The organism is Corynebacterium sp. HMSC29G08, assembly GCF_001806875.1.
Lineage (GTDB): Bacteria > Actinomycetota > Actinomycetes > Mycobacteriales > Mycobacteriaceae > Corynebacterium.
The window spans coordinates 1-52,484 of sequence record NZ_KV786248.1 but is presented as its reverse complement, the minus strand read 5'-3'; the positions used below and the strand labels follow the sequence as shown (position 1 = coordinate 52,484).

The following is a 52,484-nucleotide window of genomic DNA, read 5'->3' as shown; positions in this document are numbered from 1 at the left end:
CGCTGATGGTTTGAAGTTTGACCAAGGCTACGGTAGTTGCGGCCGATAAGACCCCAAACCCACAGGCCACAACCCCACAGGCCACAATGTCAAGGATGATCTTCATCACCTACCCGTGAACCAAGTCAGGTAACAAGCCCACGTCTGGTCATGGCTTACAAGCCTACTTCAGATCCTTCAGCACCTTTACCGCGGGAAATTTAGGACGGGAAACGCCCCGCGCGCGAGGAGCGCTGCCCGATGATCAAAGAGCTACCAAGCATGACCAGGGTGGCGCCCATCGGCGGCAGCACACCGGTCATGGCCAGCCCCACAGCTAACGCGTTATAGATCAGGGCGAACGCCATGTTGGAGTCAATGATGCGAGAGACGCGTCGGCCGTGCTCAAGCAGTTGTGGCACTGCCATCACGTCATCACGCATTACCAGCGCGTCAACCTCAAGCTCGGTGTTTTTCTTCATGTTGCTTTCGAAGAAATCCTCCTCGGCATACAAAACGCCAAGGTCTCCGACCTCAATAACGTCCAGCACTGACAGGCCACCCACCATGGCCACGTTTGCCCCACGGCTGTGCAGTTGGCGAACGGCACCCGCCTTGTCATGCGCGGTAACTCCTGCCAGCACCGAGGATATGCCCAGCATGTTGGCAAACCGGCGCCCCACCGCATACGTGTCACGCGTCAGCATCACAGTGGTGGTGCCCATTGCTTCTAGACGATCAACCGCATCCGCCGCATCCTGCTTCTCCGGGTCATGCAGCGTGATCACACCTCGGTCGCGGTTCTTCCAACGCACCACAATCGGCGCACCGCCGCTAACCGCCGCCAGCGCCAAGCGCCCCTTCAGGCGCGACAGGTTGGTGGGGCGCCACAGCTCAGCGTCGAGGTGGGTGGCCTCATCATCATCCGCCGCACGCCCATCAACCACGGGACGCAGGGTCACGCGCCCAGTGGTGGTGCCGTCCTGGTGAAGGGTGGACTCTTCCAGATCCACACGCCACGGTGCACCGTGGCCCTTCGCCTCACGTGCAGCGGCAACAATCGCACGTGAAGAGGGGTGGTTGGACTCCACCAAGAGCGCCGCCGCAACGAGGAGTACCACCTCGGTGTCCTCGCCTTCCGCGGCAGTGACCGTCTCTACGGTCATCTCCGGTTCCACCAGAGTGCCCACGCGGTTAAACACCACCGTGTCCACTTCTTCACACTTGCGCAGCGTTGCACCATCGCGCACCAAAATCGCGTGGCGCGCCGCCGCTTCAATGCCGTGGCGGATCGCCAGTGCGGGTGAAATAGCCAGCGCCACCGGTGCAACTACGGCCAGGATGGCAAGGGCGGTGGAGAAGGCGGCGTTGATGTTGCCGTCGATAAGCCACCAAAGCCCAAAATCAATCACTGCCAGCGCATACGCGGCCGGGATCATCATGCCGGCCGAACGCGTGGACATCATCGTCGCAGCGTTTTCTCGACGCGACGCCTCCTCCACCCAACGGCTCACCCACGCCCACTTGGTCGCATGGCCGGTGCGGCGTGCGCGGACTTTGATCTTGCCGCGGTCAACCAACGCCCCGGCGGCGACCTCATCGCCCACCTTCACGTTCGGTTCCGCATCCACGCCAACCAGCACGTGATCCAGATGGGCCGAGCCGCCAACCACCTCGCCGTCTACGGGGATGCTCTGGCCGGGGCCTACCTCCACGTCATCGCCGCGGTTGATCTCAGACAGCGGCAGGATTTCCTCATCACCGTGCCCACGGCGAATCACGTTGTATTCCGTATCTGAGGGCGGAGTAAACAACGCCATCTGATCCACCAACGACGCACCAGCACGCTTCGCGTAAAAACGTCCCACCAACAGCAGCGCTGTGACACCGCAGGCGACGTCTAAGAAGAGATCCATCTCATCCCCACGCCGTGTGGGCGTCCACCCCGTGGCAGAGACCCAACCGAGCTCACCTGCAGGGGTAAACAACAGTGCTACAACGGACCAGACATACGCCGCAAGCACAGCAACCGAGCTCGCGCCATCCAATGCCGAAAGGCCACGGCGAACGCCACCAGCCATCGCGCGGTGGAACGGGAAAGCGCACCACAACGCCACCGGCGTAGTCAGCGCCAAACACAGCCACTGCCAGCCCGGGAACTGCACCGCAGGCGAGTAACTGAGCACAATCACCGGCAGCGACAACACCACTGCCGTGATCAACCTCGCCGGCGTAACCAAGTCGCGGGCGGTAAACAGCACGTCATTTGAACTAGACGGCGTGCGCGAACGGCGCACAAAACCAGCATCACGAGCGGCACTTAAACTCGCCTGCGCATCCCTGCGCCGGCGGCGGATACGCACCGACATCCCACGCGTACTCTTGCGCGGCGAGCGCGGCTCCACCGCATCCTGCAGCAACGCCTGGCGCTGCAGGGTGGTATCCGTCATCACCGGATCCACACCAAACGCCCGGATGATGTTCTCCAACTGCTCCGGATGCACATCAGACGGCGCGGTAATCCACGCCATTGACGTCGGATACACCATGCGCGCGATCACGCCTGGGATCTCCTCCAACGCCTCCTCAATGTCCGCCAGCTGTGGAGCATCCTCCACACCTACGAGTTCAAAGGCATAGGAGATGTTGCGATGTTGGTGGTCATCATCGCCATCCCTATTACGCAAGCTCTGCCCGCCGGTCTCAACTCCGGCAAGCCGCGCGGCATCGCGGGCGAGCTCAATCGAACGGGAAAGATCTTCAGAAACTGACATGATTCACCTTGCGCGCTTTAACGCAACCCTTCCCACAGATCCCCGCTGCGGTGATCAACAAAAGCATTCGCCGCCGGCCGGAACATAAAGAAACCAGCAAACGCCAGCAGGATCACAATGACAAATGCCGCAAAACCAACTGCGTGCACGAAAAAACCGGCCAAGTTTATAAACACGGCGAGCATGACCAGCACAGAAGCGAAGCGGCGCGCACGCTTTGAACCGCGCTCAAAAAACGCCGCACACGCCGCCAACCCCAAGGCCAACACAATGTTGCCCACCGCAACAATGCGCGTGTTCAACAGCAGGGATTTGGTCACGTCAGTGTCAAGGTCCGGCGGCAGGTAGGTGCCTAGGAACCCTAGGAACACAGTGGCAAACAGGTCAACGGCCGTGACCAACATCAGCACTGCGGCAGCAACAACCAGCCAATACGCCACCTTCAGCGGCGTTGGCCAGGTCTCACCCGCCGCATCTGTATGCCTGCGGTTGCGGTCATTCGGGTCCGCAACCATCGTTGGAAACATGCCCGCCACGTTTTAGGCTCCTTTAGCTCCGTTTTTGCCGGTGCCGGCGTCTACCCAAACAACCGATTCCTTCTGAGAAGCGTAGAACAGGCCGAGTGCGCCCGCCACGCCAAGCATGATCTGGATAACCCCATCGAAAGCGTAGAACGCAAGCGGCACCGTCGTGCTGGCTGGGCGCATGGCAAACACCATCAACGCGCGAAGTGCAAAGAACACAGAAAACACCATCAGCAGCCTGCGTGCGGTTCCTGCCATTTTGCGCTGCCTGCTTATAGACGCCAACGCAAACGCAAACAACGCCAAAACACTCAGCTGAATCAACGCCATCAGTGCAACAGATCCCCACACCGCAACGTTCATCAACCCCTCGGACATGGCTCCGGACATGGCCCCGGTCTGCTTCGAGGCTTCCTTAGCTGACGCAATCAATTCGGCGGGGTCCATCAGCAGCGAAACCACGGCCAAAGCCTGGTGCAGCAACTCACCACCAATCATGAACGCCCAGCACGCCAGCATGTAGCGCACCGTTTCCGGCTTCCCGCCACGGGCTGCCTCCGGGGCAACGTGCGAGGCGGAGTTGGGGTTGTTTGTGGGACCTTTCGGCCCTGGGGGGCCTGGCGGCAGACTAACCACGCACGCCCCCTGCTTGGTTGAGGCGCTTGGCAGCCTCAATGGCGTAGTACGTCAGAATCTGGTTAGCGCCAGCACGCTTGATGCCAATGAGAGATTCCATCATGGTTTCTTCAAAGTCGATCCAGCCGTTCTGGCCTGCGGCAACCAACATCGCGTACTCACCAGAGACCTGGTAGGCAGCAACCGGCACTGGCGACATCTCCGCCACCTTGGCCAACACGTCCAAGTACGGCATGGCGGGCTTCACCATGACAAAGTCCGCACCCTCATCAATATCCAGCTGCGTTTCCAGGATGGACTCCCGAATGTTTGCCGGGTCCTGTTGGTACGTGCGGCGATCGCCCTTCAGCGAGGAGCCGACCGCGTCGCGGAACGGGCCGAAGAACTTGGAGGCGTACTTCGCGGAGTACGCCATAATCGCCACATCCTGGTAGCCAGCGCTATCCAGCGCCTCTCGGATGACAGCGACCTGGCCGTCCATCATTCCGGATGGGCTCACAATGTGGGCACCTGCGGCGGCTTGGGCCAGCGACATCTTCACGTAGAGCTCAAGCGTTGCGTCATTAGCCACGATCTCCTGGCCAAAACGGTCTTTCTCTAACACGCCGCAGTGTCCGTGATCCGTGAACTCATCTAAGCAGGTGTCTGCCATGATCAGTAGGTCGTCGCCGAACTCCTCGCGCAGCGCAGTCAGGTTCCGGTTCAGAATGCCGTTTTCATCCCAGGACACCGAACCCGTGGCGTCCTTATCCTCATCGCGCGGAACGCCAAAGAGGTCCACGCACGTCACGCCGGCTTCCAACGCCTCGTGGCAGATGGCCTTCAGGCTGTCTGTGGTGTGCTGGTACACACCCGGCATGGAGGAAATCTCGCGTTTCGCATCAATGCCGTCTGCAACAAACAGCGGCAGGATGAAATCCGCCGGGTGGAGGCGGGTTTCAGCCGTCAGCTCACGGATCTTCGGGTTTTGGCGCAGGCGCCGCGGGCGGCGCAGCATGTTCAGGTCAATAGCGGAGTCAACAGACATGCGCCCCATCCTATTCCCCGCTCGCAACTCCGTCCGCACCTGCTGCAGCAGCCTTCTCTACTTCGGCTGGTTTCCGCCGCGCACGACGCTTCTTCCGAGGCGGCGGCAACTGACCAGCAGCGCGTAGTTCGGCAACGTGCTCCGCCAAGGCGTCTACAAGCGAGGGCACATCTGCAACCTCCGGCACCACGTCCACACGCAGGCCTTGCTCCTTCGCCTCAGCCGCCGTCATGGGGCCAATGCAGGCGATGATGGTGCGCTGGTGCGGCTTGCCAGCAATGCCCACCAGGTTCTTCACGGTGGATGCAGAGGTGAAGCACACAGCGTCAAAACCGCCGGTCTTGATCATGTCGCGTACCTCAGGCGCAGGCGGGGCGGCACGTACGGTGCGGTACGCCACCACGTCATCTACCTCCCAGCCCTTCTCCACAAGGCCGTCCACCAACACGTCCGTGCCCAGGTCAGCGCGCGGCAGCAGCACACGCGAAACCGGGTCAATGTCCTCGACGTACTCCGGGAAGACCTCAACCAGGCCAGCCGCGTTCTGCTTCGTGCGGTGCGGCAACAGCTCCGGCATCATGCCGCGGGCACGCACAGCATCCGCAGTCTTCTGCCCCACTGCAGCCAAGTGGACGCCGGCAAAGGAACGCGCATCCAAGCCCAGCTCAGCAAACTTGTCCCACACCGCATCAACCGCGTTGACAGAGGTAAACACCACCCACTGGTAGCGGCCCTCAACAATGCCCTTGATCGCCCGATCCATCTGCGCAGGGTTGCGCGGCGGCTCCATGGAGATAGTTGGTACCGACTGCGGGATTGCACCATAGGAGCTCAACCGCGCGCTCATCGGCCCAGCCTGCTCCTTGGCGCGCGGCACAAGCACACGCCAGCCGTACAGCGGGCGGTTTTCCCACCAGGAGTACTTCGCACGCTCATCCGGCACCGTGCCCAACGTCACCACCAGCGAGCCGGTCAGCTCCGCGTCAAGCTTGGCTACGGTCTGCAGCGTCGCGTCAAACGTGCGCTGCAGGCGGGTCGTCCCGTGCGTAGTCACCGCCACTGGAGTGCTAGCCGCAAAACCGCGATCCATCAGCTCCTTAGCCATCTGTGGCAGGTGCTCCTGCGTTGCCTGGAGCACCAGCGGCTGCGGCGCGGTGGCCAGCTGATCCCAGTCCACGGTCTCATTAGCCAGGTCCGCCTCGGTGTAGGTTGAGCCCAGCGCAATGCCGGCGAAGGAAGGCACGGTGGACGGCAGGCTCATGCCCGGCACCACCTGGAACTCTAGGCCGGCGGCAGCAACAGCGGATACTTCCGCCATGACTGAATCACGCGTCAGCGGGTTGCCGCTGACTAGGCGCACCACATCACCGTCGCCCCCGTCGCCCTGCTCATACAGTGCTTTCGCCTGCTCAAGGGCTGCTTTTAGCTTATCTACGACCCCGTCAACCCCCGCAGCCAACTCCTCAAGCTCAGCCGCCGTTGGCAACTCTGGACGCGCAGGTTTACGGCGCGCACCAGCCTGTTTTGCCTCAAGCACCATTTGCTCATACTCCGCGTTTGCCGCGTCGAGCTTGGACTGGGGGACGGGAAGACCTGCCGCAACGACGTTACGGACCCCCTGAGAGACCTCCGGTTCAACCAACGCGATAGCATTGGATTCCAGCACCTCGCGTGCACGGATGGTCAGCAGATCAGGGTTTCCCGGGCCTGCCCCGACGAAGATGATCTTTGTCATACAGTGAACTTTTCTAGGCACAAATAGTTGTCTCGGCGCGGACGAGGGTGCCGTTATGCCACCCCGCTGTGCCGAGACGTGAAAGCGTTTGGTATCTCCACCTTAAAGTGGAGTGCCCAGGATTCAAAAACGCCTGTGTTTTTTATATACGTTTTACATCAACGGCATTGCGCCGCGTGCCACCAACGCTTCCGCAACAGATTGGCCAAGCGCTACCGGATTCGAGCGCTGCCCAGTCTGGGTTTCCACAATCTGCTTCGAGCCGTCGAGGGCGAATACGCCCGCGGTCAGCGTCAGCGCGTCACCATCCAGCGCTGCGTGAGCCGCAACCGGCGCGGTGCACCCCGCCTGCAGTGTGGCCAGCACCTGACGCTCCGCCGTGGCCTGGACGGTGGCGTCCGGGCAAGCCAGCGCATCAATGCGTGCGGCGTTTTCCGCATCGCCCGCGCGGCACTCTACAGCCAGCGCGCCCTGCGCCGGGGCCGGCACCAGCACCTCCGGCGAAAACACCTCGGTTGCGCGGTCCGCGTAGCCGCCGCGGCTCAGCCCCGCATATGCCAACATGATCGCGTCCAACTCACCCGAGGTAACAAAGCTCATGCGTCGCTCAATGTTGCCACGCAGCGGACGAATATCCAGGTCAGGGCGCATAGCGCGCAGCTGCGAGATGCGGCGCGGCGCCGAGGTGCCAACCTTCGCACCCTCAGGCAGCTCGGCCAACGTCAAACCGTCACGGGCAATCAGTGCCTCACGGTTGTCCTCACGCTTCGGCACAATCAGGTGCGCGCGCGGCTCCGGCGCGGTCGGCAAATCCTTAAACGAGTGCACGGCAACATCCACCTCACCCGCAAACAACGCATCACGCAGCGCGGACGTAAACACGCCCACGCCAATGCGCTCAACCGGCGCCTGCGACAAATCACCAGGGGTGGTCACAATGTGCAGCTCCGCCGAGGCACCACCTGCAATCAGCCAGTCCCTGACGTGTCCTGCCTGGGTAGTAGCAAGGTGAGATCCACGAGTACCAATGCGCAACATTTACAGCTCCTTGACCTGCTTTTTTGCCTGCATTTCTTCCGGGCGCGGCAGGCTCCCCGCATCAACGGCAACCGGTGGACGGCCCAAGCCGAACAACTCCTCAAACACCGTATCCACGCTAACAGTGTCCGTTGTAGCCACCAGCTCCTTAATCTTCACCGTCGGCGTGTGCAGCAACTTGTCCACTACCCGGCGCACGGTGCGTTGGATTTGGGCAAAGTCGTCCTCGCTAACGTTGACAAGCCTGGCCCTGAGTTTCTCCAACTCGAATTCCTGGACCTCGGTGGCGCTACTGCGAAGCCGAGCCACCGCCGGCGCCACCTCGCGCACGCGCTGCTGGGAGGAAAACTCCCGAACCTGCTCAGACACAATCTCCTTGGCGTTTTGCACCGCCACAACATCCGCCGAATCCCCCTCAGCAGTGCGCTTCTTGTGCAAAAACTCAATGTTGATCAGGCGCACGCCCTCGCGTGTTGCCACATCATCTGCAATGTCGCGCGGCAGCGACAAATCAACCAACATCGTCGGCCCCGAAAGGTCCTCCGCAGTGATGGTGAAGCCGTCAGACGCCGTGGCAGAAACCGTGATGTCAGCACGCGAAATCGCACCTGCGCGGGCGTTGAAATCCACCACTTCCGCAGGCACGCCAGCTTCCCGCGCGTGCTCCGCGAGCCGCTCAGCATTGGAACGCGTGCGGTTGGCAATGATCAGCTTGTCCACACCGCGCCTCCCCAGCTGCGTTGCGGCCAAAGAACTCATCGCGCCAGCACCCAATACCAGGGCCGTGTGCCCCTCAAGCGAATCTACGCCCATCTCCGCCATCGCCTCATCCAAGGCGAAGGTGACCATGGACCCACCGGCCTCATCGATCGCGGTTTCCGTGTGCACGCGCTTGCCCGTATGCAACGCGCTCTGCGCGAGCGAATGCAGCGTCGGTCCAACCGTGCCGCGCTCTGCCGCATCCAGATACGCCGCACGTACCTGGCCAATAATCTGCTGCTCACCCACCACCATGGAGTCCAGCCCAGAGGCCACTGAGAACACGTGCTCTGCAGCCGCGTCCGCGTAGCGCACGTACAGATAGCCGCGCAGCTCTGCCTCACTGACGCCAGAGACGTCAGCCAGCACCTGCAACACATCTTCCACACCAACGTGGAATGCATTCGCAACAGCGTAAATCTCCAGCCTGTTACAGGTGGAAATGATCATTGCTTCACTGAGAGAGGGCTGCGCCACCAACGCTGTTGCAGTCGTGTCCTGCACCGCCTCATCCATACTCAGCCGTTCAAGCAACGCGACAGGAGCCGAGCGATGGGACATCCCCACAACGAGTACGCTCACCCAATCTCCTCCAACTCACCAAAAAATCAAACTAAAGTATAGCCCTCTAACGGCGAAGCTCTGCGTCCAACTCGTTCGCATCCACTTCCCAGCACGCGAACTCATCACCGTCAATCACCACAACGGGCACCCGGTCCCCGTATTCCATTGCCAGCTCAGGGTCCGTATCCACATCCACAACTCGCATGAGGGCTTCATGCTTATCGACGACCCGCCGAACCTCCCCCTCGACCCTCACACACGAACCGCAACCCTGCCTGACCATGAGTTCTACAGTCCTCATCCCTTAGAGTCCTCCAGTTCTTGCTTTGTTAGGTACGATGTGCGAGTTAACTCGTTAACGCTAACAGACAGCTGCTAACAGACAGCTAGAGCACCAACCTCAACCGCAACCGAGGAACCCCATGGCCGAGCCCAGTGAACTCCTTGCCCAGTGGTCCGTCTCCCACGGCAACCTGCGCCGCTTCTTTGAGGACCTGGCACTGCCGCCACTCGACGCCGAAGCGCAGCGCGCCGCCGGCGAAGCCGCCGCAGCAGCCGCCATCGAAGAAACCTTTGGCATTGGCATTGAAGAATTCACCCTTGGTGTTGATTCCGTCGGTGGCGCCTTTGCCACCGCCGGGCGCCCAAAGCTCAACCAGCCAGACCCGGACATCCCTCAAGACCCCGGCGCGGCAGCGTTCTTTGACATCGACAACACCCTGATCCAGGGCTCCTCCCTCATCCTGCTCGGCCAGCAGCTGGCTAAGCGCCGCTACATCACGCTGCGTGAGATTTTCCCAGCCTTGGTCAAGCAAGTGAAATACCGCGTGTCCGGATCCGAAAACGCTGACGACATCGCCTCCGGCCGCGAGCAAGCCTTAGGCCTGGTCAAGGGCAAGTCCGTCGCTGAGCTCAAGGAGCTCTGCGCAGAGATTGTGGATCACCACATGCTAACCAAGGCGTACCAAAGCACCGTAGAACTCGGCGCTATGCACCTCGCCGCAGGCCAACAGGTGTGGTTGGTTTCCGCAACACCTGTCCAGATTGGCCAGGCACTGGCAGAGCGCCTCGGCTTCACCGGCGCACTTGGCACGGTTGCTGAGGAGGAAGACGGCGTTTTCACCGGCCGCCTAGTCGGCGACATCCTCCACGGACCGGGTAAGCAACACGCCGTTGCGGCACTTGCTGCCCTCCAACAGTTGGATCTGGAGCGTTGCACCGCCTACTCCGATTCCATCAATGATCTACCGATGCTAGAGATGGTTGGCTCCGCCGTGGCCATCAACCCGGACCGTCAGTTGCGGCAGCACGCTAAGCAGCGCGGCTGGGAGATTCGGGACTACCGGTCCATGCGCCGCCTCATCCGCTCCTACGCCATCCCGGCCATCGCTGCCGCTGGCGTTATTGGTGCAGCGCTAAGGATTGCCCGGCGCCGCAGCTAGGGCCCCTGACAAATGTGACAACGCCATTTGCGTTTCCCCAGGTCGCGTCTAAAACCGGTCGCCTGTTTTGTCAGATTTGTCAGGGTTTTCTTTAGGCCAGCAAAAAGGCCCGCTCCAACCAGAGCGGGCCCAATGTAAAGACTTACTTGCCAAGTTTACGACGCTGCACACGAGTACGGCGGAGCATCTTGCGGTGCTTCTTCTTGGACATACGCTTGCGGCGCTTCTTAATTACTGAACCCACTGGGTTTCCTCGTTTCTATATCGGTACATGTACTCGTTCTCCGGCAGGCCAGGCCGGTGAGAATGCTAAATAGCATACAGGGGTGGCTGTTCAGGACAAAAAGTCCGGCACCTCCGCTGACTAAGGGGAGGTGCCGGACTTGGGGTGTAGATAGGCAGGAGGCCTTATCCGACGTCGTACACCGAGGACTCGAGGTACTCATTAACCGCGGTCTCGTTCACACGGAACGAGCGGCCCACGCGCACGGCCGGAAGTTCACCGGAGTGCACGAGGCGGTAGACGGTCATCTTGGAAACGCGCATGATCTCCGCGACTTCCGCGACGGTAAGGAACTTGCCCTTCTCTTCACTTGCCATAATTTTTTTAACCTTCCGCACGGTAGGCGCGCTGTAGGCTTCCCCTCCCACAGGACGGACACGCACGTGCTTGAACGAGCTTACCGTGAACGGTGTGCCGCGCGCGACTTATGGGGTAAGAAATTTCAGAAGTGAATCGAAGTGAACGTGTGTGACTAGTGGTTCCCAAGTTCCGCGGAACGCTCCGCGCATGCCTCAGTGGCCCGGTACAAGGCGCCACGCAGTCCGGACTCTTCCAGCTCACGGATAGCGGCAACCGTTGTTCCCGCAGGTGAGGAGACTGCCGCACGCAGCTCCGCTGGCGTATATTCGCCTTCCAGCATCGCGCCAGCGCCCGCCGCAGTGGATACCGCCAGCTCGGTTGCCAGCTCACGGTTGAGGCCAAGCGCTACCCCTGCATCCACGAGTGCCTCGGTCATCAAAAAGTAGTAGGCGGGCCCGGATCCGGAGATCGCCGTGACGGCATCCAATTGCGATTCGTGGACTTCGACGACTTTCCCGGCCGCCTGGAGCAGGTCATGGATGAGGGTGCGTTGTTCGTCGTCAACGTAGCGTCCATAAGCAACTGCAAGCACGCCCTTGCCTACCAGCATGGGGGTGTTTGGCATGACGCGCGCGATGGGAGCGCCGGCGGTAGAAATGGCATCCTGCATCGCGGCAAGCGACACCCCAGCAGCCATGGATACCAGCACTGTGGGCGCGTCATTGCGGTCTACCTGCTCCCCGATCTCCTGGAGCAGCTGCGAAAGCTGCGCCGGCTTGACGCACAGCACCGCCACATCGGCCTCATCCACGGCGGCACGGTTGTCAGTCTCAGTAAGCACCCCGTATCTCTGGGCGATGCTTGCCGACGCCTCCTCCGACCTATTCGTCGCCACAATATGGTTCGGGTCAATGCCGGAGTTCAATAGGCCTGCGATCAACGCCTCGCCGATATTGCCCGCGCCCAAAACGGCGATTTTTTGCACGTCGGCATTCTGCACTAGGTACCCCTTTTTGTGGTGAGTGTGTTGGAAGAGCGGCTAGAGCAGCGCCGGACCAAACGCGATCACGACGGCCGCTACGCCTGCGAGACCAACCGACAGCCAGTCACGGCCAGTGCCAATTGCACGCGCCGCATACATGGAACCGGCCACCGTAATCGCGCCAAGGGTGGCCGCCACGGCTGTAGAAGTGCTAGTCCACAGCCATTTAAACAGCATGAAGCCGAGGATGCCCAGGACAACGCCGAGGAACACCATCAGCACTAGGGTGATCGGGTTGATTCCGGCCTCTTCGGTGTTTTCGGTGTTTTCGGTGTTTTCGGTGTCTTCGGTCGCGTCGAGCTCTTCGAGTTCTTCGACCTTGCTCGGTGCGGCGTCCAAATCAACGATCGGCGCAGGTTTCGGTGCTGCTGGCGCATCGGAGACCTTCTTGATTACCGCGGTCTCGTATTCCGAAGCGCGCTCAACCCTCTTCGGCTCAGGCTTCTCCACCTCAGGCTGCTCAGCCTGCTCCACCTCAGGCTGCTCAGCTTTCGGTTCACCCTGCGGTGCGGCAGCGGGTGCCGCAGGCTCGGCAGGCTTGGCCGGTGTCGCCGGCTCGGCAGGCTCGGCAGGTTTGACCGGTGCCGCAGGCTCGGCAGGCTCGGCAGGTTTGGCCGGTGCCGCGGGCTTGGCCGGTGCGTCGATAGGAACGCTGGAGTGCCGCGACTCCGCTGGCTTAGCCTCGACTTTCTTTATGGAGCCGGTCAGTTCGGCGACGGACACACCACCGTCTTCAAGACTTCGGCGACGGCGACGGCGGGTACCAAGCTCGGGATTCTCCTTCTGTGCGCGGGCGAGGATCTCCGCAACGGTGAGCTTTTTTGGCTCAGACATCTTTAGCTAAACTCCTTCATCCATCGCCGCGGCGGTGCCTGCGGTGTCAATATCGATGCGTTTCAAGATCACGCCTTCGCGCAGAGCCCACGGACAGATCTCCAACTTATCAATGTTTAGGGCGCGCATAGCAGCTTCCGCAACAAGCGCGCCCGCCACGATCTGGTGGGAGCGGTCCGTGCTGATGCCTTCCAACTCGGCACGGTCAGCCGCGGTCATGCGGGAAATGAACGCGATGAGCTGGCGCAGGCCCGGCGCGGTCAAGGTTCGTTTGACGTAGGGGCCAGCGGAGGATGGTGCGGCACCGGTCAGGCGTGCCAGTGAGCGGAACGTTTTCGACGTGCCCACGGCCAGGCCGGTTTCGCCCATCGCGCGGAACTTCTCTGCGGGGCCAGCAAGTTCGGCATCAATGTAGTCGCGCAGCAGGTTGATCTTTTTGCGCTCCGGCGGATCGGTGTCGAACCACTCGTGGGTCAACCTGCCCGCACCCAGATCCAGCGACACTGCCAGATCCGGTACTTCCTCGGTGCCGGTGGCCAGCTCCAAAGAGCCGCCGCCGATGTCTAAGTTGGTGATGCGGCCGGCAGACCAGCCGTACCAGCGGCGGGTGGCCAGAAACGTCAGGCGCGCCTCTTCTTCACCACTCAGGACACGCAGTTTGACGCCGGTTTTCTTCTCCACGGCCTTGAGCACTTCCGCCGAGTTGGTGGCGGAGCGCACCGCGGAGGTGGCAAACCCGTGGAACTCGTCGCACTTCAGGTTGCCCGCAAGGTCTGCGGCCTCTTGTACAACGCTGATGAGCTTTTCCACCCCTTTGTCCTCAATGTTTCCCTTTTTGTCCAGAAGCTCAACCAGCCGCAGCGGCTGCTTCCAGTCAGACATTGGGGTGGGGCGCGCCCCTGAGTGAGCGTCCACCGCCACCAAGTGGACGGTGTTGCTGCCTACATCCAATACACCTAAACGCACACATCAAGCGTAACGGTTATAAGGTGCTTCGGTGTGAATCAACCAGCCCCGAATGAAGTTTTCTTAGGTTTTCCTGCAAGCTCGCCCGCGGGTAAATCCATCGCGGCGGGGCGTGAAGTACCGCCTGATTTCCCCCGCGAGTGGTTCGAGTTCGTGCACCCGGAAGACCCACTGCACTCTTTTAGCATTGACTTGACCTGGGTGGAGTCCACCTGGTCGTGCCGTTTCGGCACGTCGGAGTGCCTGGGCATGCATGAGGAGATCCGTGAGGTTGGCTGCTGCAACCACGGCGCCTATATGGCGGATGAGCAGGATCGCGATGACCTCTATAACGCGGTGGCGGAGTTGCCAGCGAAGTATTGGCAGCTGCGCCCGAAAGACACGGACTCGTTTCTAGCCAACGGGGACATCACTGAGCTCGAGCCGTGGCTTGAGTGGGATGAAGAAGACAACATAAAAACCAAGGTGGTTGACGGCGGCTGTATCTTTGCCAACCGTAACGGCCACCCCACCGGCCCGGGCTGTGCCCTGCACCAGTACGCCATGGCGGCGGGTAAAAATATTGTCGGCTCCAAACCTGAGGTGTGCTGGCAGGTGCCTTTCTCGCGTGAAGACGCCTACGAGGAGCGCCCCGACGGCCAAGAAATCCTTCGCACCACCATCGGTGAGTACGACCGCCGCCAGTGGGGCTCAGGTGGCGAGGACTTCGACTGGTGGTGCAGTGGCGCACCCTCCTGTCACGCCCCGCGTGGCGACGCTGACGCTATCCCCGTCTGGCGTTCCATGAAAGAGGAGCTCATCGCACTTATCGGCGAGGCACCCTATGCGGTACTAGCCGCGCATTGTGAGGCGAGGGGGTTGGCGCCGGACGTCGCTAAGCAAAGGCACCCTGCGGCAACTCAAGCCTCAAACTTGTAGCCCAAACCGCGGACCGTAACCAGCTGAGTCGGGCGCGACGGCTCCCGCTCAATCTTGGTGCGCAAGCGTTTGACGTGCACATCCAACGTCTTGGTATCGCCCACATAATCCGCACCCCAGATGCGCTCAATCAGCTGGCCGCGAGTAAGCACGCGGCCGGAATTGCGCATCAGATACTCCAAAAGATCGAACTCTTTCAGCGGCATCGCCACGGGCTGACCATCCACCGTTACCGTGTGGCGCTCCACATCCATGCGCACACGGCCGCCCTCAACAATGCGGTCATCAAACTCATCCGCACCCTCCACCTCCGGGCCGCGGCGCAACACCGCACGAATGCGGGCGACCAGCTCGCGGGTGGAATAGGGCTTAGTCACGTAATCATCCGCACCCAGCTCAAGGCCAACAACCTTGTCAATCTCAGAGTCGCGTGCCGTGACCATGATGATGGGCACATCCGACTCAGCGCGCAGCTTGCGGCACACATCCGTGCCGCTCATGCCCGGCAGCATCAAGTCCAGCAGCACTAAGTCAATGCTGTCCTCGTCGAACTGCGCAAGCGCAGCCGTACCATCGGCCGCCCAGACTGTGTCAAACCCTTCCTTTTTCAGCAGGTACGCCAGCGGCTCCGCCAAAGATTCTTCGTCTTCAACGATCAGGATTGTTGTCACTTTAACTGTCAGTCCTTCCCGGTGACCTGCCGCTGTTCCGGCTGGTAAATAGGCAACTCAATAGTAAACGTGGACCCTGTGCCGGGTCGCGACCACAACTTGATGTTACCGCCATGGTTTGCCACCGCATGCTTCACAATGGCTAGCCCTAAGCCAGTACCACCCGTTGAGCGTGAACGCGCCTTGTCCACACGGTAGAAACGCTCAAACACGCGCTTCTGATCCTCCGGTGCAATGCCAATGCCACGGTCAGTTACCCGCACCAGTACCACGTTTTCACGCACCACCTTCTGCGAAACACTCACCTGCTTGCCGTGTGGCGAATAGTTAATGGCGTTGGCTACCAAGTTGGACACCGCAGCAACCAACAGCGTGCGGTCCCCCATCACCTCAACACCCGTGGTGGCGCCGCGAGTCAGCACAATGTCACGATTTTCGGCGCTGACGTGGTTGCGCTCAATCGCCTCATCAATCACCGCGTCAATGCTCACGGGCACCATCTCCGGCAGCGCCTCCGCACCTTGGAGCTTGGACAGGTTGATCAAGTCTGTGATCATCTCGCCCATGCGGTGGGACTCTTTGAGCAACTTCTCACCGAAGTGCTCCACCATGTCCGCATCCTCCGGGTCTTGGAGGAGTGCTTCCGCAAGCAGCGACATGCCGCCAACCGGCGTTTTCAGCTCATGGGAAACGTTGGCAACAAAATCACGCCGTGCCGCCTCCATGCGCACGTTCTCAGACTCATCCGTGCAATACGCGATGACGTACGAATTGTGCGTGAGCGTCAGCGGTTTGACCACCACCGACACGTTGCGGATACGGCTGCCGGTGGCTCGGCGCGGCAGGTCCAGATCAAGCGTGTGGGTTTCTAAATCTTCAAACGCCAGTTGCGCTGCGTCCAAAACCTCGGGGTTGATGGTGCGGTCATGCACGATGGACATGTCGTGGGCGCGGGCATTCGACATGATCACCCGCGCACCACGGTTGAAAATGGCAATGCCTGTGGGCGAGCCCTGCACCGCTAGGTTCAGCAGCTGGCTGACCGTGGAGATCTGGCTTGGTGCAGCATCATCGTCATCCGACATACGCTCGCGCCAGCTGCGGTACGTGCGCAGCGCCCATACGGCGGCCGCGGTGAACGCGACGCCGATCAGGAACGCGAAAATCGGCGTTACTTCATCCAAACCGAGTCAAACTCCAGTGAGCTACTTCTTGCCCTGGTTTGCCACAGCGGCGGCACCGGCAGCTGCTGCCTCCGGGTCGAGGTAGGTGCCGCCCGGGTTGGCCAAACGGCCGTCCTCATCAAACTCGTAGACCAACGGCATGCCAGTCGGGATGTTCAGGCCAGCGATGTCCTCATCAGAGATGCCGTCCAGGTACTTCACCAGCGCGCGCAGGGAGTTGCCATGTGCGGCAACCATCACCGTCTTGCCGGCAAGGATCTCCGGGCGGATAACGTCCACGTAGTACGGGGTGAAGCGCTCCACCACGTCCTTGAGGCACTCGGTGCGCGGCACTTCCTCCAGGAACGCGTAGCGTGGGTCATTGGTCTGCGCGTACTCGTTGTCCGTGTCAATAGCTGGTGGCGGGGTGTCGTAGGAGCGGCGCCAAGACATGAACTGCTCTTCGCCGAACTGGTCGCGGATCTCTGCCTTGTTCAGCCCCTGTAGCTTGCCGTAGTGACGCTCATTAAGACGCCAGTTGCGAACCACCGGAATCCAGTGGCGATCTGCTGCGTTCAGCGCAATGTTTGCGGTGCGGATTGCGCGGCGCAGCAGGGAGGTGAACACGATGTCCGGCAGGACATTTTTTTCCACCATGAGCTTGCCGGCGTTGACTGCCTCGCTCTCACCCTGCTCGGTCAGGTCAACGTCTACCCAACCGGTGAATTGATTCGACTTGTTCCATTCGCTCTGGCCGTGACGGACCAGGATCAGCTTTCCGTTACCCATGCATTCAAGCATGCCACGCTTTAGGCTGTGAGGTATGCGATTTTCAACCTCTCGGGCCGCAGCTTGCCTCGCGGCGGCCACTGTTTTTGTCTCCACCTTTGCTTCCACCTTTGCTTCCCCGGCCGTTGCGGCTGAGCCTGCGCTGGCTGCGCCGGGTGCGCCGATGCGCATCATGCCGAAGAATCCGCCGGCCACGGTGAAGAATGGGTATGGCGATGACGTGAAAGTTCCATCGTCATTTTTCACCTACGTGTGCTCCCAGGGCCCGTCCGGCACGATCCGGCATTTGGATGGTTCGGAGCAGAAGGTGATGTTGACTGCGTCGCACTGCATTACCCCGTTGCCAAACCTGCCGGATATGACTGACCAGGTGCAGGTCAACGTGGGTGGCAGCTACCAGCCGATCGGTGTGCGCGGCCGCGCGAATTACGTCCCGCCGGCAGCGATGAACCTGGCCGATCCGGTTGCCACGTACACCACGGCTGATTGGGGCTTCGTGCTTATCGACGCTAACGTCAACCCCACCCACGTCTCCCAATCCAAAACCTCCACAGGTGAGGGCCCGAGCGCTCCCGTGGAGCTGACCACACTGAAGGACTACCGCACCCTGCGCCCAGGCGAGGTCTCCTTCGACGTTGCTGGCCAGCCGATCTGCAAAGACGGCTCTACCACGGGCCGCACCTGCGGCACGCAGCTCTTCCGCAACCGTGACGGTGTGTTCTCGTGGAACTTGAACTACGTCCAGGGCGACTCGGGCGGCGTGAACTATGACCCGCGCGACGGCTCCGTCATCGGCGTGACCTCCATGGTGCTGGGTCCTTTAGGCAAAGCGCAGGCCGCCGACCGTATTGTGGAGGAAGCATTTGGGATCCCGGACGGCCAGGTCAACGAGCACTTCACCCTCGCCCCGTCTGACGCTCCCCACGCCGACTTCCTGCCCGCCACCCAGGAGTTCGGCGGCTTGGAAGACCAGATCAACGAGCTGAACCGCGGCTACGTCCCGCCAAACCCGAACGAGAAGCTCAACCAGGCCATTGCCAACGCCCAGGCAGAGGCAAACCGCGTGGCCCAGGACGCAGCGCGCGGCCAGTTCAACCCGGCTGAGGTGGGCAACCTCGCTGGCCAGCACGTCGACGAAATCACCCGCTGGGCGGGGCTTTCCATTGCCCACAACTTCGGCGTCCTCTAGCAACACCGCTGCTACATTCCCGCAGGTTGGCGGGTTGTTTGGCCGGGTTCGAAGCCAGACAGCGTCTCTTCGTATACCTCGATGAGACGCTCCGCGGAGGCAGCCCAACTGAATCTCGCGGCGTGCCCGGTGGCGGCGCGGCCCATGGTGGTGCGTAAAGAGTCGTCTGTAAGCAAAAGCTCCAACGCATCCGCCCAGCCGGCCGAACAGTGGCCGTCTACCAAAAGACCGGTCTCATGATCCGCCACCGCAAGTGGCAGGCCACCCACGCGCGCGGCAACCACCGGGGTGCCCGTGGACTGCGCCTCAACCGCGACCAGGCCAAAGCTCTCGTTGTAGCTGGGCACCGCAATAACATCGGCAGCCTGATACACACTCACCAGCTCCTGCGGCGGGCGCGGGCCCAAAAACCTGGTGATGCACGCAATGCCCTCCTCCTGCGCAATGTCGCGGTAGCGCTCCACACTCGCGCCAGACCCCGACGCACCACCACAAATAATCACGCACAGCGGCGTATCCACCTTCCCACGCCGCGCTACCTCACCCATCGCGCGAAGCAGCACCTGCGGACCCTTGAAGTCCTGCAAACGGCCAACAAACGCCACCACCTTCGCGTGCAGGGGAATGCCCAGCTGGCGGCGCGCCATCTCCGTGTTGCGATTCGTGCCCGGGGTGAACAACTGCGTGTCAGCGCCGGGGCTGACCACGTCGATCTTTTCCGGGTCCACGTCATAGAACCGCGCGAGCTGCGTCGTCTCATCTTCGGTGTTGACCACTAACGCCTCGGCATTGTCCACAAGTTGCTGCTCACAGATGCGGCGTGCCTCAGACTCGCCGGCATCAGCACCCGCGGCGTTCTTCACCGCCGCCCACGTATGCCCCGTATGCACCAACGGCACGCCCGCCAGATCTGACAGCAACCAACCCACCTGGCCAGAGAGCCAGTAGTGCGAATGGATCAGGTCATAGTCCAGACTGTTGGCACGTGCGAACTGCACCACGCCACCCGAAAACGCCGCAAGCTGCGTCGGCAGGTCCTCTTTCTCCAGGCCCTCGTACGGTCCGGCAACGATGTTAACTACCCGATAGCCGTCCTCCACCTGCACAATTTCGCCCTGGCTGGGGCGCGTAGCGCGCGTAAACACGTCCACTTCCACTCCGCGCCGCGCAAGTTGGATGGCGGTGTTGTGGACGTAAACGTTGAGCCCACCCGCATCGCCCATCCCGGGCTGCTCAAGCGGCGAAGTGTGCATGGAAATCATGGCAACGCGCATGCGGGCCAGACTAGCGCGGCGCAGCGACGCAAGGATGAGAAGCGTCTGGCCCAGAACCTCGAAGATTAATATCTACGGTTAAAATCGTCATTATTCTTTTCACGACGAGAAAGGCTACCGATGTACCTCGCAGAAAAGCCCAACCCGAAACTCAACTACTTAAGCGATGAGCACGCCGAAATCATCAAGGCAACGCTTCCGCCGGTGGGCGAGAACATCGAGACGATCACCAAGACATTCTACTCCAAGATGTTCGCCGCCCACCCGGAACTCATCGCCGACACGTTCAACCGCGGCAACCAGAAGCAGGGCGCGCAGCAAAAGGCCCTGGCCGCCTCCGTCGCGACCTTCGCCACCCAGCTGGTCGACCCGTCGGCGCCGGACCCAGTCATGATGCTGGATCGCATCGCACACAAGCACGTCTCGCTGGGCATCCGCAAGGACCAGTACCAGATCGTGCACGACAACCTCATGGCCGCGATCGCCGAAGTCCTCGGCGACGCGGTCACCCCTGAGGTCGCGGAAGCCTGGGACGCCGTCTACTGGCTCATGGCCGACGTGCTCATCACGCACGAGGCCAAGCTCTACGCCTCCGACGGCGTCACCGACGGCGACGTCTTCCGCCACGCGACCGTCACCGCCAAGGAGCAGCTCACCGACACGGTGTTCACCTACACCCTTTCCGGCGATTTCACCGCCCCACGGCCCGGCCAGTACACCTCCGTGGGCGTCAAGCTTGACGACGACGCACGCCAACTCCGCCAATACTCCATCATCGAAGGCGACGCGCACTCCTACCGCATCGCCGTAGAAAACGACGGCGAGGTCTCCACCTTCCTGCGCGAACACGTCGAAGTCGGCGACACCGTCGACGCCACCCTCGCCGCCGGCGACCTCGTCCTCCAGGATGGCGAGAACCCGGTCGTTCTGATCTCCAGCGGCATCGGCTCCACCCCGATGGTGGGCATCTTGGGCCACCTGGCCCGCACCAACTCGGGCCGCAAGGTGCTCTACCTGCACGCCGACGATTCCGAGGACTCCTGGGCGCAGCGTGCAGAGACCCGTGCGCTGGCGGACAAGCTCCCCAACGCCGAGGTGCGCGCGAGCTTCCGCAGCGAAGGCGAGCGCGTCACCATCGCCGAAGCAGATGTCGCCGGTGCCGACGTCTACCTCTGCGGCGGCGCAAACTTCCTGCAGGCCATCCGCGAGGACCTCGCCGACAAGGCGCCTGCCAACGTCTACTTCGAGCTGTTTAGCCCGAACGACTGGCTCATCAACTAGCGCGGGTCGGTGATGCGCGCCCCGCACTCGTTGAGCCGGTCAAAGGGCTTGAGCTCGACCTTGAGCTCGCCCGCCCGCCCGTCGACGTAGCCCGCGTGCAGCGCGCACACCGTCCGGTCCGGCAGTTCGCCGTCCGGACCGATGAACGGGCAGGCGCGCAGGCTCACTTCGCGGGCCCCCTCGGCTGCGGCGTCCTCGCGCGGGAGCGGGTCGAAGCCCATCGCCCGCAGTAGGCGCACGAGCTCCTCGGCTGCCTCGTCCAGATCCGCCGGCGCGTTGCCGCGGTGCCCGGATTTCGCCGCCCACTGCTGTCCTATCTCGCGGGCTTCCTCCAGGTCCCCGTCGGCAAGCATCCCGGTGAGCATGTCGACGAGTTCGGTATACTCGCTCGCCACCTCGCTGCCGCGCGGCACCCGCGCGGTGAAGATGTGCGAGGGACGCCCCCGGCCGACCGTGTGCGCCTGCCTGCGCGAGACCAGCTCCTGCGCGATCAACTCATCCAGGTGGCCGCGCACGGTGTTGATGTGCATGCCGAGCTTTTTGGAGAGCTCGGTGACTTGCGCCCCGTCGGGAAACGCCTGCAGGGCGTGAAAGACTTCCCGCTGCTTCGCGCTCAATTCGGCAGCGGCAGCGGTGAGTTGAAACGCGGGGCGTGGCGCTCGTCGGCGGACCATGTTGCACACCCTCCTTCTTGGGCAACTGCTTTTCCCAGTATAGAAAGGCAATTCACGAAACTCCTAGTTCAGCTGCCGCCTTGTCCACCCAACGCACAGTTAGTACGATTATTTTCGTGGAAATAATGAGTCGGGTGACGGGCGGGCTCATCGTGTTCTGGGCCAGCGTCTCGCTCGCCTGCATACTTTTCGACGCCCCACGCTGGGTCATCATCCACCCACTCACACTCGGCGTCGTCACCACCGCCATCCTCACCTACTCCACCCACTTCACCGACGCGCTGACGCGCACCGCCTCCCGCCCCGCCGCCCTCTACGTGCGCCTCGCCGTGGTCAATCTCGCGCTCGTCGCGCTGCTTTTCGACGCCTTCCCCAACCTCGCCGCCACCACCGCCGCCTCCGCACTGCTGTGGCACGGCGCCTCCATCGCCCGCAAACTTCGCCGCGGCCTGCCCGGCCCCTTCGCTGTCACCGCGTACTGCTACGTCGCCGCCGCTGCGTTCTTCGCCCTCGCCGTGGCCGCCGCCGTCGTGATGCAAGACATCGCCGCACACTCCCGTCTCGCCGTCTGGGGCTTCGCGTGGACGACCATCGCCGGCACCGTCCTCACTCTGCTCCCCACCCTGACTGGAAAGCGCGCCTCCACCACCGCCCGCAACCGCCTTCCGCGCGCGCTGGTCGCACACTGCCTCGCCCTCCCGACCGCAGCAGTGCTGCTCGGCACGCCGTTTGCTGCGGGGGGCACTGCTGGTGTGTGCGCTCGCCTGGACGTACGCACTGCAGCCCGTCCTCGCCGACACGCTGTTTGACGGGGCGCTCTCAGCACCCGCACTCAGCGTCGCCGCCGGCGCGCTCTGGCTGCTCGGCGCCATGTTCGCCGACGCCGCAGCGCTTGCCCTCGGCGCGGTGCACCTGCCGCCACACCTCCTCGTTGTCACCCTCACCGCCGGGCTCGCGCAAATCGTCGCGGGCGCGCTTGGTCACCTCCTGCCCGTCCTCACTCGCCGCGCTACCGCACCCGATCGCGGGCTTGCCAAGGTCGGCGTGGTCAACGGCGGTGCCGTCGTCGCGCTGGTCAACCCGCCCATCGGCCTTGCCATACTGGTTGCAGGGCTCGTGCTGCACGCAAGAAAGGTCGCTTTCCCATGAACCGAACCGAATCTCTCGCCTGGGGGCTCATCGCCCTTGTCGTCACCCTCGTCGTGGGGCTCACGCTTGCGTTTATCCCCAACAACACCGTGCAGGCCCCGATCAGTGAGGACGCCACCACCTTCGACATCGATATCCAAGGCATGTCGTTCGTCCCCGACACCATCAACGTCGCGCCCGGCACCCACGTCGTGCTCACCATCACCAACTCCGATACCCAGCAGCACGACCTCAAACTTGGCGACGGCCACACCGGTCGCATCGACCCCGGCGAGACCGTCACCCACGACTTCGGCGTCTTCGACGAGGACACGCAGGGCTGGTGCACGATCGCCGGACATAAGGCGATGGGAATGACTTTTGATGTGGTCACGAGTGGGGTCACGGGGGTGTCGGCAAGCGGCGAGGGGCGCGACGCGGCGCTTGCACCCGCCAGCGGCGAGCTTCACGAGCACACCTGGGCCATCGAAGACGACGGCGAGACCTGGACCTTCGACGGCCAAGCGCCCGGGCCGACGCTACGCGGGCGGGTCGGCGACCGCTTCCGCATCACCATCGAAAACCGCGGCCACATGACCCACTCCATCGACTTCCACGCCGGCGAAATCAGCCCCGACGAACCCATGCGCGACATTCAGCCGGGCGAGCACCTCACCTACGAATTCACCGCGCGGCGCTCCGGCATCTGGATGTACCACTGCGGCACGATGCCGATGAGCCAGCACATTGGCATGGGCATGGTCGGCGCCGTCGTCATCGACCCGCCCGAACTTTCGCCCGTCGACGGCGAATACCTCCTCGTCGCGCGCGAAATCTATGGCGACGAGCCCGCGACCGCCTTCAACGACCACCCCGCGCAATACGTTGAGCGGCCCATCGAGGCGCGCGTCGGCGACACTGTCCGCGTGTGGCTGCTCAACGCAGGCCCCGACACCGCGTTGAGCTTCCACGTCGTCGGCGAAATCTTCGACACCGTCTACAAAGAGGGCACCTATTCGCTTCGCGACGCCCACGACACCGGCTCCCAAGCCCTCGACCTCCTTGCCGCACAGGGCGGGTTTGTCGAGCTCACCTTCGACGAGCCGGGCACCTACACCTTTGTCAACCACCAGATGACGGCGGCGGAGCAGGGCCAGCGCGGCCAGTTCCTGGTTCGCGCGAACTAGCCCGGGCCACGTGGTCGGCGCCGGTAGGCGTGACCTGGCCCGTGGGTGAGACGTAGACGATCTGCCCGTCGCGGCGCTCGGTGTGCCCGCGGGTAGCACGCCCCGCCTGGTAGTTGTGGTATCGGCACAGCCAGCCGAGGTTGCTCACCACCGTTTCGCCGCCGTGACGGTGCTCAGTCATATGGTGGGCGTCGCAGCGCGAAGCCGGCACGTCGCAATCCTTCCACGTGCAGGTGGCGGAATCCGTGAGCATCATCATGCGGTGCTTCTCCGTGGCCAGGCGCATGTCGTAGGCATTGACGGGGCCGTCCATCGCGCCGATGAGGATGATGTGGCCGAACTGTGAGAACTTCATGCGCACGAACTCCTCGCCCAGCAAGACGACCCCGTTGGCGAAGCGGACCGTCACGTCCTTGCCCTCGCCGGAGAGGATCTTCTCGTAGTCGCCCAAATCCAGGTTCACGCTGAGCTTGACTAGGTAGTCGGCTCGCGGGCATTCCTGGTCGAGCCAGGTGATGACGTCGTTTTTCGCCGCGTCGTAGGCGGCTTGGATGTCGAGTGCGGGGCCGGTGACGCGTAGCGTCGCTAAGCCATCGCCGTGGTGCTTGACGCGAGCGCACGCGCTGCGCGGCGCGGGCGGCTGCAGCTCCTCCTTCAGCACCGCCGCCCGCTTGCGGATCAGCGGTAAGTCCCCGGCCGTGTTGCACAGCGTGTCGATGTAGTGCCAGCGCTTCGTCGCGTCTTTGATCGCATTCGCCGTGCGCGCAATGTAGGCAAGCGTCTCGATTCGGTGACCGTTTTCGCGCGCCCCTTGGTGCGCGCGCTGCTGGTAGCGCGAGTGCGAGGTAGTGACACACAGCGTCCGCGCCGCCGCGACCAACTGCTTCGCGCGGTCGTACTGGACGCCCTCGGCCTGCACCTCGCGGGCAGACTTGCCCGCCGCAGCGGCGACAAAGTCGAAGCCGCTCCGGTCGAACTGGGCAAGTGAGGCGAGTGTGTTCATGCCCGCCACATTAGCCGATTGACCAGCACAAATGGAGGTTTGTGAGAATTCTCCCACTTTGCCCGGATCATGGAACCGGCGGGTGAGTTTTTGCGTCTAATAGTGTTTAGGCTTTTGCGGCGAGCAGTACGGTTTTCTGCGCGCGCACCGCCCGCACCATCAGCGGCAAAAACGCGACGAGGACGCCGAAGCAGCACGCGCTCATCGCCACGCGCAGCCACGAGTTCTCGGTGGCAATCCAGACCACGAGCGCGGCGTTGAAAAGCACCACGCGAAACAGCGAGGCGCGGGCGAGCTCGGCCAGCCCGGCGCGCACGGCGCGGGGGCCGCCGCCCATCGTCGTCGGCAACAGGTAGCTCATGGTGCCGATCAGCAGCTGGGCGGCGAACCCGAGCAGAAGCGCGAGCGTCGGGATGTCCGGCAGGTCGATCGGCATGGCCAGGCGCACGGCAAACCAGAGCATCGCGACAATCAGCCAGGTCAGCGACGCAAAAGCACTGAGGCCTGGGTAGGTGACGCGGTCACGCGGATCGCGAAGCACGTCGAGGACGTTGACCAGAAAGCCGTGGAAGGTCCACAGCCACGCGGCGACGTACACCAGCACGCCGACGCTGGTGAGCAGCTCCACGCTGAAAAGCGCGCCGCAGCTCGCCACGATCACGCCGGCGACCGCAAGCGGGATCGACGTGCCCGCGCGGTCGTGCATCCCGTTGATGCGCCACATCGCCGGGAACAGCACGGTCAGTGACGCGAGTGCGGCGAAGCCGACGAAGCCGCCGACGTTGACAAACAGGTGCGCCATCCGCACGCGCTCCTGCCAGTCGCCGGGCAGCCCGTAGGACAGGGCTGCGCCGAACACGACGCCGACGGGCAGGCAGGCCGCGCTGGCGACGTAGCCAAGCGCGACGGCCCGGTGCCGCTTGTCTTCCCCGGCGCGCCGCACCTGCGCATACAAAAGCCACGCGTGCCAGCCGAGCACGCCCGCGACGAGTGCCGCACCGATCCAGGTCAGCCAGTAGGTCACGAGCACCTGGCCGACAAGCACGAGCACCACGCCCACGTTGAGCGCCCAGGTGCGGCGCAGCTGCGCGGGCCGGGCGCCGTCGGGAAGCCGCTGCTGAAGGAAGCGCTCGGTGAGGTTTTGCGACCAGACCACGATTGAGTTGGTCAGAATCCCGAGTGTGAAGATGTGGATGAGCAGCCATCCGGGCTCGGTGAACAGGACGTGTGTCAGCCCGATCACAATGAACACGAGCATCCAGACGGTCACCGGCCGCGAGATGCGCCTGTGCCAGCTATGTGGGCTCCAATCCTTCGCCATACTCCCAATCTAGCCCGTGTTTATTAAAGAAGCTCAAGCAGCTTCTCGACGACCACCGCCCTGTTCCCCTCCGCCAACGCCCGCGCATAAATGTGGTCGTGCACCCACAGCCCCGAGGCCAACACCGACGCCGCGAGCAGGTCCGGGTCGGTTGCCGTGTCGTCGGCACGCGGCAGCCACCGGTCATCCATCTCGAACCAAGGGCGCATGTAGTCGAGGTGCGTGCGAGAGTGCGCGCACCTTGTTCTCCCACAGGGCCGCCGTGTACTCGTGCAGCCCGACGATCAGCAGCGCAGTGCCGACAGTTGCACCGAGGAAGCCGCCGGCGATGAGCGGGAGGAAGCCGATGCGGTGCAGGTTCGCGTTGCAGAGGACGGAGGCCGGGATTGCAGCGACGACTACCTCATTGAACGAGTGCTGAAGATCCGCGGACTACTCGATACCGGGATCCCGCTGCGGATCATCAGCGGGATGCTCCCATGCCTCAACGACACCACAAGCCCTGTAATCCCCGATGCCGATCCCGAACTGTGAACATTGCTGGTAGAGCAGCGCAACAGAATGACAGAGCGCATCTCAATCCTTGAACAGAACCGAGATGCCTTGATCCGCCACCTCGACGCTATGGACCACGCCTCCTCGAACGCCGTCTCAGCCTGAGGGCCTTCACCCCTCATAGATGCTCCACAAGAGGTAGACCGAGACAACCTTCAGTGCAGTGCATACCGGTGCCAGGCACCAAAGTCCGCCGCCACCGTTGCCGCAAGGTGTTGGTAGGCTTTGAGCGTCGCCGGTGCCATGCGCTCCAAGTCGACGACCGCCCCCTCCGCCAGGTGCCTGTCGTACGGAATCGTGTGGACCGCCCGCGTGCGCGAGGCGAAGTGCTCGGTGACCTTGGTCATGTCGATCGTCGGTTTGCCCGGCGCCGCATGAGACACCACAACCACAGCATTGGCCGCGAGCTGGTCATACCCGTGCATGGTCAACCAATCCAACGTGGCCGCCGCCGACTGCGCGCCATCCAACGCCGGCGAGGTAACCAGCACCAACGTGTTTGCTAGATCCAGCACACCCGCCATAGCGGAATGCATCAACCCCGTGCCGCAGTCCGTGAGGATCACGTTGTAGTGATGCTGCAAAATATCAATCGCGTTGCGATAATCGCTCTCCGAAAACGCCTCACTGACCGCCGGGTCACGCTCCGAGCCGATCACCTCAAGCCGCGAATTCGCCTGCGCCGTAAACGCCTTGACTTGCGGATACCTTGCCGTGTCCTCAGCGTTGAGCAGATCACGGATCGTTGCCGGGGAAGGTGCTGCCGCCCGCTGCGCCAGCGTGCCCAGGTCCGGGTTAGCGTCAATGGCGATCACTCTGTCTCCGCGTTCCCTGGCAAACACCCCGCCCAGCGCCACCGTGGTCGTGGTTTTGCCCACGCCACCTTTCAGACTCATCACCGCAATCCGGTAATCGTCCCGAAGCGGCGCGCGCACCGCCGCCAACAGACGATCCTCATCCATCTGCTGTTTCGAATTCCCCGGATTCACCTTGCCTCCAGTTGCCGAATACACCAGCTTGCGCCACCCCTTCTTCGGCGGCAGCTTCACCGGGTTGAGCAGGTTGCGGGTGTCCAGCGCGCCTGGTTTGCTGTGGCGGCTCGGTTGGGGTTGGGCTGATTGGTGTTGGCTTTGGGCTGGTTGGGCTGGTTCGGCGTAGTAGGCGGGTTCTGGCTGGTAGCTGGTTGACTGGGTGTTGGTTGGTGGGGTGCTGGCTTGTGGGGTGCTGGCTTGTGAGGTGTTGTCCCAGGGCTCGTCATCGCCTGGGTACGGTGTCGGGTCTGCCAGCCGGGCGAAAAATTCCTCCAGCTCCGGCTGCGTCACTGTGCGGTCAACGGTGTGGTCAACTGTGCGTTCGTCCATGGTCGCCTCCTGCGGTTATGCCCATGAGTGTTGGGCCGTTTAGTTCGGTGGGAGGCCGCTACCGGAGAACAACACCGCTGGCAGCAGAGACTGTATTCCCCCGGATAGCACCGCGATCCCCGTCGCGATCCCCCCTTCGCCTGAAGTCTAGCTAAGTTTTCCAGCAGCGCAGCCTGATTGAGCAGAATAATTCAGAGGGCTACTCATTCTCCAGATGACGTTCGTGCTCCTGACAAATGTGCCAAGGCTGTTTGCATTGTCGCAGGTAGCAGCCTGGCACTAAGGGCTTCATGTCACATTTGTCAGACACTTCCACTACACCGCACCAAAACCACCTCAAAACCACCTCAAAACCACCCCAAAACCCCAAAACCTACGGCATCGTAAGTTATACTCCGCTACATTATTTTGCCAAGGAAACCATCGACGAGAACCAATACCCAAAGGAGCCCACGTGGGAGCAAGCGAAGAGAAGGCCTGGATCAAGCAATACGCCAGCTGGACCAACCCAAATCCGCCGATTGGCAATGACACGCTGGTCAGCTGGTTCAACCAGGTCGTAGCAACTCAGCCGAAGGCCGCCGCAACGTGGTTCATGGGCAAGGAGTTGACCTACGCGCAGCTCAATGAGCAGGTTGGCAAAGCTGCCGCGGCATTGACAACGTTGGGGGTGGGCCCTGGGGACCGCGTCGCTGTGGCGCTGCCGAACTGCCCGCAGCACATTGTGGTGATCACGGCGATCCTGCGTCTTGGCGCTGTGGTTGTGGAGCACAACCCGTTGTATACCGCCTACGAGCTGGAGCATCAGTTCAATGACCACGGCGCGAAGCTTGCTGTGGTGTTTGACGTGCGTGCAGGCGTGTTCACGGAGCTGATTGGGAAGACCCCGCTGGAGCAGGTCATTTCGGTGAACATGACCGAGGAGATGCCGCTGCATCTACGCGCGGCACTGCGGTTGCCGCTGCCATCGGTGTCAAAGAAGCGCGCACAGCTAACCAAGGCCGCACCGGGCACGATGCCGTGGCGTGAGTTCATGCACCTGGGTTCCCACAAGGTGCACTTCCCGCAGATCAGCCCGGAAGATACGGCGGTAATCCTCTACACCTCTGGCACATCGGGCAAGCCGAAAGGTGCGCCGCTGACGCACCGCAACATTGTGTCGGTTCTGCGAGCCGGCATAGAGTGGCTGGAGGACTGGGGCGCGGTCAAGGAGAAGGTCCTGGGCGTGTTGCCACTGTTCCACATCTACGGATTGGCACTGAATTATGGCCTTCCGCTGACCATTGGTGCGCAGATGATACTGGTGCCAGCGCCGCAGCCGCAGCTCTACCAGCCTGCGATTACAAAGACGAAGCCGACGGTACTGCCTGGCGTGCCCACGTTGTACGAGAAGATCATTGATTGGGCGGTGGAAAGCAAGGTTGACCTTTCTTCGGTCCACACCTCTATCTCTGGCGCGTCAACGCTGCCAGCACCCACGATTGAGCGTTGGGAAAACGCCACCGGCGGCCGCCTCATTGAGGGCTACGGTCTGACGGAGACGTCACCGATTTTGGTGGGCAATCCGCTGGATGGCACGCGTCGTCCGGGATATATTGGCCTGCCCTTCCCCAACACGGAGATCCGTATCGCGGATCCGGATGATCCCAGCCGCACGGTGCCGGACGGTGAGCCGGGTGAGCTTCTGGCTCGCGGACCGCAGGTGTTCGGCGGCTACCTGAACAATCCGGAGGCGAATGAGCGCGCGTTTCATGACGGCTGGTTCCGCACTGGCGACATGGCGATTATGGAGCCGGATGGCTGGATCAGGCTGGTTGCGCGCATCAAGGAAATGGTTATCACCGGCGGTTTTAACGTGTACCCGGATGAGGTTGAGGGGGTCATGCGCGAGCACCCGGACATCGAGGACATTGCGGTTGTGGGTCGTCCGCGGCACGACGGTTCGGAGGATGTCGTTGCGTGCATCACGCTTGTCGACGGCGCCGCCCTCGACCCCGACGGCCTCCAGAAGTATGCCCGCGAACGCCTCACCCGCTACAAGGTACCGAAGACGTTTTACCACTTTGAAGAGCTAAAACGCGATCAGACAGGCAAGATTCGGAGGCGTGAGGTGAGGGATATGCTCGTCGACACGCTAGAGGCAGGGCACGAAGTTACGGGGGCGTAGGTTGTCTCGGGGTACGCTAGTGCACATGGAAAAGCCGTGGCTGCAGTATTACCCCGAGTGGACCGATCACACCCTTGAATACAGCGACATCACGCTGGCTCGTCTGTATGACGAGAACCTGGAAAAGAACGCGGAGAAACCCGCAACCCGGTTCTTCGGCCGCGGTCAAACCTACGCTGAGCTTGACCGTGAGGTGCGCCGCGCCGCAGCCGGCCTGAAGGCCTTTGGCGTACGTCCAGGCGACCGCGTGGCCATCATGCTGCCGAACTGCCCGCAGCACGTCGCCGCCTTCTACGCGGTGCAGAAGCTAGGCGGCGTGGTTGTGGAGCACAACCCGCTGTATACCGCCAATGAGCTGCGCCCGCAGTTTAGGGACCACGGCGCCCGCATTGCGATTGTGTGGGATAAAGCCGCAGACACGCTGGAGAAACTGCGCGCAGACACCCCGTTGGAGACGGTCATTTCGGTGGACATGACCAAGGCGATGCCGCACCTGCAGCAGCTGATTTTGAAGATCCCGTTTGGCAAGATCCGTGAAGCACGCGAGGCACTCACCGGACCGTGCTCAAACACCGTGCCTTGGGAGGTTTTGACCAGCTCTGCGATTGGTGGGGACGGCGAGGGCATTGTCACCCCCGACGAGGTAACCCCGGATTCCCCAGCACTGATCCTGTACACCTCGGGCACCACTGGCGCGCCGAAGGGCGCAATGCTCACGCACCGCAACCTGATGGCCAACCCGATCCAGGGCCGCGCATGGGTCAAGGAACTGCAGGAACCTGGGCAGCGCATGCTAGCCACCCTGCCGTTTTTCCACGCCTACGGCCTGACGTTCTCTCTGACGCTGATGATGCTGATCGGCTCTGAGCTTGTGCTGTTGCCGGCTCCGAAGATGAACCTGATCATGGACACGCTGAAGAAGACCCCGCCTACGTTCGTGCCGGGCGTGCCCACTGTGTTTGAGCGCATTGTGGACACCGCCAAGGAACAGGACGTGGACCTGTCTGAGGTGCAGGTGGGCTTCTCGGGGGCGTCGTCACTGCCGGCAGATGTGATTGAAGACTGGGAAGCACTCACCGGCGGCCACCTGGTGGAAGGCTACGGCCTGACCGAAACCGGCCCGATCCTGATTGGTAACCCGCGCTCCGCCGACAGGCGGGCGGGATATATCGGTATCCCCTTCCCCGATACGGAAATCCGTATTGCCAACCCGAAGAACCTGGACGAGGACATGCCAACCGGCGAAGCCGGCGAGATCCTGGCCAAAGGCCCGCAGGTCTTCACCGGCTACTTAAACAACCCACAGGACACGGACGACGCGTTCCACAACGGCTGGTTCCGCACCGGCGACATGGGCGTGATGGAGGAAGACGGCTTCGTGCGCCTGGTCTCGCGCATCAAGGAGCTGATTATCACCGGCGGCTTCAACGTGTACCCGGCTGAGGTGGAGGAAGTCATGCTTCGCCACCCGGACATCAAGGATGTTGCCGTAGTTGGCCGCCCGCGCACCGATGGCTCCGAAGATGTTGTTGCGTGCATCGTGCTTGAAGACGGCGCCGCCCTCGACCCCGACGGGCTGAAAGACTTCGCCCGCGAAAACCTCACCCGCTACAAGGTGCCGCGCACCTTCTACCACTTCGAAGATCTCAACCGGGACCAGATGGGTAAGGTGCGCCGCCGCGAAGTTCGCACCGCGCTGCTAGAGCGCCTGGCTGGCGCGTAGCGCACCAGCCAGAACTTAAAGGCCAACCCACACCGGCTCGGGGTGCAGCTCCACACCGAAGCGCTCGCGCACCCCAGCCTGGACATCTTGCGCCAGCGCCACAATGTCCACGGCACGCGCGCCACCACGGTTGGTCAGCGCCAGCGTGTGCTTGGTGGACAAGCGCGCAGGCGCATCCTCACTCGGGTAGCCGCGGGGGAACCCGGCGCGCTCAATCAGCCACGCCGCGGACAGCTTCACCTGGCCCTCGCCAGCGGCGTAGCGCGGCATCGTATCCTCCCCAACCTGGGCAAACACCGCATCCGCAACCTCTACGGGCACAACTGGGTTGGTGAAGAAGGACCCAGCGGACCACGTGTCGTGGTCTTCGGCGTCGAGCACCATGCCCTTCGCCCGGCGCGTCTGCAGTACAGACTCACGAGCCTGCGCCAGCGGCACACGCTGCCCACCCAGATGACGCAGCGGCGCTGACAGCTCCGCGTGCTCAAGCTGGAGTTCAATTTCCAACACCACGGCGCGCGAGGTGAACTTCAGGTTGGAGTAGCGGTACGCCAGATCCAGGGCTGAGGCAGGCACCCACTCGTCTCGCCCCGACTCCCTGTCGTACAAGCGCACGCGCGTGAGCACGTCCGCAATCTCAGCGCCGTAAGCGCCAACATTTTGTACTGGCGTAGCACCTGCAGAACCCGGGATGCCAGACAAGGCCTCAATGCCGCCAAGGCCGTTATTCACGGCAAACTCCACGACGCGGTCCCAGGGGGTGCCGGCTTGGATGGTCAACGTGGCGTCGTCAAGCAAAATGCCCTCATTGCGCACCAGCACAGCGGTGAGATCCAACGGTCCGTCCGCAACCAGCAAGTTGGAGCCGCCGCCAACAACCAACAGGGGGCTACCTTCAGCATCAAGCTGGGACACTGCCTCGATGATCTCACAGGCGGTGCCACATTCACGGACCGCCGCGGGCACACCGCCAACACGCAGGGTGGTCAAATCGGCGAAAGATACGTCTTGCACGTAAGCCACGGTAGTCTGTTGGGCATGACTGTACGTAGCGAAACCTCCGTTACCATCAACCACCCTGTGCAAAAAGTAGCTCAGGCCTACGCGTCCAAGGAGTACTGGGAGTACATTGCTGCAAAGCTCTCCCCGGAACCGGGCTCCGTCAACGAGTTCACCGGTGACTCCGTCGTCCTGTTTGAGGTGCTGCCGAAATCCATCATGCCGGCCGCAGCGCAGGCGATGATCTCGCAGGACCTGAAGCTCAAGCGCGTAGTAAACATCGGCGCGCTCGACGGCGAGACCGCAACCCACACCTTTACTGGGGATGTCAAGGGCACCCCCGTTGACTTCTCTGGCGAAATCGCTGTCTCCGGCGCAGGCGAAACCACCACCCTGGCCTACGACAATGAGGTTAAGGTAGACATCCCGTTCATGGGTGCCGCACTGGAGCCGAAGGTGGCGGAAGCGCTCGAGGAGATCGTGGCCAATGAGGCCAAGCTCACCGAGGCGTGGATCACCGAAAACCTCTAATACCTCGGGGTTATCCCTGTGCCCCACTATCACAACCTGCGCTCCACCTCGGCCGCAGGAAAACCATATGGCGTGATCACGCGCGGAACTACCGGCGTGAATCGTCTTCGACGCTCCGACCGCTGGACCAGATATAACCCGCGCGTCGGGGCGTTGTTGCGTTCTGTGGCCACTCCACTTGCGCTAGACGTTGGCTACGGCGCCTCCCACACCACCACCGTGGAGTGGGCTGGTTGGCTGCGCTAGCTCAACCCGCGGGTGGAGGTTGTCGGCTTGGAGATCGACCCGGAGCGGGTGCTTCCGCCCCGTAACGGCGTGCGCTTCGAGCTCGGCGGCTTCGAACTCGCCGGCTACCAACCCCACCTGGTGCGGGCGTTTAACGTGCTGCGCCAGTACGACGTAGCCGAAGTGGCCTCGGTCTGGTCGGCCGTGTGCTCGCGTTTGGCGCCCGGCGGCCTGTTCATTGAGGGCACGTGCGACGAGCTGGGGCGCCGCGCCGCCTGGGTGCTTCTTGAGGCTGATGGCCCCGTCAGTCTCACCCTTGCCTGGGACCCCTTCGACGTTGAAGTGCCGAGCGACATCGCCGAGCGCCTCCCCAAAGCGCTAATCCACCGCAACGTTGAGGGCGAAAAGATCTGGCAGCTGCTGCAAGACGCCGACGCCGCCTACGCCAACGCCGCCGGCTGGGCCCCACACGGCCCCCGCGTGCGCTGGCGCGAAGCTGACCAGGAGCTCGTTGCGCGCGGCTGGCCGCTGGCTCCTTTCCGGCGCCGCCTGCGCGACAACACCCTCACCGTCGCCTGGCCAGCAGTCGCACCCGTAGACTAGCCCCCATGAAATCAGCGTGGAAAATCCTCATCGGTGTCCTAGCTGCGCTTCTCATCCTGCTTCTCATCGCAGAAGCCGGCCTGCGCATCTTCCTGTCCAAGCAAATCGAAGACGGTTTTGAAGCCCAGTACGCGGCGCAATCCCCCGGCGTTGTCGCCGCGAAACCCGACGTGTCATTCGGCGCTACACCGCTGACCATTGGCATGCTCGGAGGCTCGCTTCCACACATGACAATCCGGACACCGTCCACCCTGATGGTCAACGACGGCGAAATCACCGGCGAACCCGCCGCCACCATCGCCATGGATAAAGTCCGCCTCGTGGACCAAGAGCCGATTGCTGATCACTTGAGCATGCAGGCTGAGCTGCCGTCCGAACTTCTGCAGGCCATCTTGAACCAGGCGATCAGCGAGCAGCTCGGCAACAACGCGCTGCTGGACACGCTGATCACCGTCTCATCAGTCACCACTGACGCGGAGGCAGGCACCTTCACCCTGTCCTTCACCCGTGGTGCGGCCAACATAGATATCCGCCCCGTCCCCACCGCCGACGGCGTGCAGTTTGAAACCACCGGCACCCAACTGTTCGGCTTCGACCTTCCTGGCGAGATCACAGAGGCCATCACCCAATCGCTCCAGGAAGGCCTAGCCAACCAGGAAGCGGGAGCCATGCGGCTAAATAACGTCATGGTCACCCCAGAAGGCCTAGTGCTTGAGATGACGGGTGAGAAGGTGAACTTCTACGAACTGCAGCAGATGTCAGTCACCGCACCTGGCGGCGTTGCCGGCGTCAGCGCGCAGTAGCTGCGGTAGCTGCAGTAGCTGCGGCGACTGGGCGCTACCAGGCGCCGCCGCCTTGGACGATGTCCTTGAGCTGCGGGCGCACATCAAACCAGTAAATGCCCACCGCAACGGCGCCGAACCACGCCACGAACGGGATGCGCAAAAGCAGCGCGACAGAAGAGACGAACAGAATTGCCGCCCATGCCATCTTCGGCTGTCGGCCAGCTACCTCAAACGCATCGGCGCGGGTGGTGGAGGCCAACACCACGCCGACAATCCCCGCCACCCCAACAAGGATGAACAGAAGGCGCTCCGCAAGCAGCGGGATGCGCATGATCATGGAGATTTGTTCAACAGTGGCGGAGTCGAGCATGGCCTACACCCTACTTGGTGGAATCCGTATCCTCGACAACCTCGCCGTCAATGATCTCGCCCGCAGCGTCTTCCACAGCGTCTTCCGCAGCATCCTTGGCTTCGGCGAACTGTTCCTGGACGCGACGCGCTAGGTTCTCAAAGCGGTCGCGCACCTCAGTGAAGGCGTTCTCTGCGCCTTCGGTGTCCACGTTCTCAAGGCGCTTGTTAAAGCTCTCGCGGATGTCCGCAATGGCATCCATCACGGTGCTCTTTGCGTCCTCGGAGAACTTCAGGTCACGCTCGCGGAAAGAGTTGAACAGCTTCTCTGCCTCGTTGGCAAAGTTGGTGGCAACCGAGCTCACCTCACCGTCCGTGGTGGCGGAGTTTAGCGTCTCGCGAGCCTTCTCGCTCGCGTTAGCCACGCGTTCCGGCAGGCCGTCTACAAACTTGCCCACAGCGGCACCCAGTGCGGAGCCGGCAGACAGCAGGGCGTCTCCGACCTCACGCAGGTTGTCGCGGACCTCTTGGTTCCCATTGTTCCCAGTCATTGCATCCTCCGTAGTTTCAAAACCTAGAAAAACAACACTTGGCTCACAGTGTAAATAACCAGCCCGGCCAATGCACCGACCAACGTTCCATTCAGACGGATGAACTGCAGGTCCTTGCCCACCATCAGCTCGATTTTGTCCGCAGCCTCGGCCCCGTCCCACGCCTGGATGGTCTCCGCGATAATGCCCACGATCTGGTCCGCCCCGTTTTCCGCCGCGAAGTGGACAACGGTTTCGAGTTTTTGGGTGGCGGTGTCGCGGGTCGACGGGTCGTTAGCAAGCAGCATGCCCCAGTGCTCAATGGAGCTTGTTGCTTGACGACGCAACGCCGAACCCCCATCCTCCACCATCCCCAACAACATGGTGGACAGCTGCTCCCACATCTGCCCCGGCGCTGCTGTGACAGCAGCAGATGCCATCACGTCCGCCTTAATATCCTCGACGCGGCTGATCATGGCCCCGTCAAACTGCAGGTCCTGCGCGAACTGGTTGATGCTCCGACGAATCGCGCGGCGCGCCTGGTGGTTTTCATCCTCATCCACATCCGCCACAAACTCCGTGAGCTCCCGGTACACCCGCGCACCGACCAGGTCTTTGGCAAACTGCGGCGCCCAAGTGGGCATGCGCTGATCAATGGTGGTGACAATGGGCTCTTCCATCTCATCGACCTTCTTGCGCGCCCAGGCCAAGATGTCGTCAACGACGGGCTCCACCTTGCCGTCTGCAATAAAGCCCTCCAGCATCCTGCCCAACGGCGGACCCCAGATCGGCACCGCAACACGGTCAACCACATACGTCTGCAGGAAGCGTTCCGCCTCTTTCGGGTTGATGCCGCGAATCATGCGCGCCGCAAACGTGCCCAGCTCCTCGCTCACGCGCTCCGCGTTCGCTGGCTGCACCAGCCACTTGCCCACCCGTTCCGGAATGCGGGCCTCCATCACCTTGCTGGTAATGGTTTGGGCGTTGAGGAAGTTCTCGCTGACAAACGCACTCAATGCGTCCGCAACCTGGTCCTTCTTGTTCGGGATGATCGCGGTGTGCGGAATCGGAATCCGCATCGGATGCCTGAACAACGCGGTGACTGCAAACCAGTCTGCCAACCCGCCAACCATGCCGGCCTCCGCCGCGGCGCGCACGTAACCCACCCAGCCGGGAGCGGTGCCTTGGGATTGCCACCAGGAACACGCCAGAAAGATCACTGCCGCCACACCGAGCAAGCTGGTGACAAAGATCTTATGGTTTCGCAGCGTCCGACGCCGCTGAGCTTCATTGCTTGGCTGCGGCATCTCCATCACATGTGACATGCCCTTGATTAAACACAAGCTCCCCGCCTTCGGGTGGAAGCGGGGAGCTGTTTTAGGGGGATTAGCCCGTGTTAGTTCACACGGCCCGTGGTCTTGCGGTAGTGCTTGTAGTCCTTGCGGCCAATGCCCAAGAGCACAACTGCGAGGATGACGCAGGCTGCCATCTCAATACCACCGAGGATCATCAGGATGGAGGAGTAATCCTGTGTCTGAGCGCCCCAGCCAACAAACTTGGCGCACAGGCCCCAGACGAAGATGCCCAGGCCGTACAGGAACGCAAGGATGAAGGCCATGGACAGCCAGGTGCTGTGGCGGAGCAGCGAGGAGTGCGGAGCGCCGAGGGAAACCGGGTCGTAGCCCTCAATGTAGGAGTCCTGCAGCTGCGTCTGGTAGTCCGGGAACGACTCCGACTGGATGTCTGCAACCGCGTGCTGGGATGCCATGTTCATGTCCTTTGCGTCAGTTTTTCTGGAACAGTTTTCCAGGGGTTTCCAGGTGAAATATCACGGTTCAGTATACGGCATGCGCCCTTGGGCGCATGAACCGTAACTGAAAGCTGTTCTTCTTTAGTCGTCGCCGCCCTTGAACGCCGCACGAGCGCGCTCTGCGTTGATGGCGCCAACAGCGTCCAGCGGGATGCCTGCCGGGCAGACATCGGCGCACTCGCCGTAGAGGGAGCAGTGGCCGAAGTTGGTCTCCAGTTCATCCACCATCTTGCGTGCACGACGTGCGCGCTCCTGCTGGCCGAGCGGAAGCAGCTTGAGGTGCTTCAGCTTGGCGCCGGTGAACAGGTGCGCAGCACCGTTCGGGCAGGCAGCCACACAGGCGCCACAGCCGATGCAGGCTGCGTAGTCCAGTGCCAGCTCAGCGTCGTGGTGGTTGACATGCAGCGTGTCAGCGTCCGGTGCGGTACCAGCGTTGACAGAGACGTATCCGCCCTGCTGCATAACGCGGTCCAGTGCGGAGCGGTCCACAGCCAGGTCCTTGATTACCGGGAATGCCCCGGAGCGGAACGGCTCAATGCGCAGCGTGTCGCCATCCTTGTAGTTGAACAGGCGCTGCAGGCAGGCGGTGGTGTTCTTACCAGCGCCGTGCGGGCGACCGTTCACGTTCAGACCACAGGTGCCACAGATGCCCTCGCGGCAGTCATGTGCGAAGGTGAAGGGCTCCTTGCCAGCCTCAACGTACTGGTTGTTGACGTGGTCGAGCAGCTCCAGGATGGACATCTGCTCTACAGCGTCGTCCACCTGGACAGTCTCAAATGCGCCGTCGGTGTCGGGTCCGGCCTGACGCCAGATCTCAAGTGTCAGTTTCATTACTTGTAGTTCCTTGCCATCAGCGGGATCGAATCGAAGAACAGGGGTTCAGCGTGGCGGATGAACTGGCCGTCACCTGCCGGCTCCCAAGCCGACACGAAGCACCAGTTTTCATCGTCGCGCTCTGCCTCACCGTCTTCGGTGAGGTGGTCCATGCGGTAGTGCGCGCCACAGGATTCGTCGCGGTCCAAAGCGTCCACACACATCAGCTCGCCCAGGTTGATGTAGTCCAGCAGTCGAAGCGCAGCCTCGAGCGTCTGGTTCATGTCGTGCTGGCCGCCCGGGATGTGCAGGTTGCGCCAGAAGTCCTCGCGCAGTGCGCGAACCTTCTGAATACCCTCCTGCAGGCCCTCAACGGTACGGGCAACGCCGCAGTGCTCGTAGAGGATTGCGCCGAGCTGCTCGTGGAAGTACTCCGGGCCGTGCGGCTCTACCGGCTCAATGTTCATCAGAGCATCGATGCGGTCCTGGGTGCGCGTCAGCGCTTCCTTCACCTCCGGTGCCTCCAGATCCAGGGCGGCCTCGCCCAGGTGGTGCGCCAGGTAGTTCGGAATGGTGAACGGGAGGGTAAACCAACCATCAACGGAAGCGGACAGCAGCGAGTTAGCGCCCAGGCGGTTTGCACCGTGGTAGGTCCAGGAGCACTCACCAGCGGCGAACAGGCCGTCGATGGAGGTCATCTCGTTGAAGTCCGTCCACAGGCCACCCATGGTGAAGTGCACGGTCGGAGCAATACGCATCGGCTCCTTGTATGGGTCTGCCCCCGTGGAGTCTTCGTACATCTCGAAGAGGTTCGAGTAACGCTCACGGATCGTTTCTTCACCCAGACGCTCAATGGCGTCGGAGAAGTCCAGGTATGCGGAGTTACGCAGCGGGCCCACGCCGAAGCCAGCGTTGAGCTGCTGGGAGATCGCACGGGATGCAACGTCACGCGGCACCAGGTTGCCGAACGCCGGGTAGCGACGCTCCAGGAAGTAGTCGCGCTCGTCTTCCGGGATGGTGTTCGGATCGCGATCGTCGCCCTTTTCCTTTGGGGTCCAAATGCGACCGTCGTTACGCAGGGACTCAGACATCAGGGTGGTCTTTGCCTGCCAGGACGCGTTAACCGGAAGGCCGGTCGGGTGGAACTGCACGAAGCACGGGGACGCCAGGTAAGCGCCACGCTCGTAAGCACGCATCATTGCGGAAGCGTTGGAGTTCTTCGCCAGCGTCGTCTTGTGGTACACGTTGCCGTAACCACCGGTAGCCAAGATGACTGCGTGGCCGGTGAACGCGGCCAGCTCGCCGGTGATCAGGTTACGGGTGACAATGCCGGCGCAGTGCTTCTTGCCGTCCTTCTCAGTGATGATCAGGTCCATCAGGTCGTTGTGGGTGAAAATCTCCACGTTGCCCAGGTGGATCTGACGCTGCAGTGCCGAAGCGGTGGACAGCTGCAGCTGCTGGCCTGTTTGGCCACGGGTGTAGTAGGTACGGGAAACCTGCACACCACCGAAGGAACGGGTAGCTAGGGTGCCGCCGTACTCACGAGCGAACGGAGCGCCGATCGCGTTCATGTGGTCGATCACGCGCACGGACTCAATAGCCAAGCGCCAGCAGTCGGACTCACGGCAGCGGTAGTCGCCGCCCTTGACGGTGTCCTTGGTGTGGCGGTAAGCGCCGTCGTTGTCCACCTTCTTGCCGCGGGCGGAGTTCACGCCACCCTGTGCAGCAATGGAGTGCGCACGACGCGGTGCGTCGTGGTAGGTGAAGACCTTCACGTTGTAGCCCAGCTCGCCGAGTGCGGCAGCAGCTGCGCCACCGGAAAGGCCGGTGCCTACAACGAGGACGGTGAACTTGCGGCGGTTCAGCGGGGAGACCAGCTCCATGTGGTCCTTCGCGTACTGCCACATGTCCTTCATGCGGACTTCGTCGCGGTTCGGCTCGTTGCTGGCCAGGATCTCGCCCGGGGTCACGCCCGGAACGACAGACTCAGGCTGGCGGAAACCCGCGTTGACGTCAGCGCCCTTGGTAGCGGCGAGGGTGTCCTGCGTTTCGCCGGATGCGCCCTGCGTCGCAGAAATTGGGGTAGTCATAGTTTTTCTCCTATTTCAGCCTTTAGCGAGTGAACCCAGGAATGGCGCCGAATGCCAGCGCGATCGGCATCACAATGTTGCCAATGACAACGATGAACGGCAGCACGTACGCCAGAATCACCATCAGGCCCTTGCCACGCTCGCCCAACCAGCCCAAGTCAGATACCGCGAGGTACACACCGTGGGTCAGGTGCAGGCACAGCGCAACCATTGCCAAAACGTAGAACAACGTAACCGGCCAACGCTCAGGAGCGAAGGTTGCCAGCAGGTTGTCACGAACAGCGCCGTGTACAAACGCGTCGGACGCAACGACCTGGCCCAGGGTCAGATCCAGGATGTGGAAGATCAGGAACAGCAGCAGGATAACGCCGGTAATCAGCATCGAGCGGGTCGCCGTCGGCTGCCAGCCGCCCATGAGGTTCGTGCGCTTGAACTTGCCACGGGAACGCTTCGAACGACCGTGCAGCACAAACGCGCCCCACACGTGCAGCACCAAGCAGGCAAGCAGCACGATGCGGATGATCCATAGGAAGCCCTCACGCGGGAACAGCGGCTCACCCATCGTGCGCAGGAACTCGCCATACTCATCGATAGGAGCAACGCCGTTGGCGTGCAGTGGCATAAAGATCTTCAGGTTACCCACCATGTGACCCAGCACGAACAGGCCAAAGATCAGGCCGGTGATGGCCATGGTGAGCTTCAGAGCCCAGGTTGGGAATGACGGCCGCTCGCGCAGCGGCGTTTCAGTAATTTTTCCGTGACGAATGGCTTCACGGTCTGCGTTTTTTACAGTCATGGCACCTCCAGTGTCGTTTTCACTCTAAGTAACGGACGCCACAACCGTGAACTTTCAGTGGTGAGGTTTGCCAGCTGCCTCCCAGCTTCCTCAGGTTCCTCCCGCTTCATTCGCCCCTACCCCACCTTTACGTTGGGCATTTCCACCTTTACGGCCCCTTTTGTGATTTTGCCCACGCCCCGCCGCCACTACCCCTTTTAGTGTCATACTTTGGTTGGTAAGCATGCCCTAACCTCGTGTTTTGGTACTCTCGGCACCATGACTGACGCAAAACAGAACGATCAAAACCAAGCAATCCGTGACATCGACGCGCCGGCGAAGGAGATCTTTGACCTCCTTTCCAATCCGGAGCGCCACCCCGAAACTGACGGCTCCGGCATGGTGGTCTCTGCCGACAAGGCTGAGCGCATCAAGGAGGTCGGCGACACCTTCACCATGAACATGACGAAGGAAGATGGTGACTACCAGACCACCAACGAGGTCTTCGCATTCCAGCAGGACCGCATTATCGGTTGGAAGAATGTGGAAAACACCACCGCAGGCGTCCGCGTGGGCGCGAAGTGGCTCTACGAGCTTGAGCCGATCGATGCCGACAACACCCGCGTCACCCTGACGTACCTGCGCGATGAAATCGAGCTGGACCCGGTACGTAAGTTCAGCGAGACCTTCGATGATGCCTTCCTGATCAAGTCCCTCGACTCGCTCGCCGCAGCGGTTTCCGGAAAGTAGTTCGCGTTCAGCGCGTGCTCCCGCCCCCGCGCGATCCCCAAAAACACGTTTGCAGCTACCTACACCCGGCTACCAAGCGATTTTTTCGCTAGTAGCTACAGGTAGGTAGCTGCAAACTGCGTGGGGACAGCGCCAGCGCCAGCGCTACAGGTTGATCATGTGGCCTTCAATGCCGTGCGCGATCTCCTTAACCACTTCGGACAGGGTCGGGTGGATGTGGATGGAGCGTGCGATGTCGCCTGCGGTCAGATCAAAGCGCTGTGCAAGGACAACCTCCGGCAGAAGCTCGGAGACGTGCGGGCCAACGAAGTGGGCGCCGAGGATCTCGCCGAACTCACCATCAGCGACCAGCTTGGCAAAGCCGTTTGCCTCTGCCAGGCCGACTGCCTTGCCGTTTGCGGAGAACGGGAAGGTAGCAACCTTGATGTCCTTCTCCGGCCACTTCTCCTTAGCCTGCTCTTCGGTGTAGCCCATGGAGGCAACCTGCGGGTTGCAGAAGGTGGCGCGCGGGGTCATCATGTAGTCCTCGATTTCGAGGGTCTCCGCGCCCGCGATGGTCTCGGCCGCGATGATGCCCTGGGATTCGGCTACGTGGGCGAGCTGGAGCTTCGCCGTAACATCGCCGATCGCGTAGATGCCATCGACGTTGGTGCGCATACGCTCGTCGATAGCAATGGCGCCGCGGTCAGTCAGCTCAACGCCGGTGTTCTCCAGGCCGTAGCCCTCGGTACGCGGTGCGAAGCCCACGGAGATCATGACGCGGTCCACGGTCAAGGTCTCAACGGAGTCCGTGCCGTTCTTCTTTACGTCCACCTCAACAGAGTCGCCGTTGTCGCGCACGGCGGTGGTGGCGTGGCCGGCGAGCAGCTTCACACCAAGTTTCTTGTAGCGCTTCGCAATCTCCTTGGACACGTCCCTGTCCTCGTTCGGCAAGACGCGGTCCATGTACTCAACAACAGTCACGTCTACGCCGTAGTTGGACAGGACGTAGGCGAACTCCATGCCGATGGCGCCAGCGCCGACGATAACCATCGTCTTCGGCGCGTCCGGGTTGAGGATCTGCTCTTCGTAGGACACAACATTGTCCGACAGTTCGATGCCAGGCAGGGTGCGGACGACGGAGCCGGTGGCGATAATGCAATCGTCGAAAGTAATGACCTTGCCCTTGTCATCGCCTTCGGTGATCTCGATGGTCTTGGCGTCCGTGAAGGAGCCGAGGCCGTTGACCTCGGTGATCTTGTTCTTCTTCATCAGGTAGTGGACGCCGCCAACAATCTTCTCGGAGACCTTGCGGGAGCGGGTATGTGCGTCCGTGTAGTCGAACTCCACGTCACCCTTGATGCCGAACGTCTTCGCCTCATGGTTGAAGATCTCTGCGATCTCGGCGTTCTTGATCAGTGCCTTGGAAGGGATGCAGCCCACGTTCAGGCACACGCCACCCCAGTATTTCTTCTCAACTACAGCAACTTTCTTGCCAAGCTGTGCTGCGCGGATAGCGGCGACATAGCCACCGGGGCCAGCGCCGAGTACAACAACGTCAAAATGTTCTTTAGTCACGCCCAATAGGATACGTCGGTTAGCAAGCTGTGTGGGCAGAGTCGCGCGTAATGTTTGGCACCTCTGGCAATATATGTGGAAGTGACAGGGGAGCCGCTGCTTGTTCCCACCATTTTCTAAAGAAAAGCGAGTCATCCATTATGAAGATCACGCGTCCGGCCCTTGCTGCCGTCGCAGCCGTAGCAATCGCCGCTGGCGCTGTTCCCGTGGCCGGGCATTTCCAGGCCGCCGAGTCTGCCCAGGGTCTTGCCACCATCGAGCGCGTGCACCCCGCAGTGTCGGAGAGCACTTCTAGCTTGCCTACGTCTACGGAAACCACCCACACCGCCACCACCGAAGCCAGCGCAACTGCTTCCGCTGCGTCAACGACGCCGACTTCTGATGCTGCGAAGGAGCCGAAGGTTGCAACTGACATTGACGGCGCGTCGGTCCCGGATGGTGACCGAGAGGGTCTGCTGAACCAGGCGAAGGACGCGTTGAAGCCGGAGGCTACCGGCGAAGAGGCGGACAACATGCCGAAGATGGATGACACTGAGTCCACTGAGTCCCCCAACTCCGAGGAGCTCATGGAAATCAAGCCGCTTACTGCGGCTCCGGATGACTACAAGAAGAACCCGCAGGAATGGTTCAATGAGCTGAAAACCTTCCCAGGTGGTGAGGCAATTACGGTGCACTCCAAGGCGATGGACCGCGACATCCCGGTAGCGCTGATCCGCGCGGTGGATGAAAACGGCAAGCCGCTAGCAAAGGCGCCGACCTACTACTTGCTTAACGGTGCTGGTGGTTCTGAGCAGAACACGGACTGGCTGGCTATGGCCCCGAACACCGTACGCAACGTGCTTGCTCATGAGCCGGTGAACGTGGTTATCCCAATGGAAGGCGCGTTTTCTTACTACGTGGACTGGCTGAGCAACCCGGGTGAGGGTAAGTATTTCAAGGGTGAGCAGAAGTGGTCGACGTTCTTAGCGAAGGAAATGATCCCGTCGGTTGAGGACTACCTGGATGCCAACGGGAAGCGCGCCGTGACCGGGTTCTCCATGTCTGCAACTTCATCGCTGCTTTTGGCGGTGCATAACCCGGATATGTTTGATGCTGTCGGCTCATTCTCCGGCTGCGCTGCCACTTCCACCCCGCTGCCGAACTTCTTCACAGGCCTGACGGTCAACCGCGGTTCTGCGGGAGCGGGCAACATTACGCCGGAAAACATTTGGGGTCCGCGCGGGTCTGACTACAACCGCTACAACGATGCGTTGGTGATGGCGGACAACCTGGTTAGTGAAAACGGGGTGTCCAAGACCAAGTTCTACCTCTCCGCGGGCACGGGCCTTGCTGGCCAGACGGATATGCTGAGCTACCTGCGTGAACATTCGGGTTCGACGGAGGCGTTGAACGCGGCGCTGACGCTGCAGATTGAGGGCGGCGCCATTGAGGCCGCGATGAACGCCTGCACGCATGACTTGAACACCAAGTTCACCAAGCTGGGTGTGCACACCTACTTCAACAAGCGTCCGGTTGGCACGCACTCTTGGCCGCTGTGGCGGGATGATTTGAAGGTGTCGTGGGACAAGGTCATTCGCCCGGCACTGCTTGAGGGCGAGTAGACCGGCGACTAAGCCACAACATAAAAGCATCGGGTAAGCGGTACGTGGCCGCCTACCCGATGCTTTTTACGTTTTAGAACATGCCGAGACCGAATGCGATCTGCGAGGACGCGGAGGAGCCGAAGTGGAGCAGCTGGCCGAGGAGCTCATTGATCTGCAGCTGTGCGTTTTCAATAATCATTGTTCACTGTCCTTTTCTTGATGTTTCTTGAGACACGATGTGGCAATTGTTCGCTATTGTTACACAATTTGTCTTGTGTGACCGTAATATAGCCAGTCATGAGCCTGAAGCGCACCGCATCTGCAGTCCTTGCCGCCCTGACCGCGGCTGCAATCACCACGGGTACCGTCACCGCAACTATCCCCGCCAACGCGGCGACCGTTACAGCCGCCCAAGTTGCCGGCCAAACGCCGGTGGGCACGGTCAAGCTTTGGGACGCTAAGGCGAACCCGCCCATGATGGTTAGCGCGAACCGTCCTCAAGAATGGCCCCAGCAGGTGGACCACAAGACGGTGCTGAGCTACCTGGTCCACTCGCCGTCGATGAACAGGGACATCCCTGTTGCCGTTGTGCCGGCGACGAACCCGCAGGGCCAGCGCGTAGCAAACGCGCCGACAATCTACTTGCTCAATGGCGCAGGTGGCGCGGAGCAGAACCAGGATTGGTTGAAGATGGCGCCGGTGAAAGACTTCTTCGCGGGCAAGGGCGTCAACGTGGTCATCCCGCAGGCGGGTGCGTTTTCCTACTACACCGACTGGGTAGAGACGAACCTTAACACTAACTACCTGCGCGGACCGCAGAAGTGGGAGACGTTTTTAACCAAGGAGCTGCCCGGCCCAATTGAGCGCATGCTCAACGCCGACAACCGCCGCGCGATTGTTGGTTTCTCCATGTCCGCCACATCTTCGCTGTTGCTGCCGCAGCACAACCCGGGCTTTTATGATGCGGCGGCGTCGTTTTCCGGCTGTGCGTCTACAAGCTCGCCCCACGGCTACAACTACACTCGTGTGACGGTGAACCGCGGCGGCTACTCTGACTTCAAGACTGTCACCCCGGAGATGATGTGGGGGCCGATGGGCGGGTCCTACAACCGTTGGAACGACGCACTGCTCAACGCTGAGCGTCTGCGCGGCACCGCGCTCTACATCTCTTCCGCCACCGGCCTTGCGGGCCGCCCGGACCAGGTGAGCTACCTGGTTGGCCAGGGCGCTCCGGAGCTTGTCGCCCAGATTGCTGCTGTAACGCTGCAGGTTGAGGGTGGCGCTATTGAGGCCGCGATCAACCAGTGCACCCACGATTTGAAGACGAAGCTGGACGCTTTGAACATTCCAGCAACGTATGAGCTGCGCAACGTGGGCACTCATTCCTGGCCGTACTGGCGTGCGGATCTAGAGAAGTCCTGGTTTACCACCATCGCCCCGGCGTTTGGGATGTAGCCAGCAACCAGCACCGTGCCGTGGCGGGCTAGAATGGCCGATCGTTATGACTACTCATCGGCTCCGCTCAACCCCGGTCCCCGGACACCGGGACCAGTACACGGGCGTGGACTTCAACTTAGGCTTCCACGTCACGCATTATGACGTGACGATGAACTACAAGGTGGGTCCGAACTATGTGGACGCCACCGCCACGTTGACGTTGACGCCGTGGCGGGATTTGAACCACATGACGTTGGATCTGATGGATAACCTGCGGGTGCGCAGCGTCACTACAACGCATGGTGAGATTAAGCGTTTTCGCCATTACCGCAACAAGCTGCGCGTTACGTTCACGCAGGACATTGCGGTAGATACGGAATTCCAGCTGACCATTCGGTACACGGGCACGCCGCGTCCGCGTCGTACGGCGTGGGGCCAGTTGGGATGGGAGGAGCTGGAAAACGGCGCGTTGACGGCGAACCAACCCAACGGTGCGCCCACGTGGTTCCCGTGTGATGACACGCCTGATGAGAAGGCCACGTACCGCATTACGCTGCGCCCGGACCAGCCCTACCAGGTCATTGCTACGGAGACGTCCCGTCCGCTGCCGACCTACTTGGCCACTGTGAACGTCGGCCAGTTTGTACACCACAGCCTGGGCCGCAACACCAGTGCGTATCTGCCGCGCGGCCTGCAGTTGGGCGATTTTGCCAAGCAGCAGGAGATGCTGGATTTCTTCGAGACCTGCTTTGGTCCGTACCCCTATGAGCATTACACAGCGATCGTGCATGATGAGCAGCTTGAGATCCCGCTTGAAGCGGCCGGCCAGTCCATTTTCGGCCGCAACCACACGCGCGGCAACGAGCGACTGATCGCCCATGAGCTGGCACACCAGTGGTTCGGCAACTCGTTGGGCATCGCCCAGTGGGATGACATTTGGCTCAATGAGGGCTTCGCTTGTTACGCCGAGTGGCTCTGGGCCGATGCTCAGGGCAGCATGCTTATCGACGCCTCCGTGAACCACCACTACGCCAAACTCCCCACCCCCACCGTGCCGCTTGCCAACCCGGGCCCGCGCCACATGTTTGATGACTGGGTGTACAAGCGCGGCGCGATCACCCTGCACGCGTTGCGCGCCGCCATGGGTGATGAGGCGTTCTTTAGCGGAGTGCGCTCGTATGTGGCCAAGTCCACGCATGGGATTGTGGAGCCATTCGATTTGAGAAACGCGCTGAAGGCGGCCGCGCCGGGTGCGGACATCGCCGGAATTATGGATGTCTGGCTGAACCACACGGAGCTTCCTGACGTGCCGAAGATCCGATAACCCATGAGAAGCCTGACGCTGGCCACCGCCTTTTCGGCGCTCGCCGGGTTCGTGCTCATGTGGGTGGCCGGCTGGGCGTTGGACACCGGCAGCGCGTACCGATACTTCACCGCGTTCTGGGGGTTGTTTTTCGCCTCCGCTGGTCTTATCGACGGCATTACGCATGAGACGACGCGCGCTGTGGCGTCGTCAAGCGAAACGGGCTCTCGTGGCACGGCGAATCCCTGGCGCTTCGGCGCTGCCGCGGCAACGGTTGTGGTGGCCTTGGGACTCGGCCTTGGACTGTGGGCGATGCGGGCCTGGGTGCCCATGTCCCCCGGCACCGCCACAACCCTACTGGTATTCGGCCTGGTCAGCTACGTGTTCCAGGCGGTACTCTCCGGTGTTCTGTCCGGTGCGCAGCTGTGGAACCAGTACGCGGCGCTCGTTGCGCTGGATTCCGGCATCCGCCTGGTGCTTGCCGTGGTCGCGTGGGCGCTGGGCTGGGGACTGCCTGCGTTCTTGTTGATCACTGTCATCGGCGCGGTGAGCTGGGTGATGATCCTGGGTGTCTCGCGTGAAGCGCGCTCCCGCATCCGCGTTGCGCTGGACGTGGATCGCAAGGTGTTCGTCAGCCGCGTGTTTACCGCCATGCTCGCCTCCGGCGCCTCAGCCGCGCTGATCACCGGTTTCCCCACCGCCGTATCCGCGGCGTTCCCGGACAATGACGCCTCCGTATCCATTCTCGTTGCCGCCATCAACAACGCCGTCATCCTCACTCGTGCACCAGTGTTGGTGCCCCTTCAGAGGTTTCAGGCGGCGTTGGTTGTGCGCTTCGTGGAAAAGCAAAAGCACATCTACCGTGCACTTTTGGGGCCGGTGGTGGCTGTGCTCGGCCTAGGTGTCGCCGGATTTGCCCTGGCCTGGCTGCTGGGGCCGTGGATTCTGCAGCTGGCATTCCCGTCTGAACTGTTCGTGCCTGGGCGCACGCTTGCGCTTCTGACGTTCGCTTCCGCGTTCATGGGCACCCTCATGATCACCGGCGTGGCTGTCCTCGCACTACAACGCCACGGTTGGTACGTGGCTGGATGGCTCACCGCCTCTGTCGTAGCCTTCGCCGTCCTGTTCACCGCACCGTGGGGTGTGGTTACCGCCGTGGTTATCGCCCTGTACGCGGGCCCTTTGGCTGGCGCGATCGTGCACGTGATCGGCCTGTGGGGCGCGCGGAGTTTAGTAGCATAGCCAGCCATGGGAACAATGCTGGTCACCGGCGGCGCCGGGTTCATCGGATCCAACTTCGTCCACATGGTGTGTGGGCGGGGATCTCACGACGTGATCGTGCTGGACAAACTGACCTACGCAGGCAACCACGACAACCTCGCCGGGCTGGACGTGGAGTTTGTCCACGGCGATGTTGCGGACCCGACTGTCGTGGAGCCGCTGGTTGCTCGTGCGGACACTGTGGTCCATTTTGCTGCGGAATCCCACAACGACAACTCCCTGCGCGACCCATCCGCGTTCCTGCAGTCCAACGTAGTGGGCACGTTTGTGTTGTTGGAGGCAGTGCGCAAGTTTGATACGCGCTTCCACCACATCTCTACTGATGAAGTCTTCGGCGACCTCGCTCTCGGCGGCACCGACGCTTTTTCAGAGACCACACCATACAACCCCTCTTCGCCCTACTCCGCAACGAAGGCTGGTTCCGACCATTTGGTGCGCGCTTGGGTGCGTTCCTTCGGCATCGCGGCGACTATCTCAAATTGCTCCAACAATTACGGCCCCTACCAGCATGTGGAGAAGTTCATCCCCCGCCAGATCACCAACATCCTGTGTGGTCAGCCCGCCAAGCTCTACGGTACTGGCGCCCAGGTGCGCGACTGGATCCACGTGGACGACCACAACGATGCCGTGCTCACCATCCTTGAGCGCGGCGAGATTGGCCAGACCTACAACATCGGCGCCAGCGAGGCTGACTCCCCTCACATTACAAATAAGCAGGTCATCGAGACGATCTGTTCGCTGATGGGCGGCTCTTTCGAGCACGTCGCTGACCGCCCTGGTCATGACCAGCGCTACACCATGGACGCCACCAAACTGCGCACTGAGCTTGGCTGGCAGCCTCGCTATACCGACCTCCACGCTGGTCTTGCCAGCACCATCGAGTGGTACCGGGAGAACGAATGGTGGTGGCGCGACGCCAAGGGTGGCGTTGAGGAGGCCTACGCCCAGCGCGGGCAGTAGGTTGTGGGTCTGGGATACTCTAAGGAACCATGCCCGAAATGCCCGAAATGCCCCAAACAACCCCGATCGAAGGTCTGACCGTTCACGCCCTGTCGCTGCACGAAGACAACCGCGGCTGGTTTAAGGAGAATTGGGCTGGTCAGCTGTTGCAGCCGAAGCAGAACAACGTCAGTTTCAACGCCAAGGCGGGCACGACGCGTGGGATGCACGCGGAGCCGTGGGATAAGTGGGTGTCGGTGGCCACGGGCAGGGTGTTTGGCGCATGGGTGGATATGCGTGAGGGCTCCCCCACGCTCGGCGAGACCTTCGGCATCGAGATCGGTCCTGGCCAGGCAGTGTTTGTTCCGCGGGGTGTGGCCAATGGCTTCCAGACGCTGGAGGACAACACGGCTTACATTTACCTGGTCAACCAGTGCTACAACCCGAACGGCACCTACGCGTACTGCTCTTACAAGGAGATCGACTGGCCGCTTGCCCCAACGGAGCTTTCGCTTGCCGACGCCACACATCCCCCCTTCAGCGAATCCACCCCCGTCCCGCCAAAGAAGGTCCTGGTCACGGGTGCCAACGGGCAGCTTGGCCGGGCACTGCGCCAGTTGTGGGGCGAGAGTCGCGCAGACTATTTCACCCGCGAGGAGTTCGATATCACCGCGATTCCTGAGGGGTTTGATTTCTCGGGCTACAGCGCGATTGTGAATTGCGCGGCATATAACGATGTCAACGGCGCGGAGACTGACCGCGCGACGGCCTGGGCGGTCAACGCGGATGCGCCGGCGACTCTGGCCAGGGTGGCCAACGAGCATGACCTGACGTTGGTGCATGTGTCCAGCGATTACATTTTCGACGGCACCGTCGAGGTACACACCGAGGCCGAGCACGCAAGCCCACTTTCTGCGTACGGTGCGTCCAAGGCGGCGGGCGATACGGCGGCACAAACCGCGAGGCGCCACTACGTTATCCGCACCTCTTGGGTGTTTGGGGATGGTGCGAATTTCATGGACACCATGGCCAAGCTGGCCCTGGCGGACAAGAGGGTAAACGTAATCATGGATCAGGTGGGGCGCCCCACTTGGACGGAGGATTTGGCTAAAGGCATCGATCACCTGCTCCGGACTGAGGCGGAGTTTGGCGTGTATAACCTCTCGTCGGATGGCGATGCGGTGGGTCGAGATGAGATGGCGATGGCGGTTTTCGTGGGCGTTGGTAAGGATCCTGCGGAGGTGACGCCGGTGACTACCCAGCAATATGCGCAGTTGGTCGGCCCGGAGGCCCCGCGGCCCTCGCACTCAACGTTGGATTTGAGCAAGATCAAGGCGACCGGGTTCCAGCCGATGAATTGGCGCGCCGCCCTTGCTATCCACCTTGCCGCACATCTGTAGCTGGCACGCCCTTGTAGCTGGCACGCCCTTGTAGCTGGGGTCAAGTCCCGTGTAGCTGGCACACCCTTGTAGCTGGGGTCAAGTCCCGTGTAGTGGTGCGGCCCAAGTGTGGGGCGAGGTTTGACGGCGCTTTGTTTGAGGGCGCTGTGTTTGACCGCGCTGTGCCTAAACCCCGAACGGAAGAGTACGGATAGGCCGGGTTTTGGGTATCTATCCGTAGTGTTGTATCCGGGGTTTAGCGAAAAAGGGCGCGGGTAGGTGACTTTAGCGCCGGTTTGAGACCGGGTTGCTGCCGGATTGGGGCAGATTGCCTGACTTAGGTCATGGGTGGGTGAGCAACGTCACTCTTGACACTGTTACCTGGTGGTTTTTGGTGGCGGGGTGGGATTTTTCCGCACTAAGTGGGTAGTGATGGGGG

General features: G+C 61.8%; 49 protein-coding genes and 2 pseudogenes. 20 read left to right on the top strand and 31 right to left on the bottom strand.

The annotated features are described in order from the left end of the window. Positions 1-200 precede the first annotated feature (200 nt). The 8 genes from HMPREF3101_RS06550 to HMPREF3101_RS06515 all read right to left on the bottom strand — a co-directional run bounded on the left by HMPREF3101_RS06550 (position 201) and on the right by HMPREF3101_RS06515 (position 9,337). The gene (locus HMPREF3101_RS06550; RefSeq protein ID WP_070463764.1) at positions 201-2,753 is read right to left on the bottom strand and encodes a heavy metal translocating P-type ATPase; all 2,553 of its coding nucleotides are present in this window, start codon (positions 2,751-2,753) and stop codon (positions 201-203) included. A gap of 17 nt (positions 2,754-2,770) precedes the next feature. Then, positions 2,771-3,280 carry a hypothetical protein gene (locus HMPREF3101_RS06545; protein ID WP_246816678.1) on the bottom strand — a complete coding sequence of 170 codons (510 nt, stop codon included), beginning with the start codon at positions 3,278-3,280 and terminating at the stop codon, positions 2,771-2,773. 12 nt (positions 3,281-3,292) lie between these two features. Then, entirely contained in the window at positions 3,293-3,913 is a 621-nt protein-coding gene (locus HMPREF3101_RS06540; RefSeq protein WP_070463762.1) for a hypothetical protein, read from the bottom strand. Continuing rightward, entirely contained in the window at positions 3,906-4,940 is a 1,035-nt protein-coding gene (hemB, locus tag HMPREF3101_RS06535; RefSeq protein ID WP_070463761.1) for a porphobilinogen synthase, read from the bottom strand. Before hemB ends, HMPREF3101_RS06540 begins: the two co-directional genes overlap by 8 nt. A 10-nt stretch (positions 4,941-4,950) precedes the next feature. Beyond that, a complete protein-coding gene (locus HMPREF3101_RS06530) occupies positions 4,951-6,675 on the bottom strand; it encodes a bifunctional uroporphyrinogen-III C-methyltransferase/uroporphyrinogen-III synthase (RefSeq protein ID WP_083280124.1) in 1,725 nt (574 codons plus the stop codon). A gap of 153 nt (positions 6,676-6,828) precedes the next feature. Further along, positions 6,829-7,713 (bottom strand): hydroxymethylbilane synthase, encoded by an 885-nt coding sequence (hemC, locus tag HMPREF3101_RS06525; protein WP_070463759.1) that lies wholly within the window; start codon positions 7,711-7,713, stop codon positions 6,829-6,831. Continuing rightward, entirely contained in the window at positions 7,714-9,054 is a 1,341-nt protein-coding gene (locus HMPREF3101_RS06520; RefSeq protein WP_083280123.1) for a glutamyl-tRNA reductase, read from the bottom strand. 46 nt (positions 9,055-9,100) lie between these two features. Next, complete coding sequence (locus HMPREF3101_RS06515) at positions 9,101-9,337, bottom strand: glutaredoxin family protein (protein ID WP_070463757.1); 237 nt, start codon at positions 9,335-9,337, stop codon at positions 9,101-9,103. 121 nt (positions 9,338-9,458) lie between these two features. Here HMPREF3101_RS06515 and HMPREF3101_RS06510 point away from each other — a divergent pair, with 121 nt between their 5' ends. Beyond that, the gene (locus tag HMPREF3101_RS06510) at positions 9,459-10,478 is read left to right on the top strand and encodes an HAD family hydrolase (RefSeq protein WP_070463756.1); all 1,020 of its coding nucleotides are present in this window, start codon (positions 9,459-9,461) and stop codon (positions 10,476-10,478) included. Between the two features lie 142 nt (positions 10,479-10,620). On the opposite strand, the gene HMPREF3101_RS11735 is transcribed toward HMPREF3101_RS06510, so the two are convergent. From HMPREF3101_RS11735 to HMPREF3101_RS06490, 5 genes are all read right to left on the bottom strand, one after another. Further along, positions 10,621-10,722: a 30S ribosomal protein bS22 gene (locus tag HMPREF3101_RS11735; protein WP_003855542.1), complete on the bottom strand. Its 102-nt coding sequence runs from the start codon at positions 10,720-10,722 to the stop codon at positions 10,621-10,623. A gap of 164 nt (positions 10,723-10,886) precedes the next feature. Then, the gene (locus HMPREF3101_RS06505; protein ID WP_052205496.1) at positions 10,887-11,078 is read right to left on the bottom strand and encodes a helix-turn-helix domain-containing protein; all 192 of its coding nucleotides are present in this window, start codon (positions 11,076-11,078) and stop codon (positions 10,887-10,889) included. Between the two features lie 155 nt (positions 11,079-11,233). Next, complete coding sequence (gene proC, locus HMPREF3101_RS06500; protein ID WP_070463772.1) at positions 11,234-12,046, bottom strand: pyrroline-5-carboxylate reductase; 813 nt, start codon at positions 12,044-12,046, stop codon at positions 11,234-11,236. Between the two features lie 54 nt (positions 12,047-12,100). Continuing rightward, positions 12,101-12,937 (bottom strand): hypothetical protein, encoded by an 837-nt coding sequence (locus HMPREF3101_RS06495; RefSeq protein ID WP_070463755.1) that lies wholly within the window; start codon positions 12,935-12,937, stop codon positions 12,101-12,103. Between the two features lie 6 nt (positions 12,938-12,943). After that, the gene (locus HMPREF3101_RS06490; protein WP_070463754.1) at positions 12,944-13,903 is read right to left on the bottom strand and encodes a Ppx/GppA family phosphatase; all 960 of its coding nucleotides are present in this window, start codon (positions 13,901-13,903) and stop codon (positions 12,944-12,946) included. A gap of 33 nt (positions 13,904-13,936) precedes the next feature. Here HMPREF3101_RS06490 and HMPREF3101_RS06485 point away from each other — a divergent pair, with 33 nt between their 5' ends. Beyond that, complete coding sequence (locus HMPREF3101_RS06485; protein ID WP_070463753.1) at positions 13,937-14,821, top strand: DUF3109 family protein; 885 nt, start codon at positions 13,937-13,939, stop codon at positions 14,819-14,821. Here HMPREF3101_RS06485 and HMPREF3101_RS06480 read toward each other — a convergent pair. From HMPREF3101_RS06480 to HMPREF3101_RS06470, 3 genes are read right to left on the bottom strand one after another with little or no spacing between them, the layout of a single operon-like run. Continuing rightward, positions 14,803-15,492, bottom strand: a complete 690-nt coding sequence (locus HMPREF3101_RS06480; RefSeq protein WP_070463752.1) for a response regulator transcription factor — start codon at positions 15,490-15,492, stop codon at positions 14,803-14,805. The genes HMPREF3101_RS06485 and HMPREF3101_RS06480 overlap by 19 nt on opposite strands. A gap of 8 nt (positions 15,493-15,500) precedes the next feature. Then, positions 15,501-16,676 (bottom strand): sensor histidine kinase, encoded by a 1,176-nt coding sequence (locus HMPREF3101_RS06475; RefSeq protein WP_371327072.1) that lies wholly within the window; start codon positions 16,674-16,676, stop codon positions 15,501-15,503. A 21-nt stretch (positions 16,677-16,697) separates the two neighbouring features. Continuing rightward, complete coding sequence (locus tag HMPREF3101_RS06470) at positions 16,698-17,444, bottom strand: phosphoglyceromutase (RefSeq protein WP_070463771.1); 747 nt, start codon at positions 17,442-17,444, stop codon at positions 16,698-16,700. A 34-nt stretch (positions 17,445-17,478) separates the two neighbouring features. Between HMPREF3101_RS06470 and HMPREF3101_RS06465 the strand changes: the two genes are divergently transcribed. After that, positions 17,479-18,633 (top strand): chymotrypsin family serine protease, encoded by a 1,155-nt coding sequence (locus tag HMPREF3101_RS06465; protein ID WP_070463751.1) that lies wholly within the window; start codon positions 17,479-17,481, stop codon positions 18,631-18,633. Between the two features lie 11 nt (positions 18,634-18,644). Here HMPREF3101_RS06465 and mshA read toward each other — a convergent pair whose 3' ends face one another. Further along, positions 18,645-19,907 carry a D-inositol-3-phosphate glycosyltransferase gene (gene mshA, locus HMPREF3101_RS06460; protein WP_070463750.1) on the bottom strand — a complete coding sequence of 421 codons (1,263 nt, stop codon included), beginning with the start codon at positions 19,905-19,907 and terminating at the stop codon, positions 18,645-18,647. Between the two features lie 120 nt (positions 19,908-20,027). Here mshA and HMPREF3101_RS06455 point away from each other — a divergent pair, with 120 nt between their 5' ends. Further along, entirely contained in the window at positions 20,028-21,188 is a 1,161-nt protein-coding gene (locus tag HMPREF3101_RS06455; RefSeq protein ID WP_070463749.1) for a globin domain-containing protein, read from the top strand. Here HMPREF3101_RS06455 and HMPREF3101_RS06450 read toward each other — a convergent pair. Next, a complete protein-coding gene (locus tag HMPREF3101_RS06450; protein WP_070463748.1) occupies positions 21,185-21,862 on the bottom strand; it encodes a helix-turn-helix transcriptional regulator in 678 nt (225 codons plus the stop codon). The genes HMPREF3101_RS06455 and HMPREF3101_RS06450 overlap by 4 nt on opposite strands. Positions 21,863-21,879: 17 nt before the next feature. Here HMPREF3101_RS06450 and HMPREF3101_RS06445 point away from each other — a divergent pair, with 17 nt between their 5' ends. Genes HMPREF3101_RS06445 through HMPREF3101_RS06435 form a run of 3 tightly spaced genes read left to right on the top strand, consistent with a single transcriptional unit; the run spans position 21,880 to position 24,177 of the window. Beyond that, on the top strand, positions 21,880-22,671 hold the full coding sequence (locus tag HMPREF3101_RS06445) for a hypothetical protein (RefSeq protein ID WP_168160168.1): 792 nt from the start codon (positions 21,880-21,882) through the stop codon (positions 22,669-22,671). Beyond that, complete coding sequence (locus HMPREF3101_RS11890) at positions 22,613-23,011, top strand: hypothetical protein (RefSeq protein ID WP_141737385.1); 399 nt, start codon at positions 22,613-22,615, stop codon at positions 23,009-23,011. The genes HMPREF3101_RS06445 and HMPREF3101_RS11890 overlap by 59 nt, the downstream gene beginning before the upstream one ends. Next, entirely contained in the window at positions 23,008-24,177 is a 1,170-nt protein-coding gene (locus tag HMPREF3101_RS06435; protein WP_070463745.1) for a multicopper oxidase domain-containing protein, read from the top strand. Before HMPREF3101_RS11890 ends, HMPREF3101_RS06435 begins: the two co-directional genes overlap by 4 nt. Here HMPREF3101_RS06435 and HMPREF3101_RS06430 read toward each other — a convergent pair. The 3 genes and pseudogenes from HMPREF3101_RS06430 to HMPREF3101_RS06420 all read right to left on the bottom strand — a co-directional run. Next, on the bottom strand, positions 24,113-25,237 hold the full coding sequence (locus tag HMPREF3101_RS06430) for an HNH endonuclease signature motif containing protein (protein WP_141737384.1): 1,125 nt from the start codon (positions 25,235-25,237) through the stop codon (positions 24,113-24,115). The genes HMPREF3101_RS06435 and HMPREF3101_RS06430 overlap by 65 nt on opposite strands. Before the next feature lie 49 nt (positions 25,238-25,286). Next, complete coding sequence (locus HMPREF3101_RS06425) at positions 25,287-26,501, bottom strand: copper oxidase (protein WP_141737383.1); 1,215 nt, start codon at positions 26,499-26,501, stop codon at positions 25,287-25,289. A 23-nt stretch (positions 26,502-26,524) separates the two neighbouring features. Beyond that, positions 26,525-26,728 (bottom strand): annotated as a pseudogene (locus HMPREF3101_RS06420) (TetR/AcrR family transcriptional regulator); the annotation flags it as partial. Between the two features lie 43 nt (positions 26,729-26,771). Here HMPREF3101_RS06420 and HMPREF3101_RS06415 point away from each other — a divergent pair. Continuing rightward, entirely contained in the window at positions 26,772-27,035 is a 264-nt protein-coding gene (locus HMPREF3101_RS06415; protein WP_141737382.1) for a MerR family transcriptional regulator, read from the top strand. A gap of 176 nt (positions 27,036-27,211) precedes the next feature. On the opposite strand, the gene HMPREF3101_RS06410 is transcribed toward HMPREF3101_RS06415, so the two are convergent. Beyond that, positions 27,212-28,417: a MinD/ParA family ATP-binding protein gene (locus HMPREF3101_RS06410; protein ID WP_246816676.1), complete on the bottom strand. Its 1,206-nt coding sequence runs from the start codon at positions 28,415-28,417 to the stop codon at positions 27,212-27,214. Positions 28,418-28,871: 454 nt separating this feature from the next. Here HMPREF3101_RS06410 and HMPREF3101_RS06405 point away from each other — a divergent pair, with 454 nt between their 5' ends. Both HMPREF3101_RS06405 and HMPREF3101_RS06400 read left to right on the top strand, forming a co-directional pair. Continuing rightward, on the top strand, positions 28,872-30,584 hold the full coding sequence (locus HMPREF3101_RS06405) for a long-chain-fatty-acid--CoA ligase (RefSeq protein WP_070463740.1): 1,713 nt from the start codon (positions 28,872-28,874) through the stop codon (positions 30,582-30,584). Between the two features lie 25 nt (positions 30,585-30,609). Beyond that, a complete protein-coding gene (locus tag HMPREF3101_RS06400; protein ID WP_070463739.1) occupies positions 30,610-32,307 on the top strand; it encodes a long-chain-fatty-acid--CoA ligase in 1,698 nt (565 codons plus the stop codon). Positions 32,308-32,322: 15 nt separating this feature from the next. On the opposite strand, the gene HMPREF3101_RS06395 is transcribed toward HMPREF3101_RS06400, so the two are convergent. Continuing rightward, a complete protein-coding gene (locus HMPREF3101_RS06395) occupies positions 32,323-33,384 on the bottom strand; it encodes a UDP-N-acetylmuramate dehydrogenase (RefSeq protein WP_371327071.1) in 1,062 nt (353 codons plus the stop codon). On the opposite strand from HMPREF3101_RS06395, the gene HMPREF3101_RS06390 reads away from it, so the two are divergent. The 3 genes and pseudogenes from HMPREF3101_RS06390 (at position 33,346) to HMPREF3101_RS06380 (ending at position 35,468) form a co-directional block, all read left to right on the top strand. Beyond that, positions 33,346-33,837 carry a DUF2505 domain-containing protein gene (locus HMPREF3101_RS06390; RefSeq protein ID WP_070463737.1) on the top strand — a complete coding sequence of 164 codons (492 nt, stop codon included), beginning with the start codon at positions 33,346-33,348 and terminating at the stop codon, positions 33,835-33,837. The two genes, HMPREF3101_RS06395 and HMPREF3101_RS06390, sit on opposite strands and share 39 nt — an antisense overlap. 18 nt (positions 33,838-33,855) lie before the next feature. Then, a pseudogene (locus tag HMPREF3101_RS06385) lies at positions 33,856-34,665 on the top strand (class I SAM-dependent methyltransferase). A gap of 5 nt (positions 34,666-34,670) precedes the next feature. Then, positions 34,671-35,468, top strand: coding sequence for an LmeA family phospholipid-binding protein (locus HMPREF3101_RS06380; protein ID WP_070463736.1), 798 nt, complete (start codon positions 34,671-34,673; stop codon positions 35,466-35,468). A gap of 34 nt (positions 35,469-35,502) precedes the next feature. Here the strand turns inward: HMPREF3101_RS06380 and HMPREF3101_RS06375 are convergent, their stop codons facing one another. From HMPREF3101_RS06375 to HMPREF3101_RS06345, 7 genes are all read right to left on the bottom strand, one after another. Continuing rightward, positions 35,503-35,820 (bottom strand): DUF2516 family protein, encoded by a 318-nt coding sequence (locus HMPREF3101_RS06375; protein ID WP_083280121.1) that lies wholly within the window; start codon positions 35,818-35,820, stop codon positions 35,503-35,505. A gap of 10 nt (positions 35,821-35,830) precedes the next feature. Beyond that, a complete protein-coding gene (locus tag HMPREF3101_RS06370; RefSeq protein WP_070463735.1) occupies positions 35,831-36,349 on the bottom strand; it encodes a CGLAU_01105 family protein in 519 nt (172 codons plus the stop codon). 23 nt (positions 36,350-36,372) lie between these two features. Then, on the bottom strand, positions 36,373-37,653 hold the full coding sequence (locus tag HMPREF3101_RS06365; RefSeq protein WP_141737381.1) for a DUF445 domain-containing protein: 1,281 nt from the start codon (positions 37,651-37,653) through the stop codon (positions 36,373-36,375). Between the two features lie 71 nt (positions 37,654-37,724). Continuing rightward, positions 37,725-38,096, bottom strand: a complete 372-nt coding sequence (locus tag HMPREF3101_RS06360; protein ID WP_070463734.1) for a hypothetical protein — start codon at positions 38,094-38,096, stop codon at positions 37,725-37,727. 123 nt (positions 38,097-38,219) lie between these two features. Further along, positions 38,220-38,969 carry a succinate dehydrogenase/fumarate reductase iron-sulfur subunit gene (locus tag HMPREF3101_RS06355; RefSeq protein WP_052205513.1) on the bottom strand — a complete coding sequence of 250 codons (750 nt, stop codon included), beginning with the start codon at positions 38,967-38,969 and terminating at the stop codon, positions 38,220-38,222. Beyond that, complete coding sequence (locus HMPREF3101_RS06350) at positions 38,969-41,041, bottom strand: fumarate reductase/succinate dehydrogenase flavoprotein subunit (protein ID WP_083280120.1); 2,073 nt, start codon at positions 41,039-41,041, stop codon at positions 38,969-38,971. The genes HMPREF3101_RS06355 and HMPREF3101_RS06350 overlap by 1 nt, the downstream gene beginning before the upstream one ends. A 22-nt stretch (positions 41,042-41,063) precedes the next feature. Further along, entirely contained in the window at positions 41,064-41,837 is a 774-nt protein-coding gene (locus HMPREF3101_RS06345) for a succinate dehydrogenase cytochrome b subunit (RefSeq protein WP_070463733.1), read from the bottom strand. 258 nt (positions 41,838-42,095) lie between these two features. Here HMPREF3101_RS06345 and HMPREF3101_RS06340 point away from each other — a divergent pair, with 258 nt between their 5' ends. Next, complete coding sequence (locus HMPREF3101_RS06340) at positions 42,096-42,566, top strand: SRPBCC family protein (protein WP_070463732.1); 471 nt, start codon at positions 42,096-42,098, stop codon at positions 42,564-42,566. 144 nt (positions 42,567-42,710) lie between these two features. Here the strand turns inward: HMPREF3101_RS06340 and lpdA are convergent, their stop codons facing one another. Beyond that, a complete protein-coding gene (gene lpdA, locus HMPREF3101_RS06335; protein ID WP_246816674.1) occupies positions 42,711-44,123 on the bottom strand; it encodes a dihydrolipoyl dehydrogenase in 1,413 nt (470 codons plus the stop codon). Between the two features lie 140 nt (positions 44,124-44,263). Here lpdA and HMPREF3101_RS06330 point away from each other — a divergent pair, with 140 nt between their 5' ends. The 6 genes from HMPREF3101_RS06330 (at position 44,264) to HMPREF3101_RS06305 (ending at position 52,066) form a co-directional block, all read left to right on the top strand. Continuing rightward, positions 44,264-45,724 (top strand): alpha/beta hydrolase, encoded by a 1,461-nt coding sequence (locus tag HMPREF3101_RS06330; protein ID WP_070463730.1) that lies wholly within the window; start codon positions 44,264-44,266, stop codon positions 45,722-45,724. A gap of 279 nt (positions 45,725-46,003) precedes the next feature. After that, positions 46,004-47,161, top strand: a complete 1,158-nt coding sequence (locus HMPREF3101_RS06325; RefSeq protein WP_210386179.1) for an alpha/beta hydrolase — start codon at positions 46,004-46,006, stop codon at positions 47,159-47,161. A 46-nt stretch (positions 47,162-47,207) separates the two neighbouring features. Further along, a complete protein-coding gene (locus HMPREF3101_RS06320; RefSeq protein ID WP_070463729.1) occupies positions 47,208-48,467 on the top strand; it encodes a M1 family metallopeptidase in 1,260 nt (419 codons plus the stop codon). A 3-nt stretch (positions 48,468-48,470) separates the two neighbouring features. Next, positions 48,471-49,688 (top strand): hypothetical protein, encoded by a 1,218-nt coding sequence (locus tag HMPREF3101_RS06315; protein WP_070463728.1) that lies wholly within the window; start codon positions 48,471-48,473, stop codon positions 49,686-49,688. Between the two features lie 6 nt (positions 49,689-49,694). Next, entirely contained in the window at positions 49,695-50,687 is a 993-nt protein-coding gene (gene rfbB, locus HMPREF3101_RS06310; RefSeq protein WP_070463727.1) for a dTDP-glucose 4,6-dehydratase, read from the top strand. A gap of 29 nt (positions 50,688-50,716) precedes the next feature. After that, on the top strand, positions 50,717-52,066 hold the full coding sequence (locus tag HMPREF3101_RS06305) for a sugar nucleotide-binding protein (protein WP_246816673.1): 1,350 nt from the start codon (positions 50,717-50,719) through the stop codon (positions 52,064-52,066). The last annotated feature ends 418 nt before the right edge of the window (positions 52,067-52,484 follow it).

Excerpts from the sequence above, each read along its gene's own strand:
- HMPREF3101_RS06505 (WP_052205496.1), bottom strand. The coding sequence starts at position 11,078 with ATGGCAAGTGAAGAGAAGGGCAAGTTCCTTACCGTCGCGGAAGTCGCG.
- HMPREF3101_RS06410 (WP_246816676.1), bottom strand. The coding sequence starts at position 28,417 with ATGGACGAACGCACAGTTGACCACACCGTTGACCGCACAGTGACGCAG.
- HMPREF3101_RS06510 (WP_070463756.1), top strand. The coding sequence starts at position 9,459 with ATGGCCGAGCCCAGTGAACTCCTTGCCCAGTGGTCCGTCTCCCACGGC.
- HMPREF3101_RS06370 (WP_070463735.1), bottom strand. The coding sequence starts at position 36,349 with ATGACTGGGAACAATGGGAACCAAGAGGTCCGCGACAACCTGCGTGAG.
- HMPREF3101_RS06425 (WP_141737383.1), bottom strand. The coding sequence starts at position 26,501 with ATGGCGAAGGATTGGAGCCCACATAGCTGGCACAGGCGCATCTCGCGG.
- HMPREF3101_RS06400 (WP_070463739.1), top strand. The coding sequence starts at position 30,610 with ATGGAAAAGCCGTGGCTGCAGTATTACCCCGAGTGGACCGATCACACC.
- HMPREF3101_RS06465 (WP_070463751.1), top strand. The coding sequence starts at position 17,479 with ATGCGATTTTCAACCTCTCGGGCCGCAGCTTGCCTCGCGGCGGCCACT.
- rfbB (WP_070463727.1), top strand. The coding sequence starts at position 49,695 with ATGGGAACAATGCTGGTCACCGGCGGCGCCGGGTTCATCGGATCCAAC.
- HMPREF3101_RS06340 (WP_070463732.1), top strand. The coding sequence starts at position 42,096 with ATGACTGACGCAAAACAGAACGATCAAAACCAAGCAATCCGTGACATC.
- HMPREF3101_RS06365 (WP_141737381.1), bottom strand. The coding sequence starts at position 37,653 with ATGTCACATGTGATGGAGATGCCGCAGCCAAGCAATGAAGCTCAGCGG.
- HMPREF3101_RS06355 (WP_052205513.1), bottom strand. The coding sequence starts at position 38,969 with ATGAAACTGACACTTGAGATCTGGCGTCAGGCCGGACCCGACACCGAC.
- HMPREF3101_RS06350 (WP_083280120.1), bottom strand. The coding sequence starts at position 41,041 with ATGACTACCCCAATTTCTGCGACGCAGGGCGCATCCGGCGAAACGCAG.
- HMPREF3101_RS06315 (WP_070463728.1), top strand. The coding sequence starts at position 48,471 with ATGAGAAGCCTGACGCTGGCCACCGCCTTTTCGGCGCTCGCCGGGTTC.
- HMPREF3101_RS06360 (WP_070463734.1), bottom strand. The coding sequence starts at position 38,096 with ATGGCATCCCAGCACGCGGTTGCAGACATCCAGTCGGAGTCGTTCCCG.
- HMPREF3101_RS06375 (WP_083280121.1), bottom strand. The coding sequence starts at position 35,820 with ATGCTCGACTCCGCCACTGTTGAACAAATCTCCATGATCATGCGCATC.
- HMPREF3101_RS06530 (WP_083280124.1), bottom strand. The coding sequence starts at position 6,675 with ATGACAAAGATCATCTTCGTCGGGGCAGGCCCGGGAAACCCTGATCTG.
- HMPREF3101_RS06390 (WP_070463737.1), top strand. The coding sequence starts at position 33,346 with ATGACTGTACGTAGCGAAACCTCCGTTACCATCAACCACCCTGTGCAA.
- HMPREF3101_RS06435 (WP_070463745.1), top strand. The coding sequence starts at position 23,008 with ATGAACCGAACCGAATCTCTCGCCTGGGGGCTCATCGCCCTTGTCGTC.
- HMPREF3101_RS06320 (WP_070463729.1), top strand. The coding sequence starts at position 47,208 with ATGACTACTCATCGGCTCCGCTCAACCCCGGTCCCCGGACACCGGGAC.
- HMPREF3101_RS06550 (WP_070463764.1), bottom strand. The coding sequence starts at position 2,753 with ATGTCAGTTTCTGAAGATCTTTCCCGTTCGATTGAGCTCGCCCGCGAT.
- hemC (WP_070463759.1), bottom strand. The coding sequence starts at position 7,713 with ATGTTGCGCATTGGTACTCGTGGATCTCACCTTGCTACTACCCAGGCA.
- HMPREF3101_RS06330 (WP_070463730.1), top strand. The coding sequence starts at position 44,264 with ATGAAGATCACGCGTCCGGCCCTTGCTGCCGTCGCAGCCGTAGCAATC.
- mshA (WP_070463750.1), bottom strand. The coding sequence starts at position 19,907 with ATGCGCGTTGCCATGATTTCCATGCACACTTCGCCGCTTGAGCAGCCC.
- HMPREF3101_RS06305 (WP_246816673.1), top strand. The coding sequence starts at position 50,717 with ATGCCCGAAATGCCCGAAATGCCCCAAACAACCCCGATCGAAGGTCTG.
- HMPREF3101_RS06545 (WP_246816678.1), bottom strand. The coding sequence starts at position 3,280 with ATGTTTCCAACGATGGTTGCGGACCCGAATGACCGCAACCGCAGGCAT.
- HMPREF3101_RS06450 (WP_070463748.1), bottom strand. The coding sequence starts at position 21,862 with ATGGTCCGCCGACGAGCGCCACGCCCCGCGTTTCAACTCACCGCTGCC.
- HMPREF3101_RS06495 (WP_070463755.1), bottom strand. The coding sequence starts at position 12,937 with ATGTCTGAGCCAAAAAAGCTCACCGTTGCGGAGATCCTCGCCCGCGCA.
- HMPREF3101_RS06325 (WP_210386179.1), top strand. The coding sequence starts at position 46,004 with ATGAGCCTGAAGCGCACCGCATCTGCAGTCCTTGCCGCCCTGACCGCG.
- HMPREF3101_RS06455 (WP_070463749.1), top strand. The coding sequence starts at position 20,028 with ATGTACCTCGCAGAAAAGCCCAACCCGAAACTCAACTACTTAAGCGAT.
- HMPREF3101_RS06470 (WP_070463771.1), bottom strand. The coding sequence starts at position 17,444 with ATGGGTAACGGAAAGCTGATCCTGGTCCGTCACGGCCAGAGCGAATGG.
- HMPREF3101_RS06515 (WP_070463757.1), bottom strand. The coding sequence starts at position 9,337 with ATGAGGACTGTAGAACTCATGGTCAGGCAGGGTTGCGGTTCGTGTGTG.
- HMPREF3101_RS06380 (WP_070463736.1), top strand. The coding sequence starts at position 34,671 with ATGAAATCAGCGTGGAAAATCCTCATCGGTGTCCTAGCTGCGCTTCTC.
- HMPREF3101_RS06345 (WP_070463733.1), bottom strand. The coding sequence starts at position 41,837 with ATGACTGTAAAAAACGCAGACCGTGAAGCCATTCGTCACGGAAAAATT.
- hemB (WP_070463761.1), bottom strand. The coding sequence starts at position 4,940 with ATGTCTGTTGACTCCGCTATTGACCTGAACATGCTGCGCCGCCCGCGG.